The 55,830-nt window shown below is 73.8% G+C and carries 51 protein-coding genes and 1 pseudogene (1 of these 52 only partly in view); 23 read left to right on the top strand and 29 right to left on the bottom strand.

Features of this window, described 5'->3' with window-relative positions; genetic code table 11:
• Positions 1-317 carry the 5' portion of a TetR/AcrR family transcriptional regulator gene (locus EV190_RS20615; RefSeq protein ID WP_243742702.1) on the bottom strand. Its footprint begins 301 nt before the window's first position, so 317 of the gene's 618 nt are visible here — the first part of the coding sequence; its start codon is at positions 315-317; its stop codon lies off the left edge, out of view.
• Between the two features lie 124 nt (positions 318-441).
• Here EV190_RS20615 and EV190_RS20610 point away from each other — a divergent pair, with 124 nt between their 5' ends.
• Positions 442-1,296 (top strand): SDR family NAD(P)-dependent oxidoreductase, encoded by an 855-nt coding sequence (locus EV190_RS20610; protein ID WP_133743248.1) that lies wholly within the window; start codon positions 442-444, stop codon positions 1,294-1,296.
• A gap of 106 nt (positions 1,297-1,402) precedes the next feature.
• On the opposite strand, the gene EV190_RS20605 is transcribed toward EV190_RS20610, so the two are convergent.
• The 4 genes from EV190_RS20605 to EV190_RS20590 form a co-directional block, all read right to left on the bottom strand.
• Positions 1,403-1,735 (bottom strand): thioredoxin family protein, encoded by a 333-nt coding sequence (locus tag EV190_RS20605; RefSeq protein WP_133743247.1) that lies wholly within the window; start codon positions 1,733-1,735, stop codon positions 1,403-1,405.
• Positions 1,732-2,130 carry a MerR family transcriptional regulator gene (locus EV190_RS20600; RefSeq protein ID WP_133743246.1) on the bottom strand — a complete coding sequence of 133 codons (399 nt, stop codon included), beginning with the start codon at positions 2,128-2,130 and terminating at the stop codon, positions 1,732-1,734. The genes EV190_RS20605 and EV190_RS20600 overlap by 4 nt, the downstream gene beginning before the upstream one ends.
• 93 nt (positions 2,131-2,223) lie before the next feature.
• The gene (locus EV190_RS24375) at positions 2,224-5,070 is read right to left on the bottom strand and encodes an RNA repair domain-containing protein (RefSeq protein WP_208113265.1); all 2,847 of its coding nucleotides are present in this window, start codon (positions 5,068-5,070) and stop codon (positions 2,224-2,226) included.
• On the bottom strand, positions 5,067-6,818 hold the full coding sequence (locus EV190_RS20590; RefSeq protein WP_133743245.1) for an RNA ligase family protein: 1,752 nt from the start codon (positions 6,816-6,818) through the stop codon (positions 5,067-5,069). The genes EV190_RS24375 and EV190_RS20590 overlap by 4 nt, the downstream gene beginning before the upstream one ends.
• A 282-nt stretch (positions 6,819-7,100) precedes the next feature.
• Here EV190_RS20590 and EV190_RS24205 point away from each other — a divergent pair, with 282 nt between their 5' ends.
• Positions 7,101-10,646 carry a DUF4132 domain-containing protein gene (locus EV190_RS24205; RefSeq protein WP_243742701.1) on the top strand — a complete coding sequence of 1,182 codons (3,546 nt, stop codon included), beginning with the start codon at positions 7,101-7,103 and terminating at the stop codon, positions 10,644-10,646.
• Between the two features lie 645 nt (positions 10,647-11,291).
• Here the strand turns inward: EV190_RS24205 and EV190_RS23565 are convergent.
• The gene (locus EV190_RS23565) at positions 11,292-11,432 is read right to left on the bottom strand and encodes a hypothetical protein (RefSeq protein ID WP_166655519.1); all 141 of its coding nucleotides are present in this window, start codon (positions 11,430-11,432) and stop codon (positions 11,292-11,294) included.
• A 330-nt stretch (positions 11,433-11,762) separates the two neighbouring features.
• On the opposite strand from EV190_RS23565, the gene EV190_RS20580 reads away from it, so the two are divergent.
• From EV190_RS20580 to EV190_RS20570, 3 genes and pseudogenes are all read left to right on the top strand, one after another.
• On the top strand, positions 11,763-12,281 hold the full coding sequence (locus tag EV190_RS20580) for a flavoprotein (RefSeq protein ID WP_133743244.1): 519 nt from the start codon (positions 11,763-11,765) through the stop codon (positions 12,279-12,281).
• Between the two features lie 15 nt (positions 12,282-12,296).
• Positions 12,297-12,467 (top strand): annotated as a pseudogene (locus EV190_RS24200) (helix-turn-helix domain-containing protein); the annotation flags it as partial.
• A gap of 864 nt (positions 12,468-13,331) precedes the next feature.
• Positions 13,332-13,841, top strand: coding sequence for a GNAT family N-acetyltransferase (locus EV190_RS20570; protein ID WP_208113269.1), 510 nt, complete (start codon positions 13,332-13,334; stop codon positions 13,839-13,841).
• Positions 13,842-14,126: 285 nt separating this feature from the next.
• On the opposite strand, the gene EV190_RS20565 is transcribed toward EV190_RS20570, so the two are convergent.
• The 3 genes from EV190_RS20565 to EV190_RS20555 are packed head-to-tail and all read right to left on the bottom strand — an operon-like array spanning position 14,127 to position 19,032.
• Positions 14,127-15,560 (bottom strand): FAD-dependent oxidoreductase, encoded by a 1,434-nt coding sequence (locus EV190_RS20565; RefSeq protein WP_133743243.1) that lies wholly within the window; start codon positions 15,558-15,560, stop codon positions 14,127-14,129.
• A gap of 11 nt (positions 15,561-15,571) precedes the next feature.
• Positions 15,572-17,644: a molybdopterin oxidoreductase family protein gene (locus EV190_RS20560; RefSeq protein ID WP_133743242.1), complete on the bottom strand. Its 2,073-nt coding sequence runs from the start codon at positions 17,642-17,644 to the stop codon at positions 15,572-15,574.
• Complete coding sequence (locus EV190_RS20555) at positions 17,641-19,032, bottom strand: MFS transporter (protein ID WP_133743241.1); 1,392 nt, start codon at positions 19,030-19,032, stop codon at positions 17,641-17,643. The genes EV190_RS20560 and EV190_RS20555 overlap by 4 nt, the downstream gene beginning before the upstream one ends.
• A 707-nt stretch (positions 19,033-19,739) precedes the next feature.
• On the opposite strand from EV190_RS20555, the gene EV190_RS20550 reads away from it, so the two are divergent.
• Positions 19,740-20,207, top strand: a complete 468-nt coding sequence (locus tag EV190_RS20550) for an NUDIX hydrolase (protein WP_133743240.1) — start codon at positions 19,740-19,742, stop codon at positions 20,205-20,207.
• A 508-nt stretch (positions 20,208-20,715) separates the two neighbouring features.
• On the opposite strand, the gene EV190_RS20545 is transcribed toward EV190_RS20550, so the two are convergent.
• Entirely contained in the window at positions 20,716-21,507 is a 792-nt protein-coding gene (locus EV190_RS20545; protein WP_166655518.1) for a CPBP family intramembrane glutamic endopeptidase, read from the bottom strand.
• A gap of 355 nt (positions 21,508-21,862) precedes the next feature.
• Entirely contained in the window at positions 21,863-22,510 is a 648-nt protein-coding gene (locus EV190_RS20540) for a winged helix-turn-helix transcriptional regulator (protein WP_133743238.1), read from the bottom strand.
• Positions 22,511-22,621: 111 nt separating this feature from the next.
• On the opposite strand from EV190_RS20540, the gene EV190_RS20535 reads away from it, so the two are divergent.
• From EV190_RS20535 to EV190_RS20520, 4 genes are all read left to right on the top strand, one after another.
• Positions 22,622-23,164: a dihydrofolate reductase family protein gene (locus tag EV190_RS20535; RefSeq protein ID WP_133743237.1), complete on the top strand. Its 543-nt coding sequence runs from the start codon at positions 22,622-22,624 to the stop codon at positions 23,162-23,164.
• Positions 23,165-23,207: 43 nt separating this feature from the next.
• A complete protein-coding gene (locus tag EV190_RS20530) occupies positions 23,208-24,053 on the top strand; it encodes an alpha/beta fold hydrolase (protein WP_133743236.1) in 846 nt (281 codons plus the stop codon).
• Between the two features lie 29 nt (positions 24,054-24,082).
• Positions 24,083-24,292: a DUF4287 domain-containing protein gene (locus EV190_RS20525; RefSeq protein WP_133743235.1), complete on the top strand. Its 210-nt coding sequence runs from the start codon at positions 24,083-24,085 to the stop codon at positions 24,290-24,292.
• Between the two features lie 70 nt (positions 24,293-24,362).
• Positions 24,363-24,755, top strand: coding sequence for a DUF488 domain-containing protein (locus EV190_RS20520; RefSeq protein ID WP_133743234.1), 393 nt, complete (start codon positions 24,363-24,365; stop codon positions 24,753-24,755).
• A 140-nt stretch (positions 24,756-24,895) separates the two neighbouring features.
• Here EV190_RS20520 and EV190_RS20515 read toward each other — a convergent pair whose 3' ends face one another.
• The 3 genes from EV190_RS20515 to EV190_RS20505 are packed head-to-tail and all read right to left on the bottom strand — an operon-like array spanning position 24,896 to position 27,401.
• The gene (locus EV190_RS20515; RefSeq protein WP_133743259.1) at positions 24,896-25,711 is read right to left on the bottom strand and encodes a metal ABC transporter permease; all 816 of its coding nucleotides are present in this window, start codon (positions 25,709-25,711) and stop codon (positions 24,896-24,898) included.
• 44 nt (positions 25,712-25,755) lie between these two features.
• On the bottom strand, positions 25,756-26,499 hold the full coding sequence (locus EV190_RS20510; protein WP_133743233.1) for a metal ABC transporter ATP-binding protein: 744 nt from the start codon (positions 26,497-26,499) through the stop codon (positions 25,756-25,758).
• A complete protein-coding gene (locus EV190_RS20505) occupies positions 26,496-27,401 on the bottom strand; it encodes a metal ABC transporter substrate-binding protein (protein WP_133743232.1) in 906 nt (301 codons plus the stop codon). Before EV190_RS20505 ends, EV190_RS20510 begins: the two co-directional genes overlap by 4 nt.
• A gap of 295 nt (positions 27,402-27,696) precedes the next feature.
• Between EV190_RS20505 and EV190_RS20500 the strand changes: the two genes are divergently transcribed.
• Both EV190_RS20500 and EV190_RS20495 read left to right on the top strand, forming a co-directional pair.
• Complete coding sequence (locus tag EV190_RS20500) at positions 27,697-28,164, top strand: DUF2243 domain-containing protein (protein ID WP_133743231.1); 468 nt, start codon at positions 27,697-27,699, stop codon at positions 28,162-28,164.
• 5 nt (positions 28,165-28,169) lie between these two features.
• Positions 28,170-28,991 carry a cytochrome c oxidase assembly protein gene (locus tag EV190_RS20495; protein WP_133743230.1) on the top strand — a complete coding sequence of 274 codons (822 nt, stop codon included), beginning with the start codon at positions 28,170-28,172 and terminating at the stop codon, positions 28,989-28,991.
• Positions 28,992-29,157: 166 nt separating this feature from the next.
• Here the strand turns inward: EV190_RS20495 and EV190_RS20490 are convergent, their stop codons facing one another.
• Positions 29,158-29,847 (bottom strand): metal-dependent transcriptional regulator, encoded by a 690-nt coding sequence (locus EV190_RS20490; protein WP_133743229.1) that lies wholly within the window; start codon positions 29,845-29,847, stop codon positions 29,158-29,160.
• Between the two features lie 395 nt (positions 29,848-30,242).
• Here EV190_RS20490 and EV190_RS20485 point away from each other — a divergent pair, with 395 nt between their 5' ends.
• Complete coding sequence (locus EV190_RS20485) at positions 30,243-31,550, top strand: lytic polysaccharide monooxygenase (RefSeq protein WP_133743228.1); 1,308 nt, start codon at positions 30,243-30,245, stop codon at positions 31,548-31,550.
• Positions 31,551-31,770: 220 nt separating this feature from the next.
• On the opposite strand, the gene pabB is transcribed toward EV190_RS20485, so the two are convergent.
• The 3 genes from pabB to EV190_RS20470 all read right to left on the bottom strand — a co-directional run bounded on the left by pabB (position 31,771) and on the right by EV190_RS20470 (position 36,535).
• Complete coding sequence (pabB, locus tag EV190_RS20480; protein WP_133743227.1) at positions 31,771-33,906, bottom strand: aminodeoxychorismate synthase component I; 2,136 nt, start codon at positions 33,904-33,906, stop codon at positions 31,771-31,773.
• Positions 33,907-34,046: 140 nt separating this feature from the next.
• On the bottom strand, positions 34,047-34,958 hold the full coding sequence (locus tag EV190_RS20475) for a carbohydrate kinase family protein (protein ID WP_208113264.1): 912 nt from the start codon (positions 34,956-34,958) through the stop codon (positions 34,047-34,049).
• Between the two features lie 113 nt (positions 34,959-35,071).
• Complete coding sequence (locus EV190_RS20470; protein ID WP_133743226.1) at positions 35,072-36,535, bottom strand: sugar porter family MFS transporter; 1,464 nt, start codon at positions 36,533-36,535, stop codon at positions 35,072-35,074.
• A 154-nt stretch (positions 36,536-36,689) separates the two neighbouring features.
• Here EV190_RS20470 and EV190_RS20465 point away from each other — a divergent pair, with 154 nt between their 5' ends.
• The 6 genes from EV190_RS20465 to EV190_RS20440 all read left to right on the top strand — a co-directional run bounded on the left by EV190_RS20465 (position 36,690) and on the right by EV190_RS20440 (position 41,222).
• Positions 36,690-37,256, top strand: coding sequence for a TIGR03086 family metal-binding protein (locus EV190_RS20465; protein WP_133743225.1), 567 nt, complete (start codon positions 36,690-36,692; stop codon positions 37,254-37,256).
• Between the two features lie 83 nt (positions 37,257-37,339).
• Positions 37,340-38,302 (top strand): TIGR03557 family F420-dependent LLM class oxidoreductase, encoded by a 963-nt coding sequence (locus tag EV190_RS20460; RefSeq protein ID WP_133743224.1) that lies wholly within the window; start codon positions 37,340-37,342, stop codon positions 38,300-38,302.
• Positions 38,303-38,370: 68 nt separating this feature from the next.
• Positions 38,371-38,928: a GNAT family N-acetyltransferase gene (locus EV190_RS20455; protein ID WP_133743223.1), complete on the top strand. Its 558-nt coding sequence runs from the start codon at positions 38,371-38,373 to the stop codon at positions 38,926-38,928.
• Positions 38,929-38,943: 15 nt separating this feature from the next.
• The gene (locus EV190_RS20450) at positions 38,944-39,414 is read left to right on the top strand and encodes a GNAT family N-acetyltransferase (protein WP_133743222.1); all 471 of its coding nucleotides are present in this window, start codon (positions 38,944-38,946) and stop codon (positions 39,412-39,414) included.
• Positions 39,411-40,052: a histone deacetylase gene (locus tag EV190_RS20445; protein WP_133743221.1), complete on the top strand. Its 642-nt coding sequence runs from the start codon at positions 39,411-39,413 to the stop codon at positions 40,050-40,052. Before EV190_RS20450 ends, EV190_RS20445 begins: the two co-directional genes overlap by 4 nt.
• Before the next feature lie 390 nt (positions 40,053-40,442).
• On the top strand, positions 40,443-41,222 hold the full coding sequence (locus tag EV190_RS20440) for a class I SAM-dependent methyltransferase (protein ID WP_133743220.1): 780 nt from the start codon (positions 40,443-40,445) through the stop codon (positions 41,220-41,222).
• Here the strand turns inward: EV190_RS20440 and EV190_RS20435 are convergent.
• Both EV190_RS20435 and EV190_RS20430 read right to left on the bottom strand, forming a co-directional pair.
• Entirely contained in the window at positions 41,206-43,164 is a 1,959-nt protein-coding gene (locus EV190_RS20435) for a DUF6596 domain-containing protein (protein ID WP_133743219.1), read from the bottom strand. The genes EV190_RS20440 and EV190_RS20435 overlap by 17 nt on opposite strands.
• Positions 43,165-43,224: 60 nt before the next feature.
• Positions 43,225-43,548: a YciI family protein gene (locus EV190_RS20430; protein ID WP_133743218.1), complete on the bottom strand. Its 324-nt coding sequence runs from the start codon at positions 43,546-43,548 to the stop codon at positions 43,225-43,227.
• Positions 43,549-43,687: 139 nt separating this feature from the next.
• Here EV190_RS20430 and EV190_RS20425 point away from each other — a divergent pair, with 139 nt between their 5' ends.
• On the top strand, positions 43,688-44,353 hold the full coding sequence (locus EV190_RS20425; RefSeq protein ID WP_133743217.1) for a DUF998 domain-containing protein: 666 nt from the start codon (positions 43,688-43,690) through the stop codon (positions 44,351-44,353).
• 74 nt (positions 44,354-44,427) lie between these two features.
• Here the strand turns inward: EV190_RS20425 and EV190_RS20420 are convergent, their stop codons facing one another.
• From EV190_RS20420 to EV190_RS20410, 3 genes are all read right to left on the bottom strand, one after another.
• Entirely contained in the window at positions 44,428-45,429 is a 1,002-nt protein-coding gene (locus EV190_RS20420; RefSeq protein ID WP_133743216.1) for a Gfo/Idh/MocA family protein, read from the bottom strand.
• A 307-nt stretch (positions 45,430-45,736) separates the two neighbouring features.
• Complete coding sequence (locus EV190_RS20415; protein ID WP_133743215.1) at positions 45,737-45,991, bottom strand: hypothetical protein; 255 nt, start codon at positions 45,989-45,991, stop codon at positions 45,737-45,739.
• A gap of 230 nt (positions 45,992-46,221) precedes the next feature.
• The gene (locus tag EV190_RS20410) at positions 46,222-47,817 is read right to left on the bottom strand and encodes an alkaline phosphatase D family protein (RefSeq protein WP_133743214.1); all 1,596 of its coding nucleotides are present in this window, start codon (positions 47,815-47,817) and stop codon (positions 46,222-46,224) included.
• Between the two features lie 374 nt (positions 47,818-48,191).
• Between EV190_RS20410 and EV190_RS20405 the strand changes: the two genes are divergently transcribed.
• Positions 48,192-48,977: a MerR family transcriptional regulator gene (locus tag EV190_RS20405; protein ID WP_133743213.1), complete on the top strand. Its 786-nt coding sequence runs from the start codon at positions 48,192-48,194 to the stop codon at positions 48,975-48,977.
• Between the two features lie 378 nt (positions 48,978-49,355).
• Here the strand turns inward: EV190_RS20405 and EV190_RS20400 are convergent, their stop codons facing one another.
• The 3 genes from EV190_RS20400 to EV190_RS20390 all read right to left on the bottom strand — a co-directional run bounded on the left by EV190_RS20400 (position 49,356) and on the right by EV190_RS20390 (position 52,280).
• Positions 49,356-50,567, bottom strand: coding sequence for a serine hydrolase domain-containing protein (locus EV190_RS20400; RefSeq protein WP_133743212.1), 1,212 nt, complete (start codon positions 50,565-50,567; stop codon positions 49,356-49,358).
• 266 nt (positions 50,568-50,833) lie between these two features.
• On the bottom strand, positions 50,834-51,355 hold the full coding sequence (locus tag EV190_RS20395; protein WP_133743211.1) for a nuclear transport factor 2 family protein: 522 nt from the start codon (positions 51,353-51,355) through the stop codon (positions 50,834-50,836).
• 10 nt (positions 51,356-51,365) lie between these two features.
• Positions 51,366-52,280, bottom strand: coding sequence for an oxidoreductase (locus EV190_RS20390; protein ID WP_279536629.1), 915 nt, complete (start codon positions 52,278-52,280; stop codon positions 51,366-51,368).
• Between the two features lie 202 nt (positions 52,281-52,482).
• Here EV190_RS20390 and EV190_RS20385 point away from each other — a divergent pair, with 202 nt between their 5' ends.
• Positions 52,483-53,100 (top strand): TetR/AcrR family transcriptional regulator, encoded by a 618-nt coding sequence (locus EV190_RS20385; protein WP_133743210.1) that lies wholly within the window; start codon positions 52,483-52,485, stop codon positions 53,098-53,100.
• Positions 53,101-53,161: 61 nt separating this feature from the next.
• On the opposite strand, the gene EV190_RS23560 is transcribed toward EV190_RS20385, so the two are convergent.
• The 3 genes from EV190_RS23560 to EV190_RS20375 all read right to left on the bottom strand — a co-directional run bounded on the left by EV190_RS23560 (position 53,162) and on the right by EV190_RS20375 (position 54,679).
• On the bottom strand, positions 53,162-53,305 hold the full coding sequence (locus EV190_RS23560) for a hypothetical protein (protein ID WP_166655517.1): 144 nt from the start codon (positions 53,303-53,305) through the stop codon (positions 53,162-53,164).
• 259 nt (positions 53,306-53,564) lie between these two features.
• Positions 53,565-54,137, bottom strand: a complete 573-nt coding sequence (locus EV190_RS20380) for a methylated-DNA--[protein]-cysteine S-methyltransferase (RefSeq protein WP_133743209.1) — start codon at positions 54,135-54,137, stop codon at positions 53,565-53,567.
• Positions 54,134-54,679 carry an RNA polymerase sigma factor gene (locus EV190_RS20375; protein ID WP_133743208.1) on the bottom strand — a complete coding sequence of 182 codons (546 nt, stop codon included), beginning with the start codon at positions 54,677-54,679 and terminating at the stop codon, positions 54,134-54,136. The genes EV190_RS20380 and EV190_RS20375 overlap by 4 nt, the downstream gene beginning before the upstream one ends.
• 123 nt (positions 54,680-54,802) lie before the next feature.
• Between EV190_RS20375 and EV190_RS20370 the strand changes: the two genes are divergently transcribed.
• On the top strand, positions 54,803-55,609 hold the full coding sequence (locus tag EV190_RS20370; RefSeq protein ID WP_133743207.1) for an SDR family oxidoreductase: 807 nt from the start codon (positions 54,803-54,805) through the stop codon (positions 55,607-55,609).
• The last annotated feature ends 221 nt before the right edge of the window (positions 55,610-55,830 follow it).

The raw sequence follows: 55,830 nt of genomic DNA, 5'->3' as shown, positions 1-55,830 counted from the left end.
AACTCCGCCGCGGTGGCGCGCATGAGGGCCTTGAGGTCGGCTTCGACGTCGCCGGTGTCGGGCAGCGTGATGGCCTGCTCCGCCCCTTCCCCCTCCCCGTTCTGGCTCAGCGCCAGCACGGAGTCGAGCAGGACCGCGCCCTTGGAGGGCCACCAGCGGTAGATGGTCTGCTTGCCCACTCCGGCGCGGGCGGCGATGGCCTCGATCGTCAGCTTGGCGTATCCCTTCTCGGCGACGAGTTCGCGGGCGGCGTCCAGGATCGCGCGGCGGGACCGGTCGTTGCGGCGGGGGGTGCCCGGTGTCTTGTTCGGTGTCACGGAGCAAAGGATAAACGAGTCGAGACGTCTCGTCTTGACGAAGGGGCGGCGCGGGTGCATCCTTGGTCAAGACGAAACGAACCGTCTCGTCTCGCTTGAGTGTCGAAGTCTGTCGAGGAGAACCATGACCACCGCCGCCGCCCGCTCCACCGCCCGCCCCGACGCCTCCGGTCGCGTCTGGTTCGTCACCGGGGCCTCCCGGGGCCTGGGCCGGGTCTTCGCCGAGGCCGCGCTCGACCGGGGCGACCGCGTCGTGGGCGTGGCCCGCGACGTCACCCCCTTGGACGACCTGGTCGCCGCGCACGACGGGCGCCTCGTCGCCTTCCCCCTGGACGTGGCCGACCGCGCCGCGGTCATGGCCGGGGTGGAGCGGGCCGTCGCCGCGTTCGGCCGCCTGGACGTCGTCGTCAACAACGCGGGCGGCTTCCTCTACGGAATGCTCGAGGAGGCCACCGAGGAGCAGGTCAGGGCGCACCTGGACGTCAACCTCCTCGGCGCGCTGTGGGTGTTCCAGGCCGTCGTCCCGCACCTGCGCGAGCAGGGGTCGGGGCACATCCTGCAGGTGACGTCGATGGGGTCGACCGGGGGGTTCGCCACCGTCGGCCTGTACGGCGCGGGCAAGGCCGCGCTGGACTCGATCAGCGAGGCCATGGCCATGGAGGTCGCGGACTTCGGCGTCAAGGTCACCATCGTCCAGCCCGGCGGCTACGAGACCGGCCTGTTCACCCAGGGCACCACGGCCACCGCGGAGAACGAGGCGTACGCCCCGCTGCGCGCCCGCATGGCCGAGATGTGGAGCGAGGGCGTCGACGCCGCGCCGGAGAAGGCCGCCCCGGCGGTGATGGAGGTCGTGGACATGGCCGAGCCGCCCCGGCGCCTCATCCTGGGCGGACTCGCCTACGACCAGGCGGTCCAGCTGCTCCGGGCCCGCCTCGACGAGCACGCCCGGTGGGAGGCCCTGAGCCGCACGGCCGACTGAGACCGCGCCCCCGTGCGGCGGGGACGGCCCCGGCCTCCTGCCGCGTCCGGTCGACGGGACACGGCAGGAGGCGACCACCCGACTCGCGGAAAGCCCGGCCGGGGAGTCAGAGCACGTCCTCGATCTCGCGGAGGAGCCGTCGCTGGGTCCGGGCGCCCACCAGCGACTTCACCGCCTCGCCGCCGCGGAAGACCATCAGCGTGGGTATGGCCAGCACACCGTGGCGGGCCGGGGTGCCGGGGCTGGCGTCCACGTCGATCCGGACGACCTTCATCCGGGCGCCCTCCTGCTCGGCGACCGCGCTCAGCACCGGCGCCATCTGCCGGCACGAGGGGCACCAGGCGGCGGTGAACTGCACCAGTACGGGGAGGTCCGCCTTCACCACCTCGCCCTCGAAGGTCCCGTCCGTGACCTCGCCCACGCCCGTCGTTCCGATCATCGTCCTCCCCCTCGTTCGCACTGCGGCTCGGACGCGTCCGACAACTGCGCCTCCGCCCTTGCCAGCTGCGCCTCGACCTCCGCGCGCACGGTCCGCAACCGGCCGATCAGCGCGTCGAGTTCGGCGAGTTTGCCCCGGTAGACGTCGAGCGAGTCGGGACAGGAGTCCCCGGCCGGATACCCCGCCCGCAGGCACTCCACGAAGGGCCTGGTCTCCTCGAGGTCGAACCCGAACTCCTGGAGAGCGCGGATCTGCTTCACGAGCCGCAGGTCGCCGCTGTCGTACACGCGGTACCCGTTGGCCGCGCGGTGGTCGGGAAGAAGCCCCCGGGACTCGTAGTAACGCAGAGTCCGGGGACTGACCCCCGCCTGTTTCGCGAGTTCGCCGATGCGCATGGGAGAGACGCTAGACCTTGACCTCGACGTCAGGGCAACCTCCGCCGGTCCGGGCCCGCCAAGGGCCACCGGGTCCTCCGCGTCCGGCCGCGCTCAGCGCGGGGTCGGGACCGCGCCGCACTCCGCCCACTCGACGCCGGTCCCGCGAAGGCCCGCGGCCCACGGCCCGGCGACATCGGCGAGCCGCCGCGCGTCGGGCGGGGCCTGGCCCAGGCCCACGGCGAACCGCGCCTCCCCCGGACCGGCCGCGAACGGCCGCGGCCACGCGTGCGCGTCCCCCGCCCCCGCACGCTCCAGGGAGGCGAGCAGCGCGCGCATCCGCCCCCGGACGCGGCCCAGCGTGGTGTCGAACCCCTCGCCGGGCGCCTCCCGCACCGTCACCACCGCCCACGCCGCGTGCCGCCGGTGCAGCGGCGGCGGGGCCAGCAACCGGGGAAGGGGGTCACGGCCGGCCGCCGCGGCCTCCTCCACGACCTCCCACGCGCGGTAGAGCTCCCCGGACACCAGGTCGCGCATCCCGGCTCCCGCCTGCGCGCTGCACAGGCGGACCGGAGCAGTGGGCGTCGTGATCCGCACGGCCGCGTCCGACTCCGGCCCCGCGCCGACCGGGTCGCGCCAGTCCCACGCCGCCCATTCGCCGAAGAAGCGCCCGAGCAGGCCGGCGCGCGCGGCGCCGCCGGACCCGCGCGCGGTCCGCGCCGCCAGGACGGTCCAGGCCAGGCCCGGCAGCCCGCCGAAGGGGGCGGAGTCCAGTCCCCGGACCCGCGCCCACGCCTTGACCTCCCGGGCCAGCCCGACGAACCCGGCCCGGTCCGGACCGGCGAGGTCGAGCAGCGCGTCCGCGTCGCTGACCGCGCTCAGCGCGACCGCCGCGTCCTCCCCCAGTTCGGCGCGGCGCGCCACCGCCTCCCCGGGGGCGACGCCCCCGGTGGCGACGACGGCCAGGTCGACCGCCAGGCCGCCGACGTCGAAGCGCAGGCCCGGGACCCGGGCGCCGACCACGCGCCGGAGCCGGGTGGCCTCCGGCAGCGCCCGCGCCACCCGCGCCTCGACGGCGGCGGGGTCGGCCTTCCCCGGCAGCGCCGCCACCAGGTCCAGGTCCGCCCCCGCCGGCGCGCAGCCCAGGCGCCGCGACCCGACCACGTGCAGCGCCCCCTCGGGGAACGCCTCGCGCAGCCGCTCCGCGACCTCCCGGGCCCGCGCGTCCCCGTCGGGATCGGGGCAGAGGAGGCCGGAGGCGGGCTCCCCCTCCTCGTCGAGCCAGCGCACCTCGCCCGTGCCCAGCGCGACGGTCGCCCGGGTCCGCATGGGTTCGTCGCCCCGGCGCGACAGCAGGGCCAGCTCGCCCACCCGCGCGGACGCGCCCCCGAGCCGCGCCGCGCACTCGGCGGCGAGCCGTTCGGGGGCGCGGGTGCGGCCCAGGGTCAGGTGCGGGGTGTAGCCCCCGGCCCCGTCCCGGCACAGGGGGAAGACGCGTTCCAGCGCGCCGCGCAGTCCGGCCCACGGCCCGGGACCGGCGGCGGCCGGGTCGAGCCAGACCGTGGCGTCGTCGCGGTGGGTGAAGGAGCGCACCCCCTGGAGGCGGGCGGTGAACGGGGCGGTGGCGGCCAGCACGTCCGACAGCAGCGGGGCGGCCTCCTCGAAAGCGGACTCGGGGAGGAACCCGAACAGCACGTTGACGTGCGGCGGCCACCGGTGGGCCTGGGGGTCGTGCTCTTCGCGGACCGCCTGGACCCCGGGCCGCAGCTCCCGAGGTGGGATCCAGGCCAGCGCCGTGCGCGCCGTGGGCCGGGCCGCGAGGACGACGGAGGGCCCGTGTCCGCCCTCACCGACGGCGAGGTCCACGGCGACGCCGTAGTGGTCGGAGACGAACAGGCCGTCGGGGGTGGCGGGGGCGTCGCCCCGCAGCAGCGCGGCGGTGGGGCGCAGGGACCGGCCGCGCACCAGGACGCGGTCGAGCCGGGAGGCGCGGCCCGAGAGGGAGGACCCGGCCGCCAGCGGGTTGGCGGCCGGGTCGAAGGTCGCGGTCGAGTCGCCGGCCCCGTGGACCTCGCTCCAGGCGTCGCGCAGGCCCAGCGCCTCGGCGGGGCGGCTCCCGCCGTCGTTGAGGTCGCCCAGCAGGACGACGTCGGCGTCCACCCCGGCCAGGCCCTCGGCGGTCCGGGCGAGTTCGGCCTCGCGCCGCTCCGCCCCGTTCCCGGTGTGGTCGCTGGACAGGTGCGTGGCGGCCACCACGACCGGCCCCGCTGGGGTGTCCACCGTGACCGCCGCGACCGCCTTGTGCGGGCCCAGGAGGTGCCGGCCCGCCTCGCGCACGGGCAGGCGGCTGAGCAGGAGCAGGCCGGTGTCGTCGACGTCCCGGCCCGACGGGTCGGTGCCCAGCGTGTACCCGGAGCGGACCCACGGGGCGTCCAGCAGCAGGGCGAGCAGCCCGGCCTCGACCTCCTGCAGCGCGATGACGTCGGCGTCGGCGCGCTCCAGCGCCTCCAGCAGCAGCGGCCTGCGCCGCCCGGTGTGGACGCGGTCGCTGTCGTAGCGGTCCCACAGGGTGTTCCAGGTCAGCACGCGCAGGCGTCCCGGCGACGGCGCGCGCGACGCGGGGGCGGCCCCGGCGGGCCGCCACCCGGCGGCCGGGTCCCACGCGAACGGCGTGCGGGCGGCGAAGAAGGGCGCGCGGAGCCTGCGCGGTCCGCGCGCCCGGCCCGCCCCGGAGGAGTCGAGCAGGTCCAGGCCCGCGGCCCGGTCCCAGACCACCTCGCCGTCGGCCTCGATGAACAGGATCCGGTGCCAGGGGATGTCGCCGCCGGGCGTGAACGCGGGCAGCGGCAGGCGCTTGGGCGGCCTGCCGCGCTCGTTGATCCCCAGGACGAACCGCGCCGGGTCGAAGCGCGCGTCCCAGCGGATCCGGTGGTAGGTCTCCTCGCTCGTGCGCACGCTCACCACTCCTCGCCGTGCAGGGTCCCGGCGGTGTCGTCGACGCCGCCCCCGGTTCCGATGTACCAGGTGCGGTGCGCCTCCCCGGGGTAGGGCGGCTGGAAGCGGCGGACCTGGGCCGCGAGCACCCCTGCCGGAACCGGGTGCGCGCGGCCGGCGTTGCGCCCGGCCAGCGTCTCCTCATCGGCCAGCAGGACCGCGTGCGTGGTCAGCGCGTCGCGGCGCCGCGCCACGGCGTGCACCAGGGAGCGCTGGTGCCGGTTCAGGGCCGTGGCGTCCCACGCGGCGGTCGCGCCGTCCGCGAGGAGCGCGTCGAGCCTGCGCAGGCCCTCGCGCAGCACCTCAGGGTTGGCCCGCTGGTCGGAGCGGGAGCCGCGGTCCCGGCGCAGGTCGTCGAGCGAGACGACGGCGTCGACGCCGGGCAGGCCCCGCACGAAGGTGCTCTTCCCGCTGCCCGACGGCCCCACGGCGACGACGAGCCGGGGGAACCCGCCGGACCGCCACCGCCAGGTCAGCGCGGACGCCTCCTCCGGAGTGCCGATCCGGCCCAGCGCGAAGGCGTCCAGCGCCTCGGCCCAGCACCGGTCCGCCGCGTCGGGGGCGTGTCCGGCGAGCATCCGGCGCAGCCCCGCGCGCAGGGGCTCCAGCGGCGCCTCGCCGAGCAGTCCGGCCTCCTCCGCGTGCAGCCGGGACCACTCGACCTCCTCGCGCGCCTCGGCGGCGTCGTCCCCGGGCCCGGCCGACGCGGCGGCGACCGCGTGCAGGACCCCGAGGTCGGCCGCCGCGGCCATCCGCGCCAGGCCGGTCCGGCGCGCCTCGTCGGGGAAGGGGCGGTGCAGGCGGGAGTGCAGTCCGACCAGGTCGGCGACCCGCCGGGCCAGGGGCACGCCCAGGGGCGCGGCCAGCCGGGGCGCCAGGCGGGGGCGGCGGGCGCCGTGGAGCAGGGCCGCCAGCACGCCCGAGAGCCGGGCGTCCCCCGTCCGCCCCAGCAGGTCCAGGCGGGCGGCGGCGTCGGCCGCGACCGCTTCCGCGCGTTCGACCGGCGCCGTGTCCGGGTCCCCGGCCGTCATCCCCAGCGCGGCCAGGAGGGCGGGCGCGTCGGGGGCGGCTCCCGAGCGCGCGTCCCACAGCGCGGCGGCCGGGCCCAGGCCGTTCTCGACGACGGGCGCGAGCATCCAGTGGTCGTCCGTGCGCACGTGCCCCCGGCGCACCCACTTGGCCACCCGGCGCGCGAACTCCCCGTAGCCGAACCCCTCGACGGTCCGGACGACGTACCCCTCCTGCCGGGCGGGGTCCGTGCGCAGCGCGCGCAGCGCCCGCTCGTCGAAGACGCCCCGCCACAGCACCGGCGGGACGGGGACGCCCAGCCTCCGGGCGAAGCGCGCCGTCCGGTCCCAGTCCAGGCAGCGGTCGCCGTCCCAGACGGAGAACGCGTAGAACCAGCTCTCCAGCTCCCGGTAGGCGATCGAGTGGCGGGCGTGCAGGTTCTCCCCGCAGACCCGCCACCCCGGCGGGATGGCGTGGGCGATCCTGCCGTGCAGGGCCTTGACCCGTGCGCGGGACGGATGGTGCGCCGAGTCCAGGGAGCGCGCGTGCAGCCCGTCCGGGTACAGGGTGGTGTTCTCCCCGTCGAGCTTCTCGGTGACCACGACCTCCCGGCCGGCCAGCCCCGAAAGGTCGGGGGCGCGCACGTCGTCGGAGGAGGCCCCCGGCGACCAGGGCAGGTGGGGAGTGCGGGGGTAGTGCACTCGCATGGTCGGCTCCCGGGGTGGTCTGGCGCTCCGGGGACTGTACGGGAGGGGGACGAGGACGGTCCATCGAATAAACCCCGGCCGCGCGTGGCCGCCGCTCCCGGTGATCCCGACACCAGCGTTCCTCGGAACGGGCATTCTGGAACGCTGGTGTCGGGGTCACCGAGGAGTCCGGCGCGGAACCCGGTAAGCGGACCTCGGTGAGGTCCTCCGGTGGTCCGACTGTCCCCGCCGTGGTCCAGGATCTTGTCCATCCGGACGGACCGAACGGGAACGGGGATATCGATGGGCTGGATCGTGGTCGGGGACGGCTACGAGGTCGCGCTGCGCGACAGCGGGGACGGGGCTTTCGGGCTGGTCGCGCGCAACGCCAAGGGGCGCGAACTCGCGCGGGTGCCCGCCAGGCTCAAGAAGGACCCGGACGTGGCGCGGCTCGCCGACCTGCGCGCCTGGCTGGGCGAACACGAGCAGGCCGTCCGGGCCGAGGCCGAGGCGTGGATGCTGCGCTCGCTGCCCGTCCCGACCGCGCTGCTGCGCGCGGTGTGGCCCGACGCGGCGTGGCGGCGCGCGCTCACCGACTTCGTCGTCGCGCCCGTCGGCGGCGGGGAGGCGCCCGACCCGGCCCGCTGCGGCCTGCTGCGCGCGGTCGACGAGGCGCGCGGCGTCGGCGTGGTCGACCTCGACGGCGAGACCGCCTGGCTGGACGCCGACGCCCTCGCCGTCGTCCACCCGGTGCTGCTCGGCGACGACCTCGGCGAGTGGCGCGAACTCCTGGCGTCCCTCGACGCCGCCCAGGCGGTCCCCCAGCTCCTGCGCCAGGTGTGGCGGCGCCCCGAGGGCCTGGATCCCCTCGCCAGGACCGTCAGGGCGTTCCCCTCCGCCGACTACGCGGGGGGGGCGCAGCTGGAGAAGCAGGTCATCGCGCTGGGCGGCCGCATCCGGGGGGAGACCGCCCACTTCTCCTGCTACGACGGCGGGCCGGTCGCGGTGCGGGTGGAGCTGCGCTGGCAGGGCCCCCAGTCGATGGCCGTCTGCCACGACCTGATGTGGTCGCGCCCCAGCGGCGAGGTCGGTGACGTCGCGTGGTCGGAGGGGGTGCGGATCGCGGCGACCCTGTACGGCAACCGCACGGAGTCCGGGGACGACGACCCCGCCCCGGCCGACGCCTACGAGCGCTTCCGCGCCGGGCACCCGCGCCCCGACGGCGTCCCCGCCGCCGCGCCCGCTCCCCGCCCGCCCCGCTCGCGCGGGGAGCTGGTGGACGCCGGAGCCGTGGTGGCCGGCCCGCCCGCCGCCGAGGGCGAGGACGCGCTCGTGGCGTGCCGCTACGAGTGCCCCGCGCTGGACGGCCCGGTCGTGGAGGCCACGACGCGCGCCGCCGTGCCCGGTCAGCGGGCGGCGCTCGCGCTGCTGGGCCTGGCCCCCTCCCCCGAGGGCGCGGAGACCGCCCTGGGCGCGGTGCGCGCCCGGCCGCTCGGCTTCCTCGCGCTCGCCCTCAACCGCCACCCCGGCCTGAGCGACCGGATCACGGCGCTGCTGGCGGCCCTGCGCGCCAACGCCAAGGTCGCCGAGACCAAGCCGGGGCGCGCCCGCGACGCCCTCAACCGGGTCGCGTCGGAGCTCACCGGCCCCGACGCCGCGCTGCTGCCGCTGCTCTACGACGAGTGCTCCCGGATCATGGCGGAAGTGGGCAACACCGCCTACTCGGTGGGCTTCTTCGACCAGGCGCGCCGCGCGGAGGCCGAGCGGGCGGCGGAGTTCCCCGTCGACGAGGCCGGGGTGGTCGCCGCCTACCGCGACATCGCCGTGCGCGACGCGCTGCCCAAGAGCCTGGCGGAGCACGCCGGCGCGCTGGCCGCGCGCCTGCCCGCGACCGAGGCGTACCGCTGGCAGCGCCGCCTGGCCACCGAGTGGTGCGAGGCCGGGCTGCGCGCCGCCCCCGTGCTGGCGCGGGACCTGGCCTCGCTGGCCGAGGCCGCCGGGTACGAGCCCGGCTCGCCGCGGGACCCGGCCGAGCGCGCCGCCGACGAGCGGGCGGTGCGGGCGCTGCTGGCCAACGGGTCCCTCACGGCGGCCCCGCACCAGGCGTGGACCGTCCTGATCCCCCTGCTGCGCCGCGTGGCGGGCGAGGACCCCGGGTTCCGGTCCGCGCTCGTGCGGCTGCTGCCCGAACCCGCGCGCGACACCGGCAAGGCGAAGGCCGGCGCCGTCTCGCTGCTGCTGGCCAACCTGTCCGCTGTCGGGATCAGCGCGCCGTTCACCGCCACGCCCGGGCTCACCGGCGAGGAGGTGCGCGACTGGGCGAACCGCGCGCTGGAGTTGTACCGGGGGGCGGCGCTGCCCGTGGAGGGCCTGCCCGGGCTGCTGCGCGACGCGGGCGCGCGGCTGCGCGCCGAAGGGCTGTCCTGCGACCTGCGCGGCGCGCTGACACGCACCAGGTCCTGGAAAGAGGCTCCCGACTACGCCCTGTTCGAACTGGCGCTGGCCTGCGGAGTCCCCTCCGACCCGCCGGGCCCCGAGGCCGACCTCCGGGTCGGGCAGTGGGTCACCCGGGGCGTGCCCCTCCCCGCGGCCGCGGCCGACCCCCAGTGGGGACCGGTGCTGCGCCGCGACGTCCTGGGCGAGCGCTCGGGGCTGCTGGGCCTGGGGCGCCCCCACGGCAACCGTCACGACGGCACGAGGTACGTGGGCGACCCCGTCGGCTTCCCCGAATCGGCCAAGGACGCGAAGACACTGGTCACGGCGCAGGGGACGGCCGGGATCGTCGCCGAGATCCTGGACGGCCACGCCCTCTCGGCCTCCGGCGGCGGACTCCCCGACCTGTACGCGGCGCTGCGCGACACCGAGCGGTTCACCCTGTCGGGGATTCCCGAGGGCTGCGGCGACGCGGTGCGCGCCGTCGTCGACGCGGACCCGGCGGAGGCCCTGGCCGCGGGGCTGCGGGCCGGGCTCCTGGACGAGCTGACGCTGCCGGCGTTCGCCGACTTCGGCGGTCTGACCCCGTACAACCTGCTGGAGAGCGGGAGCGACCTCATCGTCTCCGGTTCCGTCCGCCACACCCGGGGTGTCTCCCGGGGGCGGGTCGCGGTGGTCCACCCCGACCGCCTGGGCCCCGAACGCGAACTCCGCGACCCCTTCCACGGCGATGGCGCGGCCTGCTACGCGGTCGTCGACGGCGTCGTCGTCGAGACCACCCACGGAGGCGAGCACTGCCCGCACGACGCGGGCTTCTTCGCCGAGGGCGGACGCCACGCCCAGGCGCTCTCCGTCCAGGGGGTCGAGCGGGAGGCGGTCCGGTTCCCCGGGGCCGACCGCGACGCGACGGCGCACCGGCTTCCCCGGCGGACCGTCGAGCTGCGCGACGCCGACGGCCGGGCCGTGGGCCGCTACGTCGTGGGCGCGAGCTGGATGCCGGGGCAGAGCGGTTCCATCTCGTCCGCGCCGGGAAGCCACCGGTACGCGGCGGGCACCGAATTCGTGGTGCCGCCGGGCTGGTGGGGACGCATGCGCCCGCGCGACGAGGCGGGATCGCACGCGCTGCGCCGGGTGGACGGAGACGCGGCGCGCCGGATGCTCGCCGCGGTCGGCGGCGGACTCGCCGCGCGGATCGTGGAGACGACCGACGCCCGCCCGCCCCGGAACCCCCTGCCCGAGCGCCGCGACCGCTTCGCCGACCTCACCGCCCTCCTGCGTCCGCTGCTGCCCGGGGTGACCGACGAGCGGCTGCGGATGGGCGTCACCGCGACGGTGTGGACGGCGGTGGAGTGCCGCGAGCGCGCCCTCGCCCTCACCGAGCGCCTGCGCCTGGCCCCGCCGGGGGCGGGCGCCTGAGAACTCCAGCACCGTCCGGGGCCCAGCCATCGGCGGCCGCTATCAACAACCGGCTCAGAGCGCTACGCGGTACTGCCGCACTGCTAATGCGGTTGGGGTTTACGCCCCTCCGGGGTTCAAATCCCCGATCCTCCGCGCTCCGACCTGGGGTTTCTCGCATCGTGAAAGATTGAGAAGCCCCAGGTTTTGTCGTTTTCGTCCGGTTCGCTGCCGTCGGCAGTCACAAGGCAGTCACAAGGCAGTCACAAGGCCGCCTCGCCAGCCCCCGCCGACCCCGGAAACCGGACGCCCCGCGAACACTTCCACCATGACCTCCGTCACAGCAATTGGCTACAGAGGGTAATCATCGCTGCCTTCTCGCCTTCTGCTCGCAGACAAGCGGCGGTGACGAGCGCCCACCACAGAACTCCCGGAGAAACCCGGGCCACTGGACCATCGGGCCGCGGTTCCCGACCCGCGCGAACAGAGAGGCCCGTGGCATCCGCCCGCCCACGTCTCGACGGTGGCCGCGGCCACCGATTAGCGGTCCTCACCGAAGCAAGCATGAAATGCCGTGCGAGAGGCATCGGGGAAGTCAGCCCATTCGAATCGTTTCACTGGCTACCCGACGTTGGAGCCGACGCGGTTCTTGTGGCACTGCGAGCACTAGCCGGCGCTGTTTCCAGGGTCGCCGCTGTCGCCGTCGTCGAAGCCCAGGACGACCTCGTCCCCACCCAGGCGCAGTAGGCGCTCGTCGTGTGCCCTGGTCCTCCGGGGAAGCTCCGGCGCGGGGGTGAATTCGGGCACCGGTGGTTTTGTTGACGGTCTTGGGCTTTCTGCCCGTTTCGGGGCCGGGAAGGGCGGAAAGCCCGTGATCATTCCGAGCGAGAGCGGAACCGGCCCTCGAACGTCCGGTGATCTTGCTGTTTTCCCCCAAAAAACCTTGATTCCAGGGGGAAACAGCAAGATCACCAACGGAAACCATACGAAACGGACATCGTGGACGCGGCCCCGACCGGCACCCGCCGTCGCCGCCCGCCGTGGCCCCGCGATCCGCGCGGCGTGGGGCCGAACGACCCGCCCGAAGCACCCGTGCGCGAACCACCCCCGCGCCGGAGCTTCCCTAAACTGCCGGACATGGCCGATCAGCGTGTCTTGTACCTCGTCGTCTCGGGTTCGCCCGCTCCGGAGGGACTCCCCGGGCTGGTCCAGATGCTCCAGGACGACAAGTGGCGGATCACCGTCCTGTCCACCCCGATGGGCGTCCGCTTCCACGACCCCGACGGACTCCAGGAGCTGACCGGTGAGCCGGTCCGCGTCGACTACCGCAGACCAGGCATCGGAAACAGCCTGCCCCCGGCGGACGCCGTGCTCGCGTGCCCGCTGACCTTCAACTCGGTCAACAAGTTCGCGCACGGCCACGCCGACAACTTCGCCATCGGCCTGCTGTGCGAGATGGTCGGCTACGGGGTGCCCGTCGTCGTCGTCCCGCACTGCAAACCGCAGCCCGCCAGCCACCCGGCGTTCGGACAGAGCCTGGCGACCCTCAAGTCGATGGGCGTCACCGTACTCCACAACCCCGGCGCCCCCTACGAGAAGCGGATGCCCTCCTGGAGCGAGGTGCAAGAGGCCATGCGTGCTATCGCCAGCGCTTAGTACCGGAGGACTGCCATGGATGCTGTCACCAGGGGACAGGCCATCCGGCGAGCGCGCCGCCGCCGAGGTCTGTCCCAGACGGTACTCGCGGGGCTTGTCAACCGCTCCGATTCATGGCTGAGCCAGGTCGAGCGGGGCAAGCGCGATGTGGACTCCCACAGCGTTCTTACCCGGCTCGCCGAAGTCCTCCGTGTCGAGATCAGCGACCTGACCGGGGCTGATTCCTCCGATGGGGCCACCGTTCGCTACAGCGCCGCGCGCGAGATCGAGAACGCCATGACGCGCTACGCCTCACTTGAAGCCATTATCGGGGAATTGGACGACCGGCACCCCATCGACGTCAACCGGCTGCGTCGCCAGGCCGGCCGGGTGCACGCGGCCTACCAGGCAACCCGTTACAACGACGCCGGGCGTCGGCTTCCCCTGCTGATCCGCGATGTGGAGGCCGCGGCACGAGGTCGCGGCTCCGACCGACCAGCGGTGTGCTCGGTACGCGCTCAGGTCTACAGCACCACAGCGGCGCTACTGCGCAGAGTCGGAGAACGCGAGCTCGCGTGGACTGCGGCGGATCGCGCGATGTCGGCAGCGGAGTGGGCGGACGAACCGCTGCTCGCCGCAGTCGGCGCCTACCGGATGGCCTATGTGTTCGTCTCCCGGAAGCGACCGACCGAGGCCGTCGGCATCGCGATGAACGCCGCATACGCGCTGGAACGGCGGATGAGGGCCGGCACCCCTGAAGAGTTGAGCGTATACGGCGGTCTCCACCTCGCCGCGGCCGTGGCGTCAGCCGCAGAGTTCAACCGGCCTTCCGTCACCCGTCACCTCCACCAAGCCCAACGCGCGGCCGAACGGCTCGGGAGAAACGCCAATCTACACGGCACCGCCTTCGGCCCCGCGAACGTCCTCATCCACACACTCTCCACAGCCGTCCAGATGGGGGACTCCAAGACCGCTGTCGACATGTGGCGCGAGTACGGCAGCGACTACGACTACGCCGCTTGCCTCCTCCGCCACCACAACCCCGTCACCGACACCACCGAGAACGGAACCATGACCACCTGGACCACCCGCCCCGAGACCGCCGACGACATCCCGGCCGTCCGCGGCATCCTCCTCGCGGCCTTCCCCACCGCCGTGGAGGCCGACATCGTCGACGCCCTGCGCGCCGACCCGAAGGCATGGATCGACGGCCTGTCGATGGTCACCACGACCCCCGACGGCGCCCCGGTCGGGTACGCGCTGCTCAGCCGCTGCCACGTCGACGGCGCCCCCGCCCTCGCCTTGGCCCCGTGCGCGGTAGCGCCCTCCGCCCAGCGCACCGGGGCCGGCTCGGCCGCGATTCGCGCGGCCCTGGACGCCGCTCTGGCCATGGGGGAGAACCTCGTCCTCGTCCTGGGCCACGCCGACTACTACCCGCGGTTCGGCTTCACCCCGGCCTCCCGCTTCGGCATCCGGGCGCCCTTCGAGGTGCCCGACGAGGCCATGATGGCCATGGCCCTCGACGGCGCCCGTCCCGTCCCGACCGGCACCATCCACTACCCCGCCGCGTTCGGGGTCTGACCCCCGCCGTGGCCCCCCGGGGGATCGCGCCCCCGGGGGGCAGTGGATAGGCACTGACCGATGATCCTGACGCCAGCGTTCCACAATGTTCGTTTCGTAGAACGCTGACGTCGGGATCATCAACGAGACCCTCGCGTAAAGGACATGGCGGGCGTGGCCTCGACCCGCACCCGCCGGGGGCGGCCGGGAGCTCCACCGCGGCGACGTCCGAAGGACGATGGCCGCGTGGGACCGCGCGACGACCACCTGTTCGTCGACGCGGCGCACATCGCCCCGTTCGGCGGTTCAGGCGGGAGCGGGGGCGGGCTGGCCGTTGTTCCAGGTGGCGAGGAGGGCGTTGACGTCGCGGACGCAGCCGCCGCAGCCCGTCGTGGCGCGGGTCGCCCCGGCGACGGCCTCGCGGGTGCGGGCGCCGTCCAGCCACGCGCTCTCCAGCTGGGCGCGGGTCACGGCGTTGCAGCGGCACACCGTGGCCGCGTCCGGGTCCACGGCCTCGGCCGTCTCCGGCATCGCGTTGCCCAGCAGCAGGGCGAGCCGGTCGGCGGGGACCGGGGACTCGTGGTCGTAGAGCTGGCCGATGGCGGCGGCCGAGTCAGGGAAGCCCAGCAGGATGGCGCCCACGACGCGGTCGTCGCGCACCGACAGCTTGGCGTAGCGGCCGCCGTGGGCGTCGTTGACGGTGACGGTCTCGGCGTCCTCGGCGGCCGCGTCGCCGAAGGACACCAGGTCGATGCCCTCGGCCTTGAGCCGGGTGGCGGGGCGCGCGCCGGTGTAGCGGGCGTGCGGCGCGGCCCCGGTGAGCAGGTCCGCCAGGACGGCGGCCTGCTCCCAGCCGGGCTGGACGAGGCCGCCGCCCCCGCCGGGGTGCTGGGCGCAGTCGCCGATGGCGTGGACGCGCGGGGCAGAGGTGGTGAGCGTGTCGTCCACGACGACGGCGTGCTCGACGTGCAGGCCCGCGGCCTTGGCGAGTTCGACGCGGGCGCGCACCCCGGCGGTGATGACGAGGGCGTCCCCGGCCAGGACGCGGCCGTCGTCGAGCTCCAGTCCGGTACCGGGCAGCCAGCGCGCGGCCACCCGCCAGGAGTGCACGGTGATGCCGAGCCGGGCGTACCGGGCCTGCAGGATGCGGGCGGCGTCCTGGTCGAGTTGGCGGCGCATCAGCCACGGGGAGGACTCGACCAGGCAGACGCGGGCTCCGAGTTCGCTCAGGGCGCGCGCGGACTCCAGGCCCAGGACGCCGCCGCCAAGGACCACGACGGGCGCCCCGGGGCGGGCCAGCGCGGTCAGGCGGCGGCAGTCGTCCAGGTCGCGCAGCGCGGTCACGCCCTGCTCGGGGGCGCCCGAGGCGTCGGTGGCGCCGGGCAGGGGCGGCAGCGCCGAGCGCGCCCCGGTGGCCAGGACCAGCTCGTCGTAGTCCAGGAAGGTGCCGTCGTCCAGGGCGACCCGCCGGGCGGCGGGGTCGAGGCCGGTGGCGGCGGTCCCGGCGCGCACGGTGAGGCCGGGCGCGGTGACCTCGGGCAGCGCCAGGTCGGCGATGTCCAGGCGCCTGCTGATCACCTCGGGAAGGAGAATCCGGTTGTAGGGCCCCTCGGTCTCGGCGCCCACCACCGTGACCCGGACCCGCTCCCCCGAAGGGTCGCGCCGGGCGACCTCCTCGACGAAGCGGGCGCCCACCATGCCGTGGCCGATGACGACGACGTGCCGCGGCTGCTGAGTCATGCTGTTTCCCCTCATCGACGCGTCGCGTGCGGTCGCAGCCGCACCGCGCTCACCTTGAACTCGGGCATCCGGCTCGTCGGGTCCAGGGCCGGATTGGTCAGGTTGTTGGCCGCCTGCTCGCCCGCGTAGTGGAACGGCAGGAAAACGGTGTCCAGGCGGGCGTCGGAACGCAACCGAACCCGCGCCGCGGTCGCGCCCCGCCGGGACGTGACCTGGGCCCAGTCGCCTTCGGCGAGGCCGCAGCAGGCGGCGGTGTCGGGGTGGACCTCCACGTAGGCGTCGGGTTCGGCGTCGGCGAGTTCGGTGACGCGGCGCGTCTGCGCGCCGGACTGGTAGTGGCCCATGAGCCGCCCGGTCGTCGCCACCAGCGGGAACTCGGGATCGGTGTCCTCGGCCGCCGCCCGGTGCTCCACGGCCGCGAAGCGGGCCCGGCCGTCGGGGTGGGCGAAGGCGTCCAGGAACATGCGCGGGGTGGCGGGGCCGCCGGCGGGGGCGGGCCAGTACAGCGCCTCGCCCGAGGCCAGCCGCTCGGGGGTGACGCCGGAGTAGTCGGCGGCGCCCCCGGCGGAGGCGGCGCGCAGTTCGGCCAGGGCGTCGTCGGGTTCGGTGGGAAAGCGCGCCGGGGGCTGGCCGAGCCGGACGGCGAGGCCGTTGAGCACCTCCAGGTCGGTGCGCACGCCCGCGGGGGGTTCGGCGGCCTTGCGGCGGCGCAGCACCCGGCCCTCCAGGTTGGTCATCGTGCCGCTCTCCTCGGCCCACTGGGCCACGGGCAGCACCACGTCGGCCATCGCCGCGGACTCGGACAGCACGAAGTCGGCGACGACCAGTAGGTCCAGGGCCGCCATGCGCTCGCGGACCCGCCGCGCGTCGGGCGCGGACACCACCGGGTTGGAGCCGAACAGCAGCATGGCGCGCGGGCCGTCCCCGCGGCCCAGGGAGTCCAGGAGCTCGAAGGCGCTGGGCCCGGGGCCGGGGATCGTCGCGGGGTCCACCCCCCACACGGCGGCGACGTGCTCGCGCGCGGCCGGGTCGTCGATCCTGCGGTAGCCGGGGAGCTGGTCGGCCTTCTGGCCGTGCTCGCGTCCGCCCTGGCCGTTGCCCTGGCCGGTGATGCAGCCGTAGCCCGATCCGGGGCGGCCGGGAAGGCCCAGCGCCAGCGCCAGGTTGATCCAGGCCGAGGTGGTGTCGGTGCCCTTGGCGTGCTGCTCGACGCCCCGCCCGGTCAGGACGTAGGCGCCGGTCGCGGTGGCGAGCGCTCGGGCGGCGGCGCGGATGTCGGTGGCGGGCACGCCGGTGACGTGCTCGGCGCGTTCGGGCCACCAAGCGGCGGCGTGCCGCCACGCCTGGGCGAACCCGTTGGTGCGCTCGGTGATGTAGTCGGCGTCCAGCAGCCCTTCGAGTCGGGCGGCGTGCAGCAGGCCCAGCGCCAGGGCGAGGTCGGTGCCGGGGCGGGGTGCCAGGTGCATGCCGCCGCGCCGCAGGGCCTCGGCGGCGGTGGCGCTGCGGCGCGGGTCCACGACGATGAGCCGGGCGGCGGACAGGTGCCCCATGAGCGGGGGCATCGTCTCGGCCGGGTTGGCCCCGGCCAGCACGATCACCTCGGCCTCGTCGAGGTCGGTGACCGGGAAGGGCATGCCCCGGTCCAGGCCGAAGGCCCGGTTCCCGGCGGCGGCGGCCGAGGACATGCAGAAACGGCCGTTGTAGTCGATCCGTGAGGTGCCCAGCGCGACGCGCGCGAACTTGCCGAGCAGGTAGCTCTTCTCGTTGGTCAGGCCGCCGCTGCCGAACACCGACACCGAGTCGGCCCCGAAGGACTCGCGCAGGCCGCGCAGCCGGTCGGCCACGTGGTCCAGGGCGGTGTCCCAGTCGACGGGCTCGAGGTCGGCGCCGCGGTTCTCGCGCAGTAGCGGGGTGGTGAGCCGGTCGGGGACGGTGAGCACCTCGGCCGACGTCCAGCCCTTGCGGCACAGGCCGCCCCGGTTGGTGGGGAAGTCCGCCGGGCGGGCGGCGAGGGCGCCGCCCGGTCCGGGTTCCAGGCGCATCGCGCACTGCAGGGCGCAGTACGGGCAGTGAGTGGTGGTCATGGGGTGGCGGGCTCCGCGGCCTTGTCGACGGGACGGGTCGCGGTGGGCGTGCGCAGGTAGACGAAGTAGGTGACGGCGACGCACACCACGTAGAAGCAGAGGAAGGCGGCGAACGCGGGGGTGGCCGAACCGGTGGAGCGGAACGCCTCGCGGAAGACCAGGTTGATGGCGACCCCGCCGAAGGCCCCGACGGCGCCGATGAGGCCCAGCATGGAGCTGGCGATCCGCTTGGTGTCGGCGACGGCCTGATCGCGCGGGGTCCCCCGGCTGATCAGGTCCTCGGCCTTGGCGGCGTAGATGGTGGGGATCATCTTGTAGGTGGAGCCGTTGCCCAGCCCGGTCAGGACGAACAGCGCGCCGAAGCTGAGGACGAACAGCGTGAGCGAGCCCTGGGCGACCGCGTGGACGACCAGGCCGGTGCCCGCGGCCATGGCGACGAAGTTCCACAGCGTGACGCGGGCGCCGCCGAAGCGGTCGGCGAGCCAGCCGCCGACGGGGCGGATGAGGGACCCGAGCGCGGGGCCGATGAAGGTCACCGCCGCGGCCTCCAGCGGGGTGCGGTCGAACTGGTTCTGCAGCAGCAGGCCGAACGCGAACCCGAACCCGATGAACGAGCCGAACGTGCCGACGTACAGCAGCGCCATGATCCAGAAGTCGCGGTCCCTGGTCGCGGCGATCTGCGCGCCGACGTCGGCGCGCGCGCCGGACAGGTTGTCCATGTGCCGCCAGGCCACCCACAGCGCCAGCAGCAGGAACGGCACGTAGAACAGCGGGACGAGGTGGCCCGCGTCGACGGTGAACGCCGCGATGACGGCCAGGCCCACGAGTTGCACGGTGGCCACCCCGATGTTGCCGCCGCCCGCGTTGAGGCCCAGGGCCCAGCCCTTCTTCCTCTCGGGGAAGTAGAAGTTGATGTTGGCCATGGAGGAGGAGAAGTTCCCGCCGCCCAGGCCGGCGGTGGCCGCCAGGACCAAAAACACCCAGAAGGGGGTGTCGGGGCGCTGGACCAGCACGACCGCCAGGGCGGTGGGCACCAGCAGGACCCCGACCGAGATCAGCGTCCAGTTGCGGCCCCCGAACCTGGGGACGGCCAGCGTGTAGGGCACCCGCAGGACGGCTCCGACGAAGGAGACGACGGAGATCAGCAGGAACTTCTGCTCGGCGGAGAAGGAGAACCCGGTCTCGGGGGTCATGAACAGCACCAGCACCGACCACAGGCTCCAGACGGAGAAGCCCACGTGCTCGGCGAAGATGGAGGACCACAGGTTGCGGTGGGCGATCCTGCTGCCGCGCTCGCGCCAGAAGCCCCGGTCCTCGGGGTCCCAGTCGGCGATCCAGCGCCCCTTCGGGTCTCCCGGGGGTTTCACGGTCTCGGAGGCCACGCTCATGCCCTTCCTCGTGGGGGGATGCTTGCGAGCTGCTGCTCCAGGAGACTAGGAAGCGCCTATTGCCTGGACGTGTCATGCCGTAACGCACGGGAAACAGTCCCCTCACTCGGCCGGGAGCGGCGCGGTGAGAAGTCCGCGACGCCGCGGCCAGGGCCCTTGGCCCCGGGGCGCCCCGCCGAAGGTCCCGCCCTGCGGGTGGGAGACGCCTCCCGGGTCCGTCCGTCGGGGGCGACGGCCGCCCGTCCGCCTGCGGACCTGCTCCGGCTCCACGGGGTGTCGGCAGGGAGCGCGTCACCGAGTGCCGACCGGCCCGCGAGCGACTTGGGCGTCCCCCTCTGCGGGGGCGTCCGGCCTCCGGGGAGGACCGGTCCGGATTCCGGCGGTGGACCACCGGTCTTGACGACGGTTCGATGACGAGGCGCTTTCGCCCTGCTGGTAGGCCATGCGTTCCTGCCCCACACCCCGCTCAAGGTCCCGGGCGCGGTGACCGCAGTGACCGGCGGCCCGAACCAGGCAATACGAGGACGAACCGCGCCGGATCGGCAGGCCATTCGAAGAACCTCGGATTGGCCCGACTTCTGACCTGTGCGCTCTCCCCTTAAAGGGGATCCTGTTCCGATGTTTCCCATGTTTCCCGACCCCGGCTCCGTGCTCGTAGCGATACGCGGATCCCGGAGTCGGGATAGCATCCGGCGGGAGGTGCGGGGATGAGTTTGCGGCTTGCGGCGTACGCCGTGTGCGTTGAGGACGGGCGGGTGCTGCTCGTCCGTCACGTACCACCGGAGGGCGGGACCAGCTGGACTCTTCCGGGCGGCAGGGTCGAGCACGCGGAAGATCCGTTCGATGCGGTGATCCGGGAGGTCGCTGAGGAGACCGGCTGCGGCGCGGTGGTCGAACGCCTGCTGGGCGTGGACTCGAGGACGATCCCCGCCGCCGCCGCGCGTGCGGGGGGCGAGCACCAGAACGTCGGCATCTTCTACCGGGTTCGTATCACCGGCGGCCGACTCCGGCCTGAGCCGAACGGCGAAACCGCCGAGTCGGTCTGGACCCCGATCCCCGACGTCGCTTGCCTCCGCCGATCGTCGCTGGTCGACATCGGTCTCGCCCTGGCGCAGACCGTTCCGGCAACCGGCCACGTCGCTCCCGTCCCGGTCGGCGGCCTGATCCAGCACTGAGGCGCCACCGACGTCTGTCCCGCCGACCGTGTGGCGGATGCGCCGCGGCAACGAGCCTGGGCTGCCCTCTGAGAGCCTGCCGGACGGTCGGCCGCCGGTGACTGCTCTTACCCGCGCGGCCGGTCCGCCCTCGGATGCCGTCAGCGAACCGCCGTTGTCCCTTCCCGGCGTGCTCGACAGGCAGCCGCTGTTTCATCCGATGAAGGACTCCTCCGTCTGATGTGAGCGACAGAGGGTGGGAACGGACGAGCCGGGACGTCCCCGCGCCGGGGGCCGCGGGCCTGCGCCTGGTGGGCGGACCGTCCCTGCCGCGCCCCGGGGCGGCCTCCCCGGGTGCCCGTTCGACGGGGAAGCCGCCCGCGCCCGGTCCTGCTCCCCGGCGTCGGCCACGACCTCCCCGGACCGCTGTGGCCCCGCACCGCGGAGGAGACACGCGCCATCGCGGCGCGGACATGAGTCGTGGAGGAAACCCTCACGGGCACACCTGTTCGGCCGGGGAAGGGCCGGCTCAGTGATCCTTTCCGGCTTGCCGCGCGACCGCCCCCGACCGCGCCGCCCGACCCCCGATCCCGGAGCGGCCGAGAACCAGCAGCCCGGCCAGGACCATGGCGAGGGCCTGCGCGGCGAGCTGGACGCTGTAGACGATCCCCTCGGTCGGGAAGAAGCCGTTGCCGAAGTAGATTCCGCTGTGGACCCCGACGGCCATCCAGATGGTGCCCGTCCTCTCCCTGCTCGCGGCGCAGACGAAGCCCAGGGCCACGGCCCCGGCCGCGTAGAGGGCCACTTCGACGGCGCCCTGCGCCTCGCTCCGGGAGAAGACGTGGAACGCGCCGAAGCCCACCGACGTGAGCACCAGTACGACGCGTGGTGACAGGCGGTCCGCCAGCATGTCGTAGAGGTTGCCCCGCCATATCAGCTCTTCGGGGAATGCCTGCGCGATGATGATGAAGGCGATCACCAGGGGCAGGTAGACCAGGCCCTCCGGTTCCCACGGCACCCACACGGCCGCGCCCAGTGCGACCGAGGCGGCGTTGGCCGCGAGGAGCGCGGCGACGGTCACACCCGCGCCGAGCAGGAGCAGGGGGACGGCCGACCACGTCATCGGCAGTCCCACCCCGGCCCAGGGTCGGTGGGCGAAGCGGCGCCAGAGGTACACCGCCAGCACCGCCAGGACGGCCCCGAGCGGTTGGCCGGCCAGGAGCACGGCGACCATGAGGATGATCGTGAGGAGGACGGGCCAGACCGTCTTCGTGGCTGTCGCGCCGGTGAGGCCGGCCCGTATACGGCTTCGCGAGATCATGCCCTGATTCTCGAGAGGGAGCGGAGTGGCTGCCATCGGGGAGGGACCGGTCCTCACCCCGGAGTTCCATCGGCGTGGACGCCCCGGCTCCGTAGGGGGGAACCCTGGCCTCAGGGTCGCGCTCCGGGGTCTTCGCATGTCGGGTAAGGGAGTCGGGCGTGCTCGCCTTCGAGCGGTGGGGTCCGGGCGGCCCGCCCTCGTTCGCGGTCGGTGACGCGACCGCGAGCGGCGACCGCGCACGGCGGCCCGGAGCTTCGCGGAGTTCGGGGCCGCCCGCCCCACGATCCACCGGCGCCCGGGACAGGCGTTGGCGCGCCGTTCGGCCGGGCGGGCTCGTGGAGACGCCGGTGGGAGGTCAGAAGCGGAACGTCCCGACGAACCCGGGGAGGAGGCCGGCGTCGCCCTCCACCCGAACGCTGCCGTCGGCCAGTGCCTGGTCGGGGGTCGTGGCGCCGGTCATCAGGGCGTGGATGCCCTGGTCGGCGAGCCGCTCGATGACGAGGTCGGGAGACGGGTGCGGGCCGATGCCGACCGTCAGGGCTCCGGCGGTGATCTGCAGGCGGAGGGTGAACCCGCCCATGCGGACCTCGTAGCCGACGGTGGCGTCCTGAGCGGCTTCCGGCCGGTAGGTGGTGCGGAAGGCCATGGCCACCGACTCGGCGGTGACGACCTCGCCGGGGCGGGGCCCGGTCATCGTGCGGGCGCCCCAGCGGCCGAGCGCGATCAGCGCCGGTTCGAGGTCGTGCCCGTAGTCGGTGAGCTCGTAGACGACCGAGCGCTCGGGGTGGGGCAGTGCGCGACGGGTGGCCAGACCCGCCTCCTCGAGCTGTTTGAGGCGGGTGGACAGGATGTTGGTCGGGATGGCCGGCAGCCCCTTGCGCAGATCGGTGTAGCGCTGGGGTCCCGACAGCAGGTTGCGGACGATCAGCAGCGTCCAGCGCTCGCCGACCATCTCCAACGCGCGGGCCAGGCCGCAGAACTGTCCGTACTCACGAGCTGCCATGCTCCACATCCTACATCGAGATGCAGTTGACAAACTATGCTTGCAAAATGCAAGCTTACTTCTCGTCCGGCCGCCGGTTGGACCCCCAGTCACGTGTTGAGGAGTGATCGCATGACGACGCGGAAGATCGCGGCCGGCCTGTTCGTCTCACTGGACGGTGTGGTGGAGGCGCCCGAGACATGGCACTTCCCCTACCTGGACGAGGAGATGGGCGCGGCGGTCGGCCAGATGTACGCCGAGGCCGACACCCTGTTGCTGGGGCGGGTCACCTACGAGGCGTTCGCGGCCGTCTGGCCGCACCAGACCGGCGAGCTGGCCGAGGCGATCAACGGCATCCGCAAACTGGTCGCCTCCACCACCCTCCCCGGAACCGACTGGACCAACGCGGACCTCATCGAGGGCGACGTCGTCGCCGCGGTCAAGGAACTCAAGGCGGGACCCGGCGGCGCCATCGCGGTGGCGGGCAGCATCAGCCTGGTCCGCACCCTGCTCGGGGCCGGACTCCTGGACGAGCTGCGCCTGCTGGTCCACCCCCTGGTGGTCGGCGCCGGAGAGCGCCTGTTCCCCGACGGCACCGCTCCCGCGCGGTTGGACCTCACCCGGTCGGCCGCCTTCACCACCGGTGTGCTCGACCTGACCTACCAGCCTTCCTGACCTACCTCCCTGACCTACCCGCAGACAAGAACGGAAGACACCGATGAACGACGCCCCGCCCCCCGTCGGGACCAGGACGCTCCAGGTCCCCGGCGCGCGCCTGCACTACGAGGTCCGGGGAAGCGGACCGCTGCTGCTGATGATCCCCGGCGCGCCCGCCGACGCCGGGGCCCTGGCCGGGCTGGCGGCATGTCTGGCCGACCGCTTCACCGTCGTCACCTACGACCAGCGCGGCCTGTCGCGCAGCGTCCTCACCGAACCGCCCGCCGACTCCGACGTCGCGGTCTTCGGCGACGACGCCCATCGCCTGCTGGACGCCCTCGGCGAGGGGCCGGCCTATGTGGTGGGCAACAGCGGCGGCGCGCTCACCGCCCTGGACCTGGCCGCGCGCCACCCCGGGCAGGTGCGCGCCCTGGTCGTGCACGAGCCGCCCCTCCCCGAACTGCTGACCGACCGCGAACACTGGCGGGCGGTGTTCCAGGACGTGCACGACACCTACCGAGAGCAGGGCGCGGGCGCGGCGATGGGCAAGTTCGTCGCCGCAGTGAACGGCCCCGGCAGCGCGCCTCCCGCGATGCCCGACCCCTCCCGGATGCCGCCCGAGGCGCTGGAGACGATGGGCCGCGTCCAGGGCAACCTCGACCACTTCCTGGCCCACGTCCTGCTGCCCGTGCTGCGCTTCACCCCCGACACCGCCGCGCTGCGCTCCGGCCCCGTCCCGATCACCGTCGGCATCGGCGAGTCCTCGGGCGACGGCGTTCCCGCACTGTCGGCGCGGGCGCTGGCCGAGCGGCTCGGCGTCGAGCCGCTCACCTTCCCCGGCGACCACCAGGGCCTGGCGACCGACGCTCCCGCCTGCGCCGAGACCATCCACGCGGTCCTCGCCTGACCGCCTTCGACGAAACGGAGTTCCCGGCCATGGCCGCACCGCCCAAGGGCGACCCCACCAGCTACTTCCCCGCGATCGAATCCAGGTACGGACGCCCCGTCCAGGACTGGATCGACCTCATCGCGTCCTCTCCCCTGACCAGGCACATGGAACTCGTCAGCTGGCTCAAGACCGAGCACGGCCTCGGACACGGCCACGCCAACGCTCTGGTCGCCCACACCCTGGCCACCAGGGAGTAGGCAGCCCTGCCATCCGCCCACCCGCGCGGCCGCGAGGGTGGGCGGTCCGCCCGCCGGGTAGTCGCGGGGCATGGGAACAGAACAGGGCGACGTCGAGATCCGGCGGGTGTACGACGACGGGGTGCGCGACGGGACGGGGACGCGCGGGCGGCGGGTGTTCCTCGTCGACGGGATCTGGCCGCGCGGGGTCCGCAAGGCGGACCTGCGGCTCGACGGCTGGCCGAAGGAGGCCGCGCCCAGCGCCGACCTGCGCCGGTGCTTCGGCCACGACCCCGAGCGGTGGAGCGGGTTCCGCGACCGGTACCGGGCCGAGCTCGACCGGCTCGACGGGGCCGACCCCCTGACCCCGCTGCTGGACGCCGCCCGCCGGGGACCGGTGACCCTGCTCTACGCGGCCTCGGACACCGAGCACAACAACGCCGTCGTCCTGCGCGAGTACCTGCTGGAACGACTGGGAACCTGAGTCGTCGGCCCGCCGGACGGGGCCGCTCCCATGGGCCTGGTTCGCGGTGCTCTCCCGGTGATCGTGACCTTTCCGGGGCCTCAGCCACCTCTGAGGCCCCGGAAAGGTCACGATCACCGGGAGAGCCGGGCGGCACGGCGTCAGGCCCGCGCCGCCCTCCTTCCGGCGGCCCGCCGGGCCAGGACGCCGTGGCGGGGGGCGCACAGGTAGGCGGCGGTGAAGGCCAGGGCCTGGGCGATCACGATCGCGCCGCCGGGGGCCACGTCCAGGTGGAAGCTGGCGTAGGTGCCCAGGACCGCGGCCGCCACCGACACCGCGACGGAGATCAGCAGCATCCGCTCGAAGCGGTCGGTGAGCAGGTAGGCGGTGGCGCCCGGGATGATCACCATGGCGACCACCATGATGATGCCGACCGCCTGCAGCGCGATGACCACCGTCACCGACAGCAGCCCCAGCAGCAGTGCCTCCAGGCGGCGCGGGCTCAGCCCGATGGCGTGGGCGTGCGTGGGGTCGAAGGCGAACAGGGTCAGGTCGCGGTGCTTGACCGCCACGACGGCCAGCGTCAGCGCGGCCATCACCAGGATCTGCACGATGTCCAGGTCGCGCACCCCCAGGGGGTTGCCGAACAGGATGTGCTTGAGGTCGGTGTTGCTGGGGAACTTCGACAGCAACACGATGCCCACGGCGAACAGCGCGGTGAACACGATGCCGATCGCGGCGTCCTCCTTGACCCGGGAGGTGCGGTTGACCACGCCGATCATCGCCACCGACCCCGCGCCGAACGCCAGCGCGCCCAGGGCGAAGGGCAGCCCCAGCATGTACGACAGCACCACCCCGGGCAGCACCGCGTGCGAGATCGCGTCGCCCATCAGCGACCAGCCGATGAGCGTCATCCAGCAGGACAGGACCGCGCACACCACTCCGGCCAGCACGCTGACCAGCAGCGCCCGCTGCATGAACTCGAACCCGAACGGGACCGTGAACCACTCGACGACCGCGGTCACCGCGCGCCCTCCCGCTCGTCCAGCCCGAACGCCCGCAGCAGCCGCTCGGGGGTGAGCACGTCCTCGGGCGTCCCCCGGGCGACGACGTGCCGCTGCAGCAGCACGGCCTCGTCGCAGAACCCGGCCACCCCGGCCAGGTCGTGCGTCGACACCAGCAGGGTGGCGCCCGCGTCGCGCATGGCGCGCAGCACCTCGACGATGGTGGCCTCCGAGCGCTTGTCCACGCCCGCGAACGGCTCGTCGAGCAGGAACAGGCTCGCCCCCTGGGCGATGCCGCGCGCCACGAACGCGCGCTTGCGCTGGCCGCCCGAGAGCGCGCCGATCTGGCGGTGCGCCAGACCGGCGAGGTCGGTGCGCTCCAGGGCCTCGGCCACCGCCGCGCGGTCGGCCTCGCGGGGGCGGCGGGTGGGGCCCATGTGCCCGTAGCGGCCCATCATCACCACGTCGACCACCCGGACCGGGAACGCCCAGTCCACCTGTTCGGACTGGGGGACGTAGCCCAGCAGGCCGCGCCTGCGCGCCCGGGCGGGGGGCATCCCGTGGACCAGCACGCTCCCCCGCTCGGGGGCGAGCATGCCGGTGACGGTCTTGAACAGGGTGGACTTGCCCGATCCGTTGGTGCCGAGCAGGCCGCACACGGTGCCGTGCCCGATCTCGACGGTGACGTCGTCCAGGGCCAGGACGTCGTCGTAGCGCACGGTGACACCGCGCACCGAGAGGGCGGGGGCGCTGCCCGTCACGACCGGCCCCCTTCCCCGCCCAGGCCCGCGACGATGGCCTCGGCGTCGTGGCGCAGCAGGTCCAGGTAGGTGGGCACGGGCCCGTCGGCGGGCGAGAGCGAGTCCACGTACAGGGGCTCCCCCATGGCGGCGCCGGTCTCGCGGGCCACCTGGCGCTGGGCGCCGTCGTTCACGGTGCTCTCGCAGAACACGGCCGGGACCTCGTTGTCGCGCACGAAGCGGACCACCGCGGCGACCTGCTGGGGGGTGCCCTCGCCGTCGGAGTTCATCGGCCACAGGTAGCTCTCGGCCAGGCCGGTGTCGCGCGCCAGGTAGGAGAACGCGCCCTCGCAGGTGACCAGGGCGCGGTGCGCCTCGGGGAGCCCGGCGATCTCGGCGTCGAGGAAGTCGCCGATCTCGGTGATCTCGGCCTTGTACGCCTCGGCGTTGGCCGCGTAGTCCTCGGCGTGCCCGGGGTCGATCTCGGTGAGCGCCGCACGGATGTTGTCGACGTAGACCAGCGCGTTGTCGGGGGACATCCACGCGTGCGGGTTGGGCTCGCCCTCGTATCCGCCGGAGGCGACGGGGATGGTCTCCACCCCCTCGGTCAGAACGCGGGTGGGGGCGTCGACCTGGTCGGTGAACTGCTCGAACCACAGCTCCAGGTTCATCCCGTTGGCGAGGACGAGGTCGGCGTCCTGGCCGCGGACCAGGTCGTCGGGGGTGGGCTCGTACTCGTGGATCTCGGCGCCGACCTTGGTGACGGACTCCACCCGGACGTGGTCGCCCGCGACGTTGCGGGTCATGTCGGCGAGCACGGTGAAGGTGGTGAGCACCTGGGGGCGGCCGTCGTCGGCCTGGTCGGCGTTGGAGGCGGAGCAGCCGGTGAGAGCGGCGGCGAGGACGAGAGAGGCCCCGAGCATGGGAAAGCCGGGCCAATCTTTAATGTTCGGCACGCCTAACTCTTACCACGGGGCTATTCCCTCTAATCCCGTCCGGAGGACTTCCAGCCGGGGGAGGCGACGAGGGGGCGCAACGCCGCACCCGCTCATGCGACAGGGCGGGCTCGGAGAACGAGCGCGCCCGCGCGCCGCCGTCCACACCGCGTCGCCCCAGCCCCCTTCCCGCCCGTTCGCGTCGCGCCAGGACGACGGCGCCCGCCGAGTCGCGGCGGCTCCACGGGGTAGGCGGCCGTGGATCCGAGGAGAGGGCGGAGACATGACCGGACCAGAACGACCCGCCGCGCGTCCGCGGCGCCTGCGCTCGATGGCGGCCGCCGCGCTGATCGGTGTCGGGGTCATGGCCGCGGTGGACGAGATCGTCTTCCACCAGATCCTGGCCTGGCACCACTTCTACGACCGTTCCACCCCCGCTGCGGGCCTGCTGTCCGACGGCCTGCTGCACACCGCGGAACTCCTCGCCGTGGTCGCCGGAATCGCCCTCTACGCGGACCTGTGCCGCCGCCGCGCCGTGGCCGCCGCGCACGCCCGGGCCGGGGTGCTCCTGGGGCTGGGGGGCTTCCAGCTCTTCGACGGCGTCGTCAACCACAAGCTGCTGCGCCTGCACCAGGTCCGCTACGGCGTCGACCTCCTGCCCTACGACCTGGCCTGGAACGCCGCCGGCCTCCTCCTGCTGGCCGCGGGCCTGGTGGCCGCCGTGCGCGCGCGCCGCTCCCCCGGGGAGTGAGTCCGGTGCCCCTGGCGCACGGCCACCCCGCGGGCTCCGCCCCCGGACCGGCGGTGCTGCTCGCGGCCGCCGCCGTGCTGTCGGCGGTCGCGGCCTACCTCGCGGCCGCCGCCCGGCTGCGGCGGCGCGGCGACGCCTGGCCCCGGGCGCGGGACGCCTTCTTCGGCGCCGGCGGCACCGCGTTGGCCGCGGCAGCCCTGGCCGTGCCGCCGGGCGGCGCGTTCACCGCCCACATGCTCCAGCACCTCGCCGTCGGTATGGTCGCCCCACTGCTGCTCGTGCTGGCCCGCCCGCTCACCCTCCTCCTGCGGACCCTGGGCCCGGGGCGGACGCGCCGCCGCCTGCTCGCGGTCCTCCACTCCCGCGCCGCCGCCTGGCTGGTCTTCCCGCCGCTGGCGGCGGTGCTGGACATCGGCGGGCTGTGGGTGCTCTACCGGACCCCGCTGTTGGCCGCGACCCACCACCATCCCCTGGTCCACGCCGCGGTCCATGCGCACGTCCTGGCCGCGGGGCTGCTGTTCAGCCTCGCGGTCTGCCGGCTCGATCCCCTGCGCCGCCGGTGGGGCCTCGCCTGGCGCTCCACCGCCCTGCTGGGCGCCGGGGCGGCCCACGCCGTCCTCGCCAAGACCCTCTACGCCGTGCCCCCGCCCGGCACCGGGTTTCCGGCCGCCGACCTGCGCACCGGGGCGAAGCTGATGTACTACGGCGGCGACCTGGTCGAGGTCGCCCTCGCCGCCGTGCTCGCCGTCCAGTGGTACGCCGCGGCCGGCCGCGCGCAGGCCCGCGCCCGGCGCCACGGGAGGCCCGGACCACCGCGACGACCGTAACGGGGGCCGCGCCGACGGCAACGCACGCGCGGCGGTCCTCCTGCCCTCCGACGAGAGCCGCCGGACGACCGGCGCCGTCCTTCCCGGCGGTCTCACGCCGGCCGCCGCCCCTTTCCGGCCGACCGCTGACCGGAGGGCGGGGCGGGGTCTTCGGCGGTCCGCCCGTTCAGGCGTCGGCGGCGATCCACAGCGCGTCGGCCACGCCCACGCCGATGGACTGCTCGCGCTGCTCGGCCCCGGCGCCCAGGCGCACCACGAGCGGGCCGCCGAAGGGCTGGCGCTCCACCAGTTCGACCCGCATGCCGATGCCGATCCGCTGTCCCGCCAGGTAGCGCAGCAGGTCGGGGTCGGTGTCGTTGACCCGCATGATCACGCCGCCGGTCCCGGGGTCGAGCTCGGACAGCAGCCGGGTCTCGCGCGTGACGACCCGGCCGTCGCGGGTGGGGATGGGGTCGCCGTGCGGATCGACGGTGGGGTGGCCCAGGTGGTCGGCGATCCGGTCCACGAACTGGTCGGACACGACGTGCTCGAGGATCTCGGCCTCGTCGTGGACCTCGTCCCAGGAGTACCCGAGCGCCTCGACCAGGTACAGCTCGATCAGCCGGTGCCTGCGCAGCACGGCGAGGGCGACCTTGTCGCCGGTGGGGGTCAGGCGCACGTCCCCGTAGCGCTGGTGGTCCACCAGCCCGAGCTCGCCGAGTTTGCGCAGCATGCCCGACACCGAGGAGCTGGACACCGCGAGCCTTTCGGCCACCCGCGAGATGGTCACCGGCCCCGACCCGCGTTCCTGCAGGTCGTAGATGACCTTGACGTAGTCCTCGACCGACGTCGACGGCCGGCTGGAAGCGATCCCCATGGGCGTTACGCTATCGCGGCCCGCCGGCGGGGGCCCGGTCCCGTCCGGCGCGACCCGGCCGACCGGTTCCGTCAGTTTCTCGGCCGACGCGGCGCGGTCGGCCGGTGCGGCCTGAACTGCGGGTTCCGGTCGGGGCGAAACCACTCCGGAGTTGCCCGCGAGTCACGTACGCGTGACGGTCTGTTGACACGATAAGTGATCTGTATCACTATTTGGGTGTCAATCCACCCTGGGAGCGCTCCCAAAACCTTCCGCATCCATCCCTGGGGAGCGCTTCCCGCCCCACGGGAGGTGATGCGCCGGACCGCTCCTCGACGGTCCCCGGTCGCCGTGGCCCGCCCCCACCACGGCCACGGCGACCACCCCCCACTCCAGAGGCACAAAGGAGTCCCACGGTGAAAACGAGAAGCCGGCTCGCCGGACTCGGCGCGCTCGCCGGACTGGCGGCGACGCTCGCCGTCGTGGTCCCGGCGGCGCCCGCCGCGGCGCACGGCGGGCTCACCTTCCCCGCCACCCGCACCTACGCCTGCTACGTGAACGGCATCGAGGGCGGCAACGGCGGCAACATCGTGCCGACCAACCCCGCCTGCCAGAACGCGCTCGCGGAGAACGGCAACTACCCCTTCTACAACTGGTTCGGCAACCTCATCAGCGACGCGGGCGGCCGCCACCGCGAGATCATCCCCGACGGCGAGCTGTGCGGGCCGACCGCGAACTTCAGCGCCTTCAACGCCCCCGGCGAGGACTGGCCCACCACCACCCTGCGGCCCCGGAGCCAGATCACCTTCCAGTACAACGCCTGGGCGCCGCACCCCGGCACCTGGTACCAGTACGTCACCAAGGACGGCTGGGACCCCGACAGCCCGCTGGGCTGGGACGACCTCGAATCCGCCCCGTTCGACCAGGTGACCGACCCGCCGCTGCGCTCGGGAGGCCCCGAGGGCGCGGAGTACCACTGGGACGCCACACTGCCCGACAAGAGCGGCCGGCACGTCATCTACTCCATCTGGCAGCGCTCGGACAGCCCCGAGGCCTTCTACAACTGCTCCGACGTGGTCTTCGACGACGACGGCGGCACGAACCCCGACCCCGGCGACACCACGGCCCCGACCGCGCCCGGCACCCCCGAGGCCGGCACCCTGAACGGCACCTCGGCCCGGATCAGCTGGCCTGCGGCCGACGACGACGTCGGCGTCACCGGGTACACCGTCCACGACACGGACACCGGCGAGACGCTGGCCACCACCCCCAACACCAGCGCCACCCTCAGCGGCCTGACACCCGACACCGAGTACGGCGTCCACGTCGTCGCGCGCGACGCCGCCGGGAACACGTCGCCGCCGTCGCCGACCCTCACCTTCAACTCCGGCGGCGCGCCCCAGACCTCCTGCGAGGTCGACTACGCCACCCCCGATCCCTGGCACGGCGGGTTCACCGCGCAGGTGAGCGTCTACAACGGAGGCCACGAGGCCGTCAACGGCTGGGAACTGGAGTGGGACTTCACCAACGGTGAGACCGCCACCCAGAGCTGGAACTCCACGCTCGTGCAGTCCGGCACCACCGTGACGGTCTCCAACGCCTCCTGGAACGCGGTCATCCCGCACCACGGCTCCGTCGAGTTCGGCTTCAACGCCGACGCCCCCTCGGGGCCCGGGACCCCGGAGGGCTTCACACTCAACGGCAGCCCCTGCTCCGTGGCCTAGGAAGGGCCTCCGGGTCCGCTTCGGGCGGGTGAGCGCCCGAAACGGACCCGGGGACACGACCTGACCGCGGCCCCGGAGAGAACGCGGTGGGGACGGGTTCCCCCTCCCGCCCCCACCGCCCGGGAGCGGTCCGGCGCGCGGTCCGGCGCGCCGGACCGCTGACGGGAGGTTCGGACGGCCGGGCGTGCCCCCCATTTCGGCCGGCCGTCCGAACCTGCCGTCAGCGGTCCAGAGCGCGCAGCGGGACAGCGGCCTTGAGCAGCATCTCCGCGTACTCCTGCTCAGGGTCCGAATCGAGCACGATCGCGCCGCCCGCCCCCGCTGTCAGCACTCCCCCGTGGCTGACGGCGGTACGGATCACGATGCTCAGATCGGCCGTCCCCGAGTGCGACAGGTACCCCAGCGCGCCCGAGTAGACGCCGCGGGCGCCGGGCTCCAGCCGGTCCAGGATCTCCATGGTGCGCGGCTTCGGCGCGCCGGTCATCGAACCGCCGGGGAAGCACGCCCGCACCGCCTCCACCGCCGAGACGCCCGGGCGGAGCCGCCCCCGCACGGTGGAGACCAGCTGGTGCACCGTGGCGTAGGACTCGGTGTACATGAACGAGGGGACCTCGACGCTGCCGACCTCGCACACCCGGCCCAGGTCGTTGCGGAGCAGGTCGACGATCATCAGGTTCTCCGCGCGCGTCTTGGCGCTGGTGCGCAGCTCGTCGCGGAGCAGGGCGTCCCGGACCGGGTCGGGGTGGCGCGGCGCGGTGCCCTTGATCGGGCGGCTCTCCGCCACGCCGTCGCGGTCCACCCGCAGGAAGCGCTCGGGGGAGGCGCTGTGCACGGTGGTGGCGCCCAGCTTCAGCAGCGCCGCGTAGGGGGCGGGCCCGCTGCGGCGCAGCCGCCGGTAGAAGGCCGTCTCGTCAGCGGGGGCGGGGAGGCGGGCGCGGTCGGTCAGGCAGATCTCGTAGCTCTCCCCCGCCGCCAGCTCGCCCAGGCACTCCTTGACGGCCGACAGGTAGGACGCGCGCGAGCGCTCCAGGTGGGGTGCGGGGTCGGGCGCGGACCCCGCCGGGGCGGCGGGGGCCGGGAGCGGGCGCGCCTCCGCCAGCGCGTGCGCGGTGCGCTCCAGCCAGTCGGGGTCCCCGTCCGCGCAGACCAGGTAGGTGCGGTGCGCCGTGTGGTCGACCGCCACGAAGCGGTCGCAGCGCAGCCACACGGCGTCGGGGGTGGCCGAGCGGTGCGCCGCCGCGCCGCCGCAGTCGGCCTTGAGCTCGTACCCGAAGTAGCCGACGTAGCCGCCGGCGAAGTCGAAGGGCAGGTCGGGGTGGGCGGTGGGCGCCGGGTCGACGCGCGCGGCGAGCGCGTCGAAGACGGTGCCCGGCTCGCTGGAACGGGCGCCGTCGGCGGCGCGCACGCGCACCGCTCCCTCGCCCACCCGGTAGGTGAGCACCTCCCCGTGCGGGCCGTCGGCGTCGCCGAGGAAGGAGAACCGCGCGGTGCCGCCGACGCGGCTGCTGTCCAGCCAGAACGCGTACTCGCGGTCGCCGTACAGGGAGAGGAAGGCCGATTCGGCGTCCACCTCGCGCTCCAGCACCCGAAACCGCAGGGCCCCGGGTTGCGGACGCGAGGCGCGTGCACGGGTTTCGGTCTTCGGGGCCTGGCGTTTTCCCAGGTCGGAGGGGGAGGGTTCGGGGCCTCGCGCGGGCGTGGGGGTTTCGGTCGCCTTCGCGCCGACGGCGCCGCGCGGGGTTTCGGACACCTTCCGGCGGGGGCGGACCACGACGGCCCGGCTCCCCGCGGCGAGGTCGGCGAAGTTGCGCACGAGGGCGCGGCCGTGCTCGCTCGCGACGGACTCGGGGTGGAACTGCACCCCCCAGCGCGGCAGCTCCCGGTGCTCCAGCGCCATGACCACGCCGTCCTCGGCCCACGCGGTGGCCCTCAGGTCCGCGGGCAGGGGTTCGGGCACCCGCAGCGAGTGGTAGCGCACGGCGGTGAAGTCCTGCGGTACGCCCGCGAAGAGCCCTGACCCGTCGTGCCGCACCCGGGTCAGGTGGCCGTGCCGGGGGACGGGCGCCGCGGCGACCTCGCCGCCGGCCGCGTGCGCGATGGCCTGGTGGCCCAGGCACACCCCCAGCACCGGCACCCCCGTGGCCAGCACCCTCGGAACGTGCCCGACATCCCGCGCGCGCAGCGGGGTTCCGGGACCGGGCGAGACCACCACGGCGTCGAACCGCTCGGGATCGAGGGAGTCCCACTCGGGCGCGTCGTTGGCCACCACCACCGGCTCCTCGCCCAGGACCCCGGCGATCAACTGGAAGAGGTTGTAGGTGTAGGAGTCGTGGTTGTCCACGACGAGCACCCGCACGGCGCACCCCCAACTCCCGCGAACCCGGACGCTCCAGGGTACGCCGCCGGCCGCTCCTCCCCGCCGGTCCCGGCCCTTCCGGGCTCTCGACCACGTCCGAGACCCCGGAAGGGCCAAGACCGGCGGGGAGGAGCGCTCCGCTAGCCCCGGTCCGGCTCCAGCAGGGCCTCCCGGGAGATGAGGGAGGTCGAGCCCGGGGCGGTGCAGGCGTGGGCGCCCGCCAACGCGCCCAGGCGGGCGCACTCCACCGGGTCCCGGCCGGCGAGCCTGCCGTAGAGGAAGCCGCTGACGAACGCGTCGCCCGCGCCGTTGGAGTCGACCACGGGCGCGGGCGGGACGGCCGCCGGGACGTGGACCGGGGAGCCGCCGTCCTCCCGGGTGAGCAGGGAGGAGCCCTCCGCCCCCGCCGTGGCGACCACCGTCTCCGCGCGGCCCTTCTCGAGGATCTCCCGCATCAGGGCGTGGACGTCCCCGCCCACGCCCGCCGCGCTGAGGAAGACGAGGTCGGAGCGCAGGGCGAACTCCCGGTGGTGGTCGGCCCGCCCGTCCCAGTCGTGCAGGTCGGTGGACACGGGGACGCCGAGGTCCTCGATGTCGTCGTAGAGGAAGCGCGCGAAGTCCATGATGGACAGGTGGACGTGGCGGGCGCTCCCCAACCAGGGCAGGTAGTGGTCCCGGGGCATCCGCAGCCCGGCCGGGTCGCGGGCGTCGTAGAAGGACATCCGGCGGCCGGCCGCGTCCACCAGGTTCACCGCGCGGCGGGTGCCCGCCGGGGAGGTCACCGGGGCGAACTCCACGTCCCCCTCGGCCATCCGCTCCCGCACCCGGGAGCCGGTCCAGTCGTCGCCGATGAAGTCGAGCAGGGCGGTCCTCAGCCCCAGCGCCCGGGTGCCGAGGGCCACGTTCCCCCCGGTGTGGCCGGGCCACTCCTCGATCGGGCCGACAGGGACCGAGTCGGCGAGCGGGACCGGCAGGGAGCCGACGCGGACGACGGTGTCCACCCCGCTGCCTCCGACCACCACGACGTCGTACTCCGTGTGCTGTGGGGCCACGGTCCCGCCTCCCTGCTCCTGTCGCGTACCGGACCGCACCCATGATCACACGGCGGGGCGGGCGGGGGGGCGGGAACCGGCCGGGTTCTCCGGGGAGGCTCCCGCCCCCGGGCTCACGCCTGCATCGACTCCAGGGTCTTCCCCTTCGTCTCCCTGATGTACCTGGCCACGAACAGGAAGGACAGCGCCGCGAAGGCCGTGTAGACCAGGTAGGTCAGCGGCAGGTTCCAGTCGCTCAGGGGCGGGAACGTGATGGTGATCAGCCAGTTCGCGATCCACTGGGTGGCCGTGGCCACCGCCATCGCGGCGGCGCGGACGCGCAGCGGGAACATCTCGCCCAGCAGCACCCACGTGACCACGCCCCAGGACAGGGCGAAGAACAGCACGAACGTGCTGGCCGAGACCAGCGCCACCAGAGCCCACCCCGATGACAGCTCGGCCTGGCCGTCCACGACGGTGGCGTGGCTGAACGCGAACGAGGTCACCCCCAGCGCCACGGCCATGCCCGCCGAGCCGACCAGCAGCAGCGGCTTGCGGCCGATCCGGTCCACCAGGGCGATCGCGACGAAGGTGCCGAGGATGTTGACGATCGAGGTGAACAGCGACAGCAGCAGCGAGTCGGTCTCGGCGATGCCCACCGACTGCCACAGCGAGGAGGAGTAGTAGAAGATCACGTTGATGCCGACCAGCTGCTGGAACGCGGACAGCGCCATGCCGACCCACACGATCCCCAGCAGCCCGTACCGGCCGCGCAGATCGCTCAGCCGGGGTTTGACCTCGGAGCCGAGCGCCTCGCGGATCTCGCGGACCCGCTGCTCCACGTCCTCGGAAGTGCCGCCCTCGACCTCCCGCAGCACCCGGCGGGCCCGGTCGATCCTGCCCACGCGCACCAGGTGGCGCGGGGACTCCGGGATCACCAGCGAGAGCAGGAAGTAGACGATCGCGGGCAGCACCTCCACCCCCAGCATCCACTGCCATGCCATGAGCGGACCGAGGTCCCCCATCCCGCTGCCTCCCGCGCCCGAGGCCAGCGCGTAGTTGACCAGCTGGGACATCGCGATGCCCAGGACGATCGCCAGCTGCTGGAGGGAGGCGAGCCGCCCGCGGAACGCGGGCGGGGACACCTCGGCGATGTAGGTGGGGGCGATCACCGAGGCGATGCCGATCGCCACGCCGCCCACCACCCGCCATCCCGCCAGGTCCCAGACGGTGAAGGGCAGCGCCGACCCGACGGCGCTGACGGCGAACAGGACGGCCGCGATCTGCATGACCCTGATCCGCCCCAGGCGGTCGGCCATGCCCCCCGCGAGCGCGGCGCCCAGCGCCGATCCCAGGAGCGCGGCCGCCACCGTGAACCCGGTGACGCTCGGACTCACCCGGAAGTGCTCCTCGATGGAGCTCACCGCGCCGTTGATGACGGCGCTGTCGTAGCCGAAGAGGAACCCGCCCATCGCGGCTGCCCCCGCGATCATCGCCACGTGGACGATGTTCAGGTCCTCCCCGCCTCCGGCCCCCGCCGCGTCGGACTTCGCCACCACCGCTCCTCGCCGGACCCGGACACCGCGCCCGGGTCCCATTCGTTCCGTTGTCGTCGGGCGCGGCCGTCCCTGCACCGGCGCGGCCGCGCGTTCGGCCTCTAGCCGGAAAAACCGGCGTTTACACGTGGAGCGCCCGCGCCAGTGGGTAGACGGTCTTGCGGTGACCGGTGGCGACACGGACGGAGAGCGCGGGATGGCGAACCTCTTGGAACTGCACGGACAGGCGATGACCGAATTCGACCGGCGGGTGCGCGCGGTGCGGCTCGACCAGTGGGCGCTGCCCACGCCGTGCGACCGGTGGGACGTGCACGACCTCGTCAACCACCTGGTGGCCGAGCAGCTGTGGGTCCCGCACCTGCTGGCGGGCGGCACCATCGAGGAGGCCGGGGGGCGCTTCGGGGGCGACCGGCTCGGCGAGGAGCCCCTGGCCACCTGGGAGATCGCGGCCAGGGAGGCGCGCACCGCCTGGCTGCACCCCGACTCCCTGGAGCGGACCGTGCACCTGTCCTACGGCGACACCCCGGCCGAGGCGTACCTGAGGGAGATGACCTTCGACCTGGCCGTGCACACGTGGGACCTGGCCCGCGCGGTCGGGGAGGACGAGAAGCTCCCGCCCGAACTCACCGAACCGGTCCTGGAGTGGGCGCTCGCCCGGAGGGACCTCTTCGGCTCGAGCCCGCTGTTCGGCGGGCCCGTTCCCGTCGCCGACGACGCGGACGCGCAGACCCGGCTGCTGGCCCTGTCCGGCCGACGGGTGTGAGGGCGTCCGGGACCGGGGGTTAGGACGGCCCGGCGCGGTTAGCGGATCCGCCGACAGGACCACCGGTTCTCTTGGAGGCGCTGATGACGCGATTCGGATACTTCCTGGCCGCCGAGGAGCACGGGCCCCGCGAACTCGTCCGCCAGGCCCGCATGGCCGAGGAGGCCGGGTTCGAGGCTCTGTGGATCTCCGACCACTACCATCCGTGGCTGGACGGGCAGGGGCACAGCCCGTTCGTCTGGTCGGTCGTCGGCGCGATCAGCGAGGCCGTGTCGCTGCCGGTCTCCACCGCCGTGACCTGCCCCATCATGCGGATCCACCCGGCGATCACGGCGCAGGCCGCCGCGACCGCCGCGACGCAGGTCAGGGGCGGGTTCACGCTCGGAGTGGGCACCGGAGAGGCGCTCAACGAGCACGTGGTGGGCGACCGCTGGCCGCCCGCCTCCGAGCGGCGGGACATGCTGGAGGAGTCCGTCGCGATCATGCGCGAGCTGTGGACGGGACGGCTGGTCACCCACGACGGCTCCTACTACCAGGTCGACAACGCGCGGCTGTACACGCTGCCCGAGGAACCGCCCCGGGTGTTCGTCTCGGCGTTCGGGGAGAAGGCCGCCCGCCTGGCGGGGCGGATCGGCGACGGCCTGGTGACCATGGGCCCCGATCCCGACACGATCGGGGTGTTCCGCGAGAGCGGCGGCGCGGGCAAGCCGGTCCAGGGCGGTCTGAAGGTCTGCTGGGGCCCCGACCGGGACGAGGCCCGGCGCTACGCCAGCGAGCAGTGGCCCAACGACGCGATCCCCGGGGAGGCCGCGCAGCTGCTGCCGCTGCCGCGGCACTTCGCCCAGCTCGCCGAGTTGATCACACCCGAGATGATCGGGGAGCGGATGCCGTGCGGCCCCGACCCGAACGAGCACCTCACCGCGATCTCGGAGTACGTCGAGGCGGGCATCGACGAGGTGTACGTCGGCCAGGTCGGCCGCGACCAGGACGGGTTCTTCGAGTTCTACGCCGCCGAGATCCTGCCCGCGGTGAAGAACGGCGGCTGAGGGGCCGTCCGGAGACCGGTCCGGCGTGGCACTGTCGCCGGACGGGTCCGGCGGCTAGCCTTTCGGTTATGGGCGATCCACCGGAGTTGCGCACCGAACGGCTGCTGATGCGGCGCTGGCGGGACGAGGACCGCGAACCGTTCGCGGTCCTGAACGCCGACCCCGAGGTGATGGAGTTCCTGGCGACCCGGAACCGCCAGGAGAGCGACGACATGATCGACCGCTTCGAGCTCTCCTTCGAGATCTACGGTTTCGGGTTGTGGGCGCTGGAGGCCCTGGACGGCGGCGGGTTCATCGGACTGGCCGGGCTGTCCAACGTCGCCTTCACCGCCCCGTTCACCCCCGAGGTGGAGGTGGGCTGGCGGCTGGCGCGCAAGGAGTGGGGCAAGGGGTACGCGACCGAGGCGGGCAGAGCCGCGCTGACGTTCGGGTTCACCCGGGCCGGCCTGGACGAGATCGTCGGCATAGCGCCCCACGGCAACCGGCGCCACCAGAGGGTCATGGAGCGGCTGGGCATGCACCGCGACCCCGCGGACGACTTCACGCACCCGGCGCTGCCCTCCGACGACCCGCTCGCCCCGCACATGCTGTACCGGCTGACCGACCGCGAGCACGCCGCTCGTTAGCGTAGCCTGCTGCGGGTGGGAGTGATCTTAGAAACCGCGAGCTGGGACGATCCGGTCGGCGTCAGGCTGCGCCGGGAGCAGGAGTCCGAGGCCGTCGAGTGCTGCGGCGCGGACCCCGCCCGCGATCCCGGTCCCCCGGCCGCGGACGTCGACCTCTTCCTCCTCGCCCGCGACGCGGAGACGGCCGTCGCGGTGGGGTGCGCGGGGCTGCGCAGGCTGGACGAGACCACCTACGAGGTCGAGCGCGTGTACGTCACGTCGGCCTGGCGCGGCCGCCGGATCGGCGAGGTGCTGCTGCGGGCGCTGGAGGAGGCCGCGGTCAGGCGCGGCGCGACCCGCATGCGCCTGGAGACCGGGTCGGGGCGGCCCGCGTCGGTACGGCTCTACGAGAGGTGCGGCTACCACCGGATCGAGCGGTTCGGCCACTACGCGGACCGCGAGCGGAGCGTCTGCTTCGAGCGGACCCTGACGGCCTCGGCGGCATGACGACACGTCCGGACCTCGTCTGGTACGTCGGCTACGGCGCGAACATGGCCGCGCGTCGGCTGGACCACTACATCGCGGGCGGCCGTCCGCCCGGCGGCACGCGCGTCAACCCCGGGTGCCGGGACGGCGCGCCGCCCCGCGCCCGACGCGCGGTGTGGATCCGGGGCGGGGTGTACTTCGCGCTGGCCTCGCCCATGTGGGGCGGCGGGCTGGCGGTGTACGACCCGGAGCTGCCCGGCGCCGCCCCCGCCCGCGCGTACCTGGTCACCGCGGCCCAGTTCGGCGACATCGCCGCGCAGGAGATGTACCGGGAACCGGGCGCCGACCTGGACCTGTCGACGGTCCTGCGCGAGGGCCGCCACCGGTTGGGCGAGGGCCGCTACGAGACGCTGGTGGGAATGGGGTCCCTTGACGGTCTCCCCATGCTGGGGTTCACCGCGCACTGGCCGATGTCGGCGGTCGCGCCGGTCCCGCCGAGCCCCGCCTACCTGGGCACGATCGGTCCGGGGCTGCGGGACGCCCACGGCTGGGAGGTCGGGCGGATCGCCGCCTACCTGGCCGAGCGCCCCGGCGCGCGCGGGACGTGGACGCCCTCGGCGATCGCCGTCCTGCTCGACGACGCGGAACGCCCGGCATGATCCCGGGCGGGCGGCGCGTGTTCGACGCGCACCTGCACATCGTCGACCCGCGCTTCCCGCTGGTGGCGAACGACGGCTAGGGAGTCGCCGGCGCGGGGGGTGAATTCGGGCACCGGTGGTTTTGTTGACGGTCGTGGGCTTTCTGCCCGTTTCGGGGTCGGGAAGGGCGGAAAGCCCACGACCGTCAACGGAACCCTCACGAAACGGACGTCGTGGGCGCGGCCCGGAAGCCCGGCACGCGTCCGCCCGTCCCGGTGGGGCGAGGGCCGCCGGAACCCCGAGAAGCGACACGGCCGACCGGTCCGTCGGCAGGGAGCGGGACCCCTTCCTTTTGTCTCAGAATTCAAGATTCAAGTTTTGTATTCTGAGACGAATTGTTACTGTCGGGCCATGACCTCGCAGATCTGGGACGCCGAGTTGTACGACACCCGCCACGCCTTCGTCGCCGGATACGGCGACGCGCTCATCGACCTGCTGGACGCCCGGCCCGGCGAGCGGGTCCTGGACGCCGGGTGCGGGACCGGGGACCACGTGGCGGCACTGGCCGGGGCCGGTGCCGACGCGGTCGGGGTGGACGCCAGCCCGGAGATGGTCGCGCGGGCCGCGGCCCGCTTCCCCGGGATCGACGTCTCGGTCGCCGACCTGCGCGAACTGCCGTTCCGCGAGGAGTTCGACGCCGTCCTCAGCAACGCCGTCCTGCACTGGGTACCCGAGGCGGACCGCGCCGCCGCCGGGCTCTTCGCCGCACTGCGCCCCGGGGGGCGGCTCGTGGCCGAACTCGGCGGGGCGGGCAACATCGCCGCCATCGACTCGGGGGCCGGGGCGCTGCGCGCCGGGCACGGACTGCCCGAGGCCGCCTCGCCCTGGTACTTCCCCTCGATCGCCCAGTACACGCGGGTTCTGGAGGACGCCGGGTTCGAGGTGCGCGCGGCGTGGCTGTTCGACCGGCCCACCGAGCTGACCGCCCCGGACGGCCTGGCCGACTGGGTGCGCATGTTCGGCGCGCACCTGCTGGCGGGGGTCGACGACCCCGGCGCCTTCCTGGCCGAACTCTCCGAGCGGCTGCGCCCGGTCCTGCACCGGGACGGCTCCTGGTGGGCGGGCTACCGGCGGCTGCGGGTGACGGCGGTCAAGCCCCGGCCGCAGGGCGCGGTCAGGAACGGGGCCTGAGCTGGCGGAGGGTGTAGCCGGCGCCCGACGGGTCCAGGGACCTGGTGGCCTGCTTGAAGAGGTACTCCGCCCGCGTGTAGGACAGGCGGCCGCGCCCCGTCTCGGGGCACAGGTCGGCCGCCGCCGGCATCCGGCCCGGGCCGGGCCTGCGGTCGGCGAGGAACAGCGGCCCCCGGGTCCGGTCCGCCACCAGCAGAGGGAGGAGCCGGGCGGTCTGGGAGCGCCACCCCACCCAGGTACCGCCCGCGCGGGCCCGGCGGTCGTCCAGGTCCAGGTCCTCGACGTTCAGGGACAGGACGGCGCCCACCCCGGCCGCCGACTCGTTCAGGAGCCGCCACAGGGTCCGTTCGCGCAGCGGCAGGTCGCGGCGGCTCCAGAGCGCCTCCAGCAGGGCCGGGTCGACCTCCCGCGTCGGGGCCCGCGTCTCGGCGCGCCGGTCGATCCCCGCCGCGAGGTGCTCCAGGGACGCCCAGGCGCCGAACGACCGGACGGCCGACCGGTGCCGGTTCCACGTCCTGGCCGCGACCCCCTCCCAGGACGCCGCGAACACCCCCGTCACCTGGTCGGCGGTCAGGGAGGCCAGTGGCGCCCGGTCCCCCAGGGACCGGCGGAGGCGCCGCAGGGTCTGGCCGTAGGAGCGGAGCGTCTCCGGGTCGAGGTCGTCCCGTCCCAGGAAGTCCCGGACGGCCTGCCCGAGGGTGGCCCCCCGCGCTCCGGTGGCGGCGATCCCGTCCGCGCGGCGGCGCAGGAAGGCCCGCTCGGCGGAGTTCCCGGTGAGGGACGCGGCCCGCTCGAACTCCAGCCGCGCCTCCTCGTGCCGTCCCGACCGCTCCAGGAGGTCGCCCCGCACCCCCGGAAGGAGGTGGTAGTCGCGCAGGGCGGGATCGGCGGCCAGGGCGTCGACCAGGGCGAGTCCCGCCCGTGGTCCGCGCGCCATCCCGATCGCCACGGCCCGGTTGAGCCGCACGATCGGCGTCGGCAGCAGCCGGACCAGCGCCTCGTACAGGGACGCGATCTGTTCCCAGTCGGTGTCCTCGGAGGTCCGCGCCCGCGCGTGGCAGGCGGCGATCGCCGCCTGCAGTACGTACGGGCCGGGCGGGCCGCCGGCCTCCCGGGCGCGCAGCATCGCGGTGAAGCCCCGGCGGACGAGCAGCTGGTCCCAGCGACCCCGGTTCTGCTCGTGCAGCTGGACGAGCTCGCCTCCGGGACCGGTCCGCGCGGCGGCGCGGGACGCGTGCAGCTCCATCAGCGCGACCAGCCCGTGCGCCTCGGCCTCGCGTGGCGCCAGCTCGGCCAGCAGCCGCCCCAGCCGCAGCGCCTCCAGGCAGAGCCCCGGCCGTGTCAGGTCGTCCCCGGACGTCGCCGAGTACCCCTCGTTGAAGACCAGGTAGACGACCTCGAGCACCGACGACAGGCGCTCGGCCAGCTCCGGGCCGTCCGGGAGGTCGAACGGGATCCGCTTCTCGGCCAGCGTCCGCTTCGCCCCGGCGACGAGCCGGGCGACCCCCGGCTCGTCGGTGAGGAACGCCCGCGCGATCTCCCCGGTCGTCAGACCGCAGACCAGGCGGAGCGTCAGCGCGATCCGGGCCCGGGTCTCCAGCACCGGGTGGCAGGTGACGAACATCAGCCGAAGGACGTCGTCCGGAGCGGACTCCTCCTCCTGCCCGCGCTCCAGGTCGTGGGCGAGCTGCTCGTGCTTGCGCTCCAGGCGCCGGGACCGCCGGACGTGGTCGACGGCGCGGCGCTTGGCGACGGCCGTCAGCCAGGCGCCGGGGTTGTTCGGGACGCCCGATTCCGGCCACTGCTCCAGCGCGGCGACGAGCGCGTCCTGGGCGATCTCCTCGGCGAGGCCCACGTCGCGCACCATTCGGGTGAGTCCGGCGATGATCCTGGCCGACTCGAGTTTCCAGACCGCGTCGACCGTACGGTGGGTGTCCGTCACGGGCACGATGACAGCACCGCCCGGGGCCGCGCGCAACCCGGGGCGGTGCCGCCGACGGGATCAGGAGCCGAAGACCTGCTGGAGCACGCTCTCGCCGTCGCCGACGATCCTGCGGAAGCGGCGGGCCACCTCGAGCGCCTCCTCCCGGGAGCGGACCTCGACCAGCGCGAAGCCCGCCACGGCCTCCTTGGCCTCGGCGAACGGCCCGTCCGTCACCGTGATCTCCTCGCCGGAGGACGTCACGCGGACCCCGCCCGGTTCGAGGCCGCCGGTGGCCAGCAGGACGCCCGACGCGGTCAGCTCCTCGACGAACCTGCCCATCTCGGCGTACAGGGTCTCGTCGGGCTCGGAGCCGGAGGCATTGGTGGTCATCAGGTAGCGCATGGGTTCCTCTCCTCTGTCTCGGTGTGCTCGGCTACGCGTCGAACGAGCGCATGTGGCAGGGAACGCGGGCATTCCCTGCCACATCGCCGGGACGACGTGGGGGTGAGCACCGAAGCACCCGACAGAGAGGACACCGGCCATGACCGCCGTCCAGATCCCCGCCGCCACCGCGTCCCGCGCCCCGGCCGCCACCCGCTCCCTGCTGGCCTGCGCCGCCGTGGCGGGCCCCCTGTGGACGGTCGTCTCCCTGGCCCAGGCCGCCACCCGCGAGGGCTTCGACCTGACCCACCACCCGCTGAGCGCGCTGAGCAACGGCTCCCTGGGCTGGCTGCAGATCGCCAACTTCCTGGTCGCCGGGGCCCTGACCGTCGCCGGGTCGGTCGGCCTGCGCCGGGCCCTGGGCGGCTCCCCCGGCGGCACGTGGGCGCCGCGACTTGTCCTGGTCAACGGCATCGGCATGATGGCCGCAGGAGTATTCGTGATGGACCCGGCCAACGGCTTCCCCGTCGGCACCCCCTACGGGATGCCCGAGGCGCTCACCTGGCACAGCTACGGGCACATGGCCGCCGGGTCGGTCGCCTTCACCGCCCTGATCGCCGCCTGCTACGTCCTGGGCCGCCACTTCGGCCGCGCCGGGGACCGCGGCCGCGCCGCCGCCTCCCGCGTCGCCGGGACCGCCCTGCTGGTCGGCAACGGCTGGGCGATGACCGGCGGTGCGGCCGGTTCCCTGACCCTGGCCGTCGGCGCCGTCACCGCCATGCTGTGGGTGTCCTGGGTCGCCGCCCGATACCGCCGCGACGCCTGAGCCACCGGGCGGAACCCCCGCCGGGAAGGCGAACGCGACGGCCGGGCCCCGCGACGGGGCCCGGCCGCGCGCCCTCAGCCCTCGGTGTCGGCCGGGTAGACCACGCCCAGGCGGTCGCGGACCTCGTCCAGGACGCGCATGACGCGCAGGCTCTCGTCCCACGGCATAAGCGGGCTCTGGAGCTCGCCCGCCGCGACGCACCGGGCCACCTCCTCGGCCTCGTGCTCGTAGCCGTTGGCGCGGTGCGGGAAGGCGAACGCCTCGGGCTCGCGGCCGTCGCGGTACAGGACGAAGTCGGTGGGACACCACCAGCGGTCCAGTTCGATCCGCCCGCGCGTCCCGGCCAGGGCGACCCGGTTGGGCAGCGGCGCGTCCAGCGAGCAGGACAGCAGCCCCGTCGTGCCCTTGTCGCCCTCGACGATCACGGCGCTCTGCGCGTCCACCACCCCGTTGGGGGCCAGGCGGCCGGTCGCGCCCACGACGGTCAGCTCGCCGAGGAAGTGCGAGGCCAGCGCCACCGGGTACACGCCCAGGTCGAGGAGCGCCCCGCCGCCCAGTTCGGGCGCCCACATGCGGCTCCGGGGGTCGTAGGGGACCGCGTTGCCGAAGTCGGCGTTGAGCAGCCGGAGCTCGCCGATCGCGCCGTCGGCCAGGAGTCGGTCGATCTCGCGGGCCGCGGGGGCGAACCGGGTCCACATGGCCTCCATGAGGAAGCGCTCGTTGCGCCGGGCCGCGTCGATCATCGAGGCGGCCTCGCGGGTGTTCATGGCCAGCGGCTTCTCGCACAGCACGTGCTTGCCGGCCTCCAGGCACGCGAGGGCGCCCTCGACGTGGGCGGGATGCGGGGTCGCGACGTAGACGACGTCCACCTCGGGGTCCCCGGCCAGGCCCTGGAGGCTGCCGTGCCGGTTGGGGATGCCCCAGGCGTCGGCGAAGCGGGCGGCCGAGGCGTCGCTGCGCGAGCCGACCGCCGTGACGCGCGCGCCCTCGACCGCGCCCAGCCCCTTGAGGAAGGCGCCCGCGATCCCGCCGGTCCCCAGCACGCCCCACCGCGGTCCACCGATGTCAGTTGTCATGGCCGACACTTTACTGAAGCGGTTAAGTTCGGTCTACGTCCCTCCTCTCCCCCGGAGGGGGCCTTCGGGGCGGTGGCGACGGCGGGCGGGGCCGGAGGTCCGCGCGTCCCCGCCGGGAGTCCGTGGCGCGGCGGTTCAGGGGCCGGTTCCGACCCGCTCGGGATGATCAGGGGCTTTCCGCCCTTCCACTCCCCGGAACAGGAAGAAAGCTCAAGACCGTCGGGTTCCAGCACTGGGGCGGCGTGGCCACGGCCCGGCCGGTGCCGGGGGAAGGCCGCCACTGGACACCTGGAATGTCGGGGATGCCCTACAGCGCGCGGTGGCGTTCGACGGCCGCCATGGCGTCGTAGGGGCTGCCGAAGGTCTCGGTGCCTACTTGGGGAAGGTCGACGAGGTCCTCACCCGAGGGGCGGACCCGCACGTAAGCCTCGACCATGCCGGGGTGGTTGACCGAGGCGCGCCACTTGCCGGGCCAGACGTCGCTGAGAACAACCTCGCCGATCAGGACGCCGGCGGCGCGGTCGACCACCAGAAAGCAGTCGGGCCTGTCGGGGTCCGTCACAAGTTCCGGTTTTCCCACACTGCCGCCCTTTCCCACTGCGGTTGCCGTGGCCGCCCCCCACCGGTGGCCAGAAGCACTCCGACCTGTTCCTCCGAGAAGGGAACACGCTACATACCCGAAGAGCCTCTGCGACAGGGCGGTGACCGCGTCCGGCCAGGGCGCGGCTCCGCCGGGGCGCGCCGAGGCCATCCGCTCACGCCCCTGACATGGGACCGCCCCGGGGCCCGCGGTCAGTCGGTCAGCACCCCCGGGCGGCCGTCCTCGACGAGGAGGCTCGCCCGGGTGGACACGGGCGCGTCCGGCCGCGTCACATAGGGGAGCACCCGGAAGTCGGTCTCCCACCGCCGGGGGGTGACCGTGCAGCGCACGTAGCCGCGCTGCTCGTTCACGAACCTCAGGTGCGGGTTGGCCGCCAGCATCTCCTCCCCCTGGGGGCCCAGGTCCTGGCCGTCCCGGCTGCTGCTGATCGAGGTCCCCACGAACTCGGTGCCCACCGTCGCCGAGTCGGGGTCGGTGTAGTCGGCCTTGAGGTCGGCGGCGTAGTTCTGGTGCCGGTCGCCGGTGAGGACCACCAGGTTGCGCACCCCCTCCCGCACGGCCGCGGCGAGCACCTCGTCGCGCTCGGCCACGTACCCGTCCCAGGCGTCCATCCACACCCGCGTGTCCGGCCCGGAGTCCACGTCGGTCTGCAGCATCGGCATCTGGTTGCCCAGCACGTGCCAGCGCGCCGGGGAGTTGGCGAAGCCCTCCACCAGCCAGTCGCGCTGGGCCTCCCCCAGGACGGAGCGGCCGGGGGCGAACCGGTCCTCGCAGGTGGCGGTGAGGCCGTCGCCGCACGCCTGGTCGTCGCGGTACTGGCGGGTGTCGAGCATGGTGAAGTCCGCGAGTCGCCCCCAGGGAAGCCTGCGGTGCAGGCTCATGTTCGGGCCGATCGGCATGGAGTCGCGGCGCAACGGGAGGTTCTCGTAGTACGCCTGGAACGCGGCCGCCCGGCGGCGCAGGAACCGCTCGGGGGTGACACCCGCGTCCTGGGAGAACTCCCCCGCCCAGTTGTTGTCCACCTCGTGGTCGTCGGGGGTCACGATCCAGGGGAACCGCTCGTGCGCGGCCCGCAGGTCCGGATCCGTCTTGTAGAGCGAGTACCTGCTCCGGTACTGCTCGAGCGTCACGGTCTCGGCCTTGAGGTGGTCGGGGACCTCCACCTGGCGGATCCCGCCGTTGGCGGGGTTCTCGTAGATGTAGTCGCCCAGGTGCAGCACGACCGCCAGGTCCTCGTCGGCAAGGTGGCGGTAGGCGGTGTAGTGGCCGTCGTTCCAGTTCTGGCAGGAGACGAAGCCGAACTCGAGCCGGGAGGGCAGGCTTCCGGGCGGCGGGGCGGTGCGGGTGCGCCCCACCGGGCTGATCTCGCCCAGCGCGCCGAAGCGGTAGAAGTACTCGCGGTCGGGCCGCAGCCCGGACACCTCCGGATGCACCGAGTGCGCGAGTTCGGGCGAGGCCGTGGCGCTTCCCTCGCGCACCACGCGGCGGAAGTCCTCGTCGGTGGCGACCTGGTAGTAGACGGTGACCTCGCGGTCGTCCATGCCGCCCCGGCCGTCGGGGGCGAGCGGTTCGGGGGCCAGCCGGGTCCACAGCACCACGCCGTTGTGGCGTGGTTCACCGGAGGCGACGCCGAGGGCGAAGGGGTAGCCGGAGACGGTGTTCCCGGCCCGGGCCGGTTCGGCGGAGAACAGGCCGGTACCCAGCGCGACGGCCGCGGCCGAGGCCGTGCCGATCCCGAGGAACCGGCGGCGGGTCGGCGAGGGGCGTGAGGAGGTGGAGCGGGCCATCTAACCCTCCGTTGCACGGGATGGGGGCAGGTTCACCTCCGCATGCTCTGGGGGACGGCTGTCGATGACCCAAGCCCTCGCCCGCTTTTGAGTGAACCTTTGGTTACTGTTCGCAACCACTTGGGTCTGCTCCGAGAACGCCCTCCGGCCTGTCGGCGGCCTACCCGTCGCCCGCTCCGGGCCGTCCCGCGTTCGCCGGTCCGCGGGGGCAGGGACCCGTGGTGTGCGGGCCCCGGCGTGGCCGCCGGTCCCGTGGAAGGCCCTCCCACGCCCCTGCCCCTCGGAGGCGGGGCATCCTGGTCACATGACTGCTTCGATCCCCGTGCCCCCCGGCCCACACGCCACCGCCCGCGACCCGGAAGCCGGCTGAGCGGATGAGGGGAAAGACGACCGGCGGCGTCACGATCGGCCAGGCGGCGGCCTTCGCCGACGTGACGATCAAGACCGTGCGGCACTATCACCGGCTCGGCCTGCTCCGGGAGCCCGAGCGGGACGGCTCCGGCTACCGGCGCTACGGGTCGGCCGATCTGCTGCGACTGGTCCAGGTCCGCACCCTGGCCAAGGCCGGTGTGCCGCTGGCCGGGATCGGCGACCTGCTCGACGCCTCCCCCGAGCGGTTCGCCGCGGCCCTCGACGACGTCCACCGTCAGCTCACCGACCGGATCGAGGAACTGACCGCACGCCGCGACACGCTCGACCGGCTCGCCCACGGCGACCGGTTCCTGCTGCCCGACCGGGCCTGCGCGTTCCTGGACCGGCTCCCCGGCCTCGGCTTCGGCCCCGACTACGTCGCCATCCAGCGCGAGGGCCTGGTGTTGACCCGGGCGCTGGTTCCGGAGCTCTTCGACAGCCTGCTGGCCCGGTTCGAACAGTGGTTCGGCGACCCCGAGTACGTCGAGCTGATCAAGTTCGGGTGGGAGGCGGCTTCCTGGGAGCCGGACGACCCGCGCATCGATGACCTGGCGTCCGCGCTGGCCGACAAGCTGCTGGCCGACCGCGCGCTGCTGACGCCGCCGACCGGGTTCCGGAACCGGCCCGACGCCGTCCTGCGGTACGGCATGGTCAACCAGCACGGGATGGAGCAGGCGCCGGCCGTCATCCGGTTGGACACGCTGGTCGAGGCGAACCTGCGCGCGGCGGGCGTCGACATCCCGCACTAGAGAGTCTCCGACTCGGGGGTGAATTCGGGCACCGGTGGTTTTGTTGACGGTCGTGGGCTTTCTGCCCGTTTCGGGGCCGGGAAGGGCGGAAAGCCCAAGATCATTCCGGGTGGGGGCGGAACCGCCCTCGAATGTCCGGTGATCTTGCTGTTTCCCCCCGAAGTCAAGGTTCTCGGGGGGAAACAGCAAGATCACCAACGGAAACCACGCGAAACGGACGTCGTGGGCGCGGCCCCGACCCGCCCCCGCCGTCGCCGCCCGCCGTCACCTCGCGATCCGCGTGGCACGAGGCCGAACGACCCACCCGAAGCACCCGCGCCCGGATCACCCCCGCGACGGAGCCCCATAGTGACGACCGAACCGGCTCGACCCTTCAGCTCACGGCCTGCCCTCGCAGAACACCGCCTTGATGAGGCCCTCCAGCACCTGCGGGAACTCCGCCACCGGGTCCATCTCGGCGTCCCCGGTGGTCAGCGAGGCGGTCAGGGTCCTCCTGCCGTCGGGCGTGCTGATCATCAGCGTCCCGTAGCCGCCCGGGGAGCCGCCGTTGTGGTGGACGATGGTGCCGCCGCCGCAGTCCGAGCCCAGTTCCTGGACGAACAGGCCCAGGCCGTAGCCGATCGTGGGGTCCGGCGTGAGCATCTCGGCCAGTAGCGGGGCCGGCAGGAGCCCTCCGCCCAGCAGGGTGGAGAAGAACATGTGGAGGTCCCGGGTGGTCGAGATCATCTCGCCGGCGCCGTGCAGCAGGGAGGGGTTCTGGCGGGTGACGTCGACCACCTTCCACTCGCCGGCGTCCTCATATCGGTAGTAGCCGTGGGCGTGTGGCCCGGGGATCTCCAGGCGGGCGCCCGGGACCACCGTGTCGCGCAGGCCGAGCGGCTCCAGGATCCGCCGCCGCATCTCCTCGCCGTAGGGGCGGCCGGTGAGCTCCCCGACCAGCAGCGCGGCCAGCACGTAGTTGGTGTTGGAGTAGGAGAAGGCCGTCCCCGGCTCGAACCGCGCCGGCTTGGACAGCGCGAACTCCACGAGCTCCTCCGGCCGGTAGGCGCGCAGCCGGGTGTCCACCCACTCCTTGCCCCACGCGGGCAGCCCCTGCCCGTGCACTCCGTCGGGGCCGGGCTCGCCGGTGAAGTTGTGCACCCCGCTGGTGTGCTGCAGGAGCATGCGCACCGTGACCCGACGGTCCAGACCGAACCGCGTCAGGTGGCCGGCCACCGTGTCGTCCAGCCCGATCCGGCCCTCGGCCACCAGTTGCAGCACCAGGGTCGCGACAAAGGTCTTGGTGGTGCTGGCCACCCGGAACAGCCCGTTCCTGTGCGGTTCCGCGGTCTCGCCCAGCTTGCGCACCCCGGCACTGCCGACCCACTCGCCCCGCTCATCGTGCACGCGCATCTGCGCTCCGGCGAAACCGGTGTCGACGACCGCCTGGATGGCTTCCCGCAGCTCCGGGCGGTCCCGCCCGTCGGCGGCGTCGGGTTCGGCCCTGCTGCCCGCGGCCGCCGCGGACAGCAGCGTGGCCGCCGCTGACGGGCGCGGGGAGACCCGCGACGCCTGGCCGTTGTCGTCGATGGTGTGGAGGGAGTCACCCATGGTCGTTCCCTGTCTTGCGATACGCGGATGTCGGGCACGGCGCGAAAACCGGGCGGAAGGCCCCGGTGACCGTCGGCCCCTTCGAGGCGGCCGTGCGGCAAGCTTTCACCTTGACCTCAGGTCAAGGTCAATCCCTGCCGCGATCACCGACCGGTCGGCTCCGCCCTCCGCTCCGCGTCCCGTCCGGCCCCCGCCGCCGGAGAGGGAACCACCGACCCTTTCCGCGCGGCCCCGGCCCGCCCCGGGGGCGGGCAGCGGGACCCGGGTCAGGCGCTGTCGGCTGGCGGGGCGCCCCCTTCGGCGAGGGCGGACCGGAAGACGCCGAAGTTCCCGGTCATCCACAAGGCCGTCAGCTTCACCTTGGCGATGCGCCAACCGCTCGGGGTCCGGGTGAATCGGTTCGTGTAGTACCCGTACACCGTCTGGTCGCTGTCGCCCAGGCTGTTCGGCAGGTGGTGGCTCGCCCGCACATAGGCCGCACACGTGGCGTGGTCGTCCCCGTCGAAGGTGATCACGTGGTTCGTGATCATGTGCTGTGTGGCCTTGAAGGATTCCATCCGTGGCGCGGTACCCGCGACCCACTCGTCGGCCGTCATGCGCATGACCGGTTGGCCGAAGCCCTCGCTGAAGTCGATCTCGACGTCGTCGGTGAAGCAGGTGCGGAAAAGCCTCCAGTCACGGGAATCGGTTCCCGTGGCGTAGCGGAGCTGGACGTCGCTGATCTCGGTTCGGTCCAGCAGCCGCCTGAGTTCGGTGTCGTGCGGTCGCGTTTCGTGTGGTCGTGTCAACTGGCATTCCTTAGGCAGAAAGAGGGGTCTTCAGTGGAAAAGCCACTCCGGTGAGTTCTTCGGACGCCTCCCACAGCCGGCGCGCGGCGTCGGCGTCACGCGCCCTCGCCGTGCGCCGGACCAGCTTCGGTGCGCCTCGGAGCCCCATGAGGTGACGAGGGCCGGCGTAGCTGTCGCCGGGAACGTCCGCCGTGGCGGCGTAGAGCGTCGGCAGGGCGCCGTGTTCCGCGCTCTGCGTGAACAAACCGATCAGCGCCTGGCTCGCCCGCAAACCCAGGCTCTGTCCTTCGGGCCTCATCAGGTTGGTGGCCGAGATCCCGGGATGCGCGGCCGTCGAGATCACCGAAGAACCGGTTCTTTCGAGTCGCCGTTGGAGTTCCGAGGCGAACAGAAGGTTGGCGAGCTTGGACTGCCCGTAAGCGGGATAGTCCCGGTAGGGCTTTCGCTCCCAGTTGAGGTCGGCGAAGTCGATCGAGCCGATCAGGTGCGCGAGCGAGGCCACCGTGACGACCCTCTCCCGGATCTGCGGCAGGAGCAGGTTGGTGAGCGCGAAATGGCCGAGGTGGTTGGTCCCGAACTGCAGCTCGAAACCGTCGGCGGTGCGGGACATCGGCGGGAGTGACAGGCCGGCGTTGTTGACGAGCAGGTCGATGGGCTCGGTGAGCTGCTGCGCGAACGTCCGGATCGAGGACAGGTCGGCGAGATCGAGCTCGCGGACCTCGACGTCACCGGTCATCGTCGCGGCGGCGGCGCGGCCCTTTTCGAGGTCGCGGACGGCGAGCAGGACCCGCGCGCCCCGTTCGGCGAGGACGCGGGCGGTGACGCGCCCGATCCCGCTGTTCGCGCCGGTGACGACAACGGTGCGATCAGCCATGGAAGGGACGTCTGCGACGGAGAATGCTGGCATGCCCTCGAATGTAGCCATTGGAAACAATGATGTCAATGCAAACATTGTGTACCGGGGTGTGTTTCCTGGATCGGTTCGGGGTGGCGAGCGGCCGTCCGGGGCGGGGCTCGCAAGCCGATTCGCGACGTTCGTCCCGGTCTGGCCGTTCGAGTGAATCGGTGCGGCGAGCATCGTCCTGGCGGGCGCGAGCCCCGGAATGGTCCAGGAGACACGTCCTAGGATGGCGGGCGTGACCGAACCCGCTGGGCAGCGCCCCTACCACCACGGCAACCTCCGCAGCGCGATCCTCGAGGCGGCCGCGCGCCATCTGCGCGAGCATGGAGCGGACCAGCTCTCACTCCGGGACCTGGCCAGGGAGATCGGTGTGAGTCACGCCGCGCCGCGACGGCACTTCACCGACCGCCAGGCACTCCTCGACGCTCTGGCCGAGACGGGCTTCGTCCAGTTGGGCGGCGCGCTGCGCACCTCACTGGCGGAAGCGGGGGACTCGTTCGCCGCGCGGGTGCACAACGCCGTGTCGGCCTTCGCTCATTTCGCCACCGAGAACGCCGCGTTGCTCGAGCTGATGAACTCCGGCAAGCACCGACCGGGAGCGACGCGGATCGTCGACGCGGCCGAGGCGGCCTTCGGGCAGATGGTCGAGCTGATCAAGGAGGGACAGGAGCACGGCGTGCTCGAACGCGGTGACACCGAGCGCATCGGGATCATTCTGTACGCGACCGTGCAAGGTATCACGACGATGGTCAACGGCGGCATGGTCGACGCGGAGAAGCTCGACGAGCTGGTCGAGGCCGCGGTCGAGCATTTCCTGCGGGGCGCCCGCCCACGCGTCCGGTAGTCGCTCGCGGACCCGGCCCACGCCAAAGCGGGGGCGAGGCCGTCCGGCGGGAGCCCGCGGATCAGCCCGCGATTCCGCTGCGGTAGGCCCACGCGGCGATCTCGACCCGGTCGCGGGCCCGCAGCGTCGCCCTGGTACCGCGCACCGGCGGGGGCCGCTTCTCCCGCCCGCTGGACCGCCTCGCGATCGTCTCCCACCTCCTCATGGGCGCGGCCCTGTGGCTTCTCGCCCTGCGCGTCGGCGAACGGGGACCGGTTCCTCCGACGCTGTGGGTCTGCGGCGGCGGCCTGCTCGCCATGGCCGCGGTCCTCGGCGCCCACCGCTGGCGGCACGCCCCCTGGGTCCGGGACGGGCGGGCGGGCGGGCGGGGCGGCGCTGGCCCGTCTTCGTCCCGTCGGCGCCCCTGGCGGTCTCACTGCTGTGCCCGGAGGTGCCGGTCCTGGTCCGTCTGCCCTGACCCGCGCTCACCCCGCGGCGGCGCGCTCCTCCCGCAGCAGGTCGGCCTTCGCGTCGGCGCCGAAGATGTACTGGCCGAGCGTGCCGTCCGAGCGCGTGACCCGGTGGCAGGGGATGACCAGCGGAACCGGGTTGGTGGCCAGCGCCGTGCCCACGGCGCGCACCGCGCGGGGGCGGCCGACCAGGTCGGCGACCCACGCGTAGGGGCGCACCTGCCCTCGCGGGATGGTGCGCGCGGCGCGCAGCACGTCGGCCTGGAAGCCGGTGAGCCCTCTCAGGTCCACCGCGACCTCCGGGGCCGCCGTACCGCCTCCGAGCAGGGCGGGCGCCAGGCCGTCCGGCGGGGAGTCCGCGCGCAGCAGGGGACGGCCGAAGCGGCGCCGGAACTCCTCGGCCACCCCGGGGCCGTCCCGGCGCACGTAGGCGACGCCCCGGTCGGTGAAGGCGACGAACACCGCCCCGACGGGGCTGTCGGCGCGCACCCAGCGGGCCGCGATCCGGTCGAGCAGGCGGGGCGGGGCGTCGTCGGCCAGACCGGCCAGCCCCTCGATGAGCGGGTCGGGTCGGGGATCACGGTTCATCGGAAACCTCCCTGGTCGAGACCTGCCGCGAGTGCGCGCAGGCGGCTGAGGCCGCGGGAGACGTGGGACTTGGCCGTGCCCTCCGCGACGCCGAGCGCCTCGGCGATCTCGCCGATGGACAGCCCGCCGACGTGTCGCAGCACGACCGCCTCCCGCTGGTTCTCCGGCAGCCGCCGCAGCAGTGCGGCCAGCTCGCCGCTGGTCTCCTGCCGCTCCACGGCCTGCTCCACGCTCTCCGCCGCGTCCGGGGGGTCGGCGGCGTCGTCGAGCGGGTCGGGCGGCGGTCGGCGCGCCACCGCGCGCAGGTGGTTGCGCCACACGTTCATCAGGATCGTCATGATCCAGGCCCGCGTCCGCAGGGCCGCGCGACGCTCCTCACCGTATCCGGACGCGGCCCGGTAGGCGCGCAGGAACGCCTCGGCTGCGAGGTCCTCGGCGTCGCCGCGGGCGCCGCTGAGCCGCAGCGCCGCGGAGAACACCAGGCCCCGGTGCTGGTCGTACAGCTCCACGAACCACTGGTCGACGTCCTCGATGACTCTCACGCCCTTCTACAACCCCGGACACCCCCGAACGGTTGCACCCGGGACCGGGCGCAACCGAACCGGCGGGACGGTGTTCTTCCCTTTCGCAGGACACCAGTCGAACCGGAACGAGGAGAGACACAGATGGACCTTCAACTGGACGGCCGCACCGCCGTCGTCACGGGAGCGTCGAAGGGGATCGGCCTGGCGGTCGTCCGCACCCTGCTGGAGGAGGGCGCGCGCGTCCTGGCCGTCTCCCGGACCAGCGGCCCGGAACTGGACGCGCTCGCGGGACCGGACCTGGTGCACGCCGCCGAGGACCTCACGGACCCGCAGGCCCCGGCCCGCGCCGTCGCCCGCGCGGTCGAAGTCTTCGGCGGCGTGGACATCCTGGTCAACAACGCCGGAGGACCGCCGCCCGGGGTTGCGCTGCCCCGCTTCGGGTTCCTCACCCCCGGGGACCGCGACTGGGTCGAGATGTTCGACTTCAACCTGTTCTCGGCGGTGCGCGCCGCCCGGGCGGCGATCCCCGTGATGCTGGAGCGGGGCGGGGGCTCCGTCGTCAACGTCTCCTCGGGCAACGCCCGCCGGCCCGCGCCGATGAACGTCGACTACAACGCCGCGAAGGCGGCGCTGAGCAACGTCTCCAAGGCGCTGTCGGAGGAGTTCGGGCCGCGGGGTGTCCGGGTGAACACGGTCTCCCCCGGTCCGGTGCGCACCCCCTGGTGGACCGACGAGGGCGGCGCCGCCGACATCCTCGCCGCCCAGACCGGCGCCGACCGGCAGGCGGTGCTGGACAAGGTCGCGCCGGAGATGATGGGCCTCACCACCGGCCGCCTGGTCGACCCCCAGGAGGTCGCCGACGTGGTGGTGCTGCTGGCGTCCCCCCGTTCGGGGAGCACCACCGGCACCGACGTCGTCGTCGACGGAGGCTTCCTCAAGCAGGTCTAGGAAAGCTCCGGCGCGGGGGTAATTGGGGCTCTGTCGGAGCAGGGTTTACTCGGGACCTGTTACGGCAGGCAGCGACGGCGGGTGTCGGTCGGGGCCGCGCCCATGCTGTCCGTTGCGTGAGGGTTCCGTTGACGGTCGTGGGGGGTGGGGGCCGCCCCCCCCCCCCACCGCCCCCAACCCCCCCACCCGCCAAAAAAACAACCGGGGCCCAAAAACCCCCC

Origin of the sequence: Actinorugispora endophytica (assembly GCF_004363075.1) — a bacterium.
In the GTDB taxonomy this organism is placed as follows: Bacteria; Actinomycetota; Actinomycetes; order Streptosporangiales; family Streptosporangiaceae; genus Actinorugispora; species Actinorugispora endophytica.
The sequence above is the reverse complement of the archived record's forward strand: the minus strand, read 5'-3'. Positions and strand labels throughout refer to the sequence as shown.

Excerpts from the sequence above, each read along its gene's own strand:
- EV190_RS20610 (WP_133743248.1), top strand. The coding sequence starts at position 442 with ATGACCACCGCCGCCGCCCGCTCCACCGCCCGCCCCGACGCCTCCGGT.
- EV190_RS20605 (WP_133743247.1), bottom strand. The coding sequence starts at position 1,735 with ATGATCGGAACGACGGGCGTGGGCGAGGTCACGGACGGGACCTTCGAG.
- EV190_RS20600 (WP_133743246.1), bottom strand. The coding sequence starts at position 2,130 with ATGCGCATCGGCGAACTCGCGAAACAGGCGGGGGTCAGTCCCCGGACT.
- EV190_RS20590 (WP_133743245.1), bottom strand. The coding sequence starts at position 6,818 with ATGCGAGTGCACTACCCCCGCACTCCCCACCTGCCCTGGTCGCCGGGG.
- EV190_RS24205 (WP_243742701.1), top strand. The coding sequence starts at position 7,101 with ATGGGCTGGATCGTGGTCGGGGACGGCTACGAGGTCGCGCTGCGCGAC.
- EV190_RS20580 (WP_133743244.1), top strand. The coding sequence starts at position 11,763 with ATGGCCGATCAGCGTGTCTTGTACCTCGTCGTCTCGGGTTCGCCCGCT.
- EV190_RS20570 (WP_208113269.1), top strand. The coding sequence starts at position 13,332 with ATGACCACCTGGACCACCCGCCCCGAGACCGCCGACGACATCCCGGCC.
- EV190_RS20565 (WP_133743243.1), bottom strand. The coding sequence starts at position 15,560 with ATGACTCAGCAGCCGCGGCACGTCGTCGTCATCGGCCACGGCATGGTG.
- EV190_RS20560 (WP_133743242.1), bottom strand. The coding sequence starts at position 17,644 with ATGACCACCACTCACTGCCCGTACTGCGCCCTGCAGTGCGCGATGCGC.
- EV190_RS20555 (WP_133743241.1), bottom strand. The coding sequence starts at position 19,032 with ATGAGCGTGGCCTCCGAGACCGTGAAACCCCCGGGAGACCCGAAGGGG.
- EV190_RS20550 (WP_133743240.1), top strand. The coding sequence starts at position 19,740 with ATGAGTTTGCGGCTTGCGGCGTACGCCGTGTGCGTTGAGGACGGGCGG.
- EV190_RS20545 (WP_166655518.1), bottom strand. The coding sequence starts at position 21,507 with ATGATCTCGCGAAGCCGTATACGGGCCGGCCTCACCGGCGCGACAGCC.
- EV190_RS20540 (WP_133743238.1), bottom strand. The coding sequence starts at position 22,510 with ATGGCAGCTCGTGAGTACGGACAGTTCTGCGGCCTGGCCCGCGCGTTG.
- EV190_RS20535 (WP_133743237.1), top strand. The coding sequence starts at position 22,622 with ATGACGACGCGGAAGATCGCGGCCGGCCTGTTCGTCTCACTGGACGGT.
- EV190_RS20530 (WP_133743236.1), top strand. The coding sequence starts at position 23,208 with ATGAACGACGCCCCGCCCCCCGTCGGGACCAGGACGCTCCAGGTCCCC.
- EV190_RS20525 (WP_133743235.1), top strand. The coding sequence starts at position 24,083 with ATGGCCGCACCGCCCAAGGGCGACCCCACCAGCTACTTCCCCGCGATC.
- EV190_RS20520 (WP_133743234.1), top strand. The coding sequence starts at position 24,363 with ATGGGAACAGAACAGGGCGACGTCGAGATCCGGCGGGTGTACGACGAC.
- EV190_RS20515 (WP_133743259.1), bottom strand. The coding sequence starts at position 25,711 with ATGCAGCGGGCGCTGCTGGTCAGCGTGCTGGCCGGAGTGGTGTGCGCG.
- EV190_RS20505 (WP_133743232.1), bottom strand. The coding sequence starts at position 27,401 with ATGCTCGGGGCCTCTCTCGTCCTCGCCGCCGCTCTCACCGGCTGCTCC.
- EV190_RS20500 (WP_133743231.1), top strand. The coding sequence starts at position 27,697 with ATGACCGGACCAGAACGACCCGCCGCGCGTCCGCGGCGCCTGCGCTCG.
- EV190_RS20490 (WP_133743229.1), bottom strand. The coding sequence starts at position 29,847 with ATGGGGATCGCTTCCAGCCGGCCGTCGACGTCGGTCGAGGACTACGTC.
- EV190_RS20470 (WP_133743226.1), bottom strand. The coding sequence starts at position 36,535 with ATGGGACCCGGGCGCGGTGTCCGGGTCCGGCGAGGAGCGGTGGTGGCG.
- EV190_RS20465 (WP_133743225.1), top strand. The coding sequence starts at position 36,690 with ATGGCGAACCTCTTGGAACTGCACGGACAGGCGATGACCGAATTCGAC.
- EV190_RS20460 (WP_133743224.1), top strand. The coding sequence starts at position 37,340 with ATGACGCGATTCGGATACTTCCTGGCCGCCGAGGAGCACGGGCCCCGC.
- EV190_RS20455 (WP_133743223.1), top strand. The coding sequence starts at position 38,371 with ATGGGCGATCCACCGGAGTTGCGCACCGAACGGCTGCTGATGCGGCGC.
- EV190_RS20445 (WP_133743221.1), top strand. The coding sequence starts at position 39,411 with ATGACGACACGTCCGGACCTCGTCTGGTACGTCGGCTACGGCGCGAAC.
- EV190_RS20440 (WP_133743220.1), top strand. The coding sequence starts at position 40,443 with ATGACCTCGCAGATCTGGGACGCCGAGTTGTACGACACCCGCCACGCC.
- EV190_RS20430 (WP_133743218.1), bottom strand. The coding sequence starts at position 43,548 with ATGCGCTACCTGATGACCACCAATGCCTCCGGCTCCGAGCCCGACGAG.
- EV190_RS20425 (WP_133743217.1), top strand. The coding sequence starts at position 43,688 with ATGACCGCCGTCCAGATCCCCGCCGCCACCGCGTCCCGCGCCCCGGCC.
- EV190_RS20420 (WP_133743216.1), bottom strand. The coding sequence starts at position 45,429 with ATGACAACTGACATCGGTGGACCGCGGTGGGGCGTGCTGGGGACCGGC.
- EV190_RS20410 (WP_133743214.1), bottom strand. The coding sequence starts at position 47,817 with ATGGCCCGCTCCACCTCCTCACGCCCCTCGCCGACCCGCCGCCGGTTC.
- EV190_RS20405 (WP_133743213.1), top strand. The coding sequence starts at position 48,192 with ATGAGGGGAAAGACGACCGGCGGCGTCACGATCGGCCAGGCGGCGGCC.
- EV190_RS20400 (WP_133743212.1), bottom strand. The coding sequence starts at position 50,567 with ATGGGTGACTCCCTCCACACCATCGACGACAACGGCCAGGCGTCGCGG.
- EV190_RS20390 (WP_279536629.1), bottom strand. The coding sequence starts at position 52,280 with ATGGCTACATTCGAGGGCATGCCAGCATTCTCCGTCGCAGACGTCCCT.
- EV190_RS20385 (WP_133743210.1), top strand. The coding sequence starts at position 52,483 with ATGGCGGGCGTGACCGAACCCGCTGGGCAGCGCCCCTACCACCACGGC.
- EV190_RS23560 (WP_166655517.1), bottom strand. The coding sequence starts at position 53,305 with ATGAGGAGGTGGGAGACGATCGCGAGGCGGTCCAGCGGGCGGGAGAAG.
- EV190_RS20380 (WP_133743209.1), bottom strand. The coding sequence starts at position 54,137 with ATGAACCGTGATCCCCGACCCGACCCGCTCATCGAGGGGCTGGCCGGT.
- EV190_RS20370 (WP_133743207.1), top strand. The coding sequence starts at position 54,803 with ATGGACCTTCAACTGGACGGCCGCACCGCCGTCGTCACGGGAGCGTCG.